Here is a 57,671-nt window from a genome sequence, read left to right on the forward strand (position 1 = left end):
GATGCACCTTGGTGCGTTACATCATTGTTTGCAGTGATAGTTAAATCACCCGCAACTTGCGTTTCGCTACCTTTATTTTTGGTGATTTCGGTTGTTGTATGCTGTTGGTCATATTGGAAATCAGCTTTGTTACCGATTTTATCAACGCCACCGGTATAGCTAAATCCACCTGAAATGGTTCTATCTGTACTGTCAGTCTCTTTTTTGTTTTCTGTTGAAACAAAAGCAACATTGTCACCTGAAACAGTGGCATTACCTGCTGTTGTTTTTAAGTCAGAACCAGCAAAAGTGACATCTTTATCCGCTTGAACTTTAACACTGCCACCACTGAGGGTAGAACCGATTTGTTCTGTCTCTGTGCTATTGCTTTTATTGGATGTATGAGTGATATGAAAACCAGCACTATATTGTTTGTCTTCAACTTCTTTAGCATGACCAGTGATCTCTAATGATGTTTTTTCATCATTGATTTTCGTGGTTTGTTGTGCAGATTTAACGTTGATATCACCTAAAGACTCAATACCTAACTCGTCGGCACTTCTTATTAAGCTACCAATCACATTAACATCTTTGCCGCTGACCACAGTTAACTCTGCATCTGAAACTAATTCACTACCAGTTGAATGCTGTTGGTTAGTTTCATTCTTGTGGGAGTTTTTAGTGATGTTAAATGCAGTGCCTGTACGTTCATCTGTTTTAGTGATGGTTTCGCTAATCGCATTATCAATAACAACATCACCTTGAGTCGTTTTAACAAATGCGCCTTGGTTGCCTTTTACTTGGCTGCCTGTAACTTTGACACTGTTATCTGCTGCAAGTAACAGTTGTCCATTGGCCGTTAATTGTGTTGAATGGCTGACTTCTTGTTTGTTGTTATTGTTCTTATTATTACCACCACCGATCCCGCCCCAAACAACATGATTGTCGGTTACGGTTTTATCATTGTTGGTATTTTGAACATTAAGATTGATGTTCTCTTTAGCGTTGACGACAACATTCTCATTAGAATGTAATTTTGCGCCTTGAGCGGTAACAGACCCTTCGGCATTTAAACCTAGTGTTTTACCTGCGGTCAGCTCACTTGCTTTTAAGGTTTCTGTTTGATGGCTATTGCTCCAACTTCCTGTCTCTAAACGAGAAGTGTGGTTACGTTTATAGCCATTTTCACTACGATTTTCTTTTTCAACTAATCCATTGATATTAATATCTTTATTGGCATTAATTGCCAGAGTATTACCTGCATTAACTTTTGCACCTTCAAGTGTGACATCACCTTTAGTCGCTGTTAATGTTGCACTATTTTTCGCCTCAATATGGCTACCAACTTGCTGTACTAGCTCTTTTTCTTTAGTGACATCATATTGCCAAGAATAGAACCAACGATTGTCGGTATCGGTGTCCTTTTGCTGTAACTGTTTGCCATCAACAGTTAAATGGGCGCCTTGCAATAAAATATCATCACCCATTAAATCAGAGGCTTTGATTTGGTTTTTATTATCAGCGACCAAAGTGATATTTTTACCTTTTAACTCTGTTTTTGTCAGAGTCTGGCTAGAACCACTGTTATTAACAGCAATACCGCCACGGTAATTTTGATAGTTTTCACTACCCTCTTTGTCGTAACTGTCATAACGAACTTGGCTATCCGTTTGAATATTGTCCGCTCTAACACTTAATTCATTATCAGCAACAAATTTACCGGCTAATTTAACACCACTTCCTTCTGCGGTATTAATAATACGGATACGACCAGATTGCATACTTCCAAAGAAATAACTATCTAAAGCAGACGCGGGTTTTTGTGATGAAAGAATATCAAAGCGTTGAGAGAACGTGTTTTGACCTGTTAATGCAGAAATCTCAGCTGCGGTTATTTTACCTCGGCTATCAATGCGAGGTGCAATTAAATCTAAAAGACGAGGTGCATGTAATCCATTTTTACCAATAGAAAGTAAATTTGTATTATTCAGCGTGCTATAACCTTTTAATTCACCATTTTCAAACAGTGGATTACCTACAACTAAAGAAGAGCGACTGGTATTGATAAAACCGCATCCATCACAGGTAATTCCATTTGGGTTAGAAAGTACATATTCCGCCGCTATACCAAAAACTTCTTGTTGACCTAATAAGAATGAAGGATTTCGACTAACAACTTCATTTAAAATTAAAGAAGCAGCTTGTCCATTTAAGTTACTATTGGCATTGAGTTGTCCAGCAAGTTGTGATTGCCCAGCTTCTAAGGCATTGTTAAATACTGCGCCAGGTTTGCCTACATTAAAATCTTGATATTGGTTATGAGAAATACCTTCGTTATTCGGTGTAACGATATTAATGACTTGAGTACCACCATTAACTGATGAAACATTTGGTCCTTGATTGCCCGCATCAGGAACAATACCGCCAGCATATGCATTTAGTGATACGAAAATAATCGCTAAAGATGCAGCAAGCCTACCCGAAGGAGAGAGCTTGAAGTTTTTTGATTTCATAGAGTTTTCTCCGTTTATTGCTATGAGTGTGAATCAAAATAAATATGAAAATCTAACTAACACTTGAGTAGGGTCTTTGGTTTTATTGGAATTCGTTTGGTCGTAAAGCAAATGCCCCTTAGCGACTTCGATATCGAATTGTGCTTTTTGATATTGAAGATTTAAGCCTGAACTTAGTCCATAACCACTACGCCATCCTTCATAGTTGCCATGTTGTTGAACACGACCTGCATCTAGGCCAATTCGAGGGGTGATTGAAAAGGTATTTATTCGATAAGGATAAGAAAGCGTATTGCGCAAATAGCCGCCGTTATCGCCAGAAAGTGTACTTTGATCAAAACCGCGGATCGCATTTTTATCCGTTAAACTTAGCCATTCCACTCCCGGTAAGGTGTCAGGGCTATATTGGCCAAAGAAGGCGCTATTGAATAAAAATGTAGAATTCGATATAGCAAAACGATGTTGCCAATTGGCAAAAAGCTTAACTTTTGTAAAGCGATAGTCATTACCATTGCCATTAGCAATACGAGGTGATTCGTCTGCACCAAACCAACCAATGGCTTTTTCTGCACTTAAATTCGCACTGATAACACCATTTTGAATAATATGTAAATGGTTGATACCTAGCTCTACTGTTGTAAGTGCAGGGCTACTTAAATCAAGGCGAATTTGGCTGAAATAGTTACGTATCCGTTTATGTGTTACCTGCATATTTAAGGTATCAATCTGCTTTTGACTACGATAAAACGCGTAATCGCCCCTTAAACCAACTTGTGTTGTATCACCAGACAAACGTACGGTACGTGTTTGTAATGCTTGATGAAATTCATACTCGGAATAGCTACCAAAAGTACTGAATGTCAATGCGCCATAAGGTAAAGAATAGAGTAAGGTGTAAGCACGATTAAAACGTGTATTGGGATTATCAGTGGTAATACTAGCGTTTAAGCTAACAAAATCAGATAACCCAAATGGGCTGTCTAAGCTTGCATTCGTTCGAACTAACCAGCGCCCCGAGTTTTTTTGTCCATAATTATCACTCAAAATATTTAGGTGCCATGGTGCTTGTCGCTGATTGGAGAGCTGAATAATGGAGCCACCTAATTGCGTACCAGGCAATATATCTAATTTAACTTTATTCGATTGTAAGCGGTTTGCTTGATCAAGCCCTTGATCCAATTTTGAGAGTTCAAGAGGTTCTCCTTCAACATGAGGGAAAAGTAATGCGGTGTTAACGCCTTGATCGCCACCTTCTATTTTTTCAATAAAACCTTCAATAACATACAACCCAAGTTGTTGTTCTTGATTAGGACGTAAAAATTGAATTCTGGCAGTAATATAACCATGTTGAAGATAACGTTGAGTTAACTCTTTGATTAAACGATTAACGTCAGCACTTTTTATACATTGCTCTGGTAATGGTGTTAAGGAATCAAGATCTTTTTCATCAAGTAAAGTAATTCCTTGAACATAAACTCCATTAATAGGCAAACAATGTTCTGATTCAGTAATAAGTGTGGGGGAAGGTGAAACCTCTAATGCATTTTCTTGAAGTTGTTGATAGCGATTTTGTTCAATAAGTTGATTTATTTCACGTTGACTCTCTTGTAATGCGCGCCGCGATTCTCCCATCGAGCCTAAATAACCGGTGTCATTTGCTGTTAATCCAGTGGTTGATAATCCACTTAATAGTGTTAATAAAATAACTTTTTTTCTCATTTTACCTCAATATAAAGGTATTAATTCAAATATAAATAATATTGCTTAAATATAGAAAGATAATAATTAATGTTTTTATATTATCGTTAATTTTAGAATAATAAATACTGAGCACTCTCAATATGAAAAGAAATTAAAAATAGATGAAATAAAGATAAATTTTTATCTCTTTCGATATTAAATAGCGATATAACTAAAATGATTAACATCTCAAATTATATTGATTAAACAAATGATTAATTTAAAGGGTGTCTAGTGTATTGATTTTCATAGTGATAATCTTCAGTGTTATTTTTCTTATTGCTTAAACTATCATCAATTCAGTAATGTTAATTAAAATTTTTTCATTTTTTATAATGAGAAGATAAATAATGAGAGGAGATTCAAAGATATAAAAATAAAGTGCTAATTAGCTTTTCATTTGTTGTTTATAAGTTTATTAATGTTTTGTTTTGGAATAAATATTTCATGAATTGTTATTTCATTTAAATGAATAAAACGGGAGGTTAAAAGATTAGGACTTTATTGTTAAATCATTAATCATGATAAAAGTTATGGTTGTTTTAATATCATTTTTATTCAGTGAAAATGCAATTTAAATACATGTATTACCACTTGGTGTTATCAATGGAAGTTTAAATTATAAAAATATTTTATTTGATTTTGAAATAGGTGATAATGATCACGTTAATATATCATTTATTATAAACAGTGTGATTTTTATCCAAAATATATTTAATATTCTTTTTCCAGTATTATTAAAAGATAAACAAAAAGATGGAAAAGCGAAAAATGCTGTATTTATTTCTCATTTCCATTTTGACACAACAGCAGCACACGTTGAATTAAAGGTCTTGAATTCGAATATGAACCACCTGTGTTAAGACACTTTACTGCTATATTAAAACCTATCAAATAAATAATACTCCACAATAATAATGGCTCTCGTGCAATGTGATAGCCCTATCCTTATTTTAGTAAGGACTAAAAAATAGAAAATAAGTCGGTTAATAAAGAACCTTCAATTATATTGCAATTGCGTATGCAGGTACGGCTGCTTGTATCTGGGCAATTATCTGTCCTGCAGTTATGGCACTGAAAGCGCGAGATAAATTTCCCAACTCAGGCTTTAAAGTGTGGGGAGGTAAAGGATTAATTTATTCAGTTATCGCTTTTGGTGCCGTAGGGATTATTTGCCAAACATTAGCACAGTTTGGTTTGTTACCTATTTATCGTTAATTAATCAAGATAGCAAGGGAAAGAAAACCAGAGTAGCACGGTTGGATATGCGTTATAATAACACTAAGATGTTATAATGACGTTAATATTCAATAGGTTGTCTATAATGGATAAGAAGAAGCTACATATTGCTGCGGGTATTATTTGTGATCAACACAATAATGTCTTTATCACACAACGTCCTCTAAAATCGCATATGGGGGGATTTTGGGAATTTCCCGGGGGAAAATTAGAAGATAAAGAGACTCCAGAACAGGCGCTATTCCGTGAATTACAAGAAGAAATTGGTATTGATGTAACGCAATGCTCACTTTTTGAAACGGTAGAGCATGATTTTCCAGATAGACACATTACTTTATCTTTTTTCTTAGTCACGCAATGGAATAATGAGCCCTATGGTAAAGAAGGACAAGAATTTAAGTGGACATCTATTGGATCGTTAAATGCTGATGATTTCCCACCTGCAAACCGCACCATTGTGGCATTATTGCAAAAGTAGAATAGTGTTAAATAAGCGTTTATAAATAAAATAGCCACTCGATTGAGTGGCTATTTTTTATGTGTAGAATTAGATAGTTAGATGTCTTTAGGCTCATATTGCGGAGCTTCACTCCAATCATCACTATCATTAATATCACTTTGGCTTGGAATACGCTTTGATTCATCAGCCCATTCACCTAAATCAATAAGTTGGCAACGCTTACTACAAAAAGGGCGATAAGGGCTACTTTCATTCCAAACAACCTCTGTTTGACAGGTTGGACATTTTACAACTAATTCTTCGCTCATTATCTCTCCTAGATTTCATTGGTGCGATTTATGCTCATATCAATAAACATAATGTTAGCAACAAGCGATCTCAAAAGGTAGATCTAGAGGTACTGTTCCATTCTCACTATCAAGTGGTAAAAAGCGGATCGCATAGCGATTTTTGTGCCCAGAGACTTGAGGATAGATTTGGTGTTCGATGGCTATTTTAACACGTAACAATTCAGCTTCTTCAGCACTGTCTTGATAAAAACCACGGTGACTGAGAACGGGCTTAAATGTATCTGATTGGCGAATAAGCATAAGTAAACTATTTAATGCATTTTGTAATGGCAATAACCCCGTCAGCCAGTTTTGTAATCTTTCATCACGAATTGCTTGAGGTAAGCTTAACCACAAATGTAATGCCGGTACATCAAAGTTACAACATCCACCAGGAATACTTAGGCGCTGTTTAACTAAATTGATGACTTTATCTTGTTTCAAATGTTGACCAATGCGAGGAGCTTTACTTAATACAATTGCATTTTCAGCTAATTCATCAATAATTTGAGTGACAATTGCTTTATCAACATTAGGAAATGAAAGCCATTGCTGTAATTTTTTTTGTCTTTTTTCTAATTCTTTAAGTAATTCAGCGCGGATTTCGCCACGATCAAGTACTTCAATAAATTCTGATATCGCACGGAAAAACGAGAGAGCCGTGGGTAATGAATCAATTGCACTAAAACTGTTAATTTGAATCAATGAGTTTTCAATTCTAAGCCATGAACGCATTTTTTCATTGAGGGGATGTTCGAAGATGATTGTTGTGATGTCATCACTCATGGCAATTGTCCTGTAACGCTTGTTGAGCTAATTCTAAGTAATGCTGATGAAGTTGCTTAACTTTTTCAATCATATGTTGGCTATTATCGTGATTTTCAATAATATCATCAGCGACGGCTAATCGTTCTTGTCTTTGAGCTTGAGCTTTTAAAATATTGAGAACTTGCTCTCGACTTACGCCATCTCGTTTCATGGTTCTTTCTATTTGCTCTTCCTGTGTTACATCAACAACAAGAATACGAGAGGCGAGATGCGTTAATTTATTTTCAATTAATAATGGAACAACCCAAATAAGATAGGGCGCTTTAATTTGCTGTATCTGTTTTTGAGTCTCTTGCTGTATCAATGGATGGAGAAGATTGTTAACCCAATATTTTTCTTTATTATTTTCAAAAATAATCTGGCGCAACAGCGCTCGGTTTAATGAGCCATCGGGTAGTAAAATGCAGTCACCAAAATGTTGATGCAATGCATTGAGTCCTAAGGAGTGAGGCTCTACCACTAATCGAGCAATAATATCAGCATCAACAAGAGGTACACCTAATGAGGCAAAAGCATTAGCAACGGTAGTTTTACCGCTACCTATTCCGCCTGTAAGAGCAACCGTATAAGCCATTTGTGTTTATCTGTTTTTAATGAATTAAAATTTACTATTAGTCTAGGTATTCTAAAGCCTAATTTTGTTTTTATCACAAGATAATAACCGCAATATTTGGGTTTTATTCGGTTATTATGATAGGTGATTTTCTGCTACCCTAACATCCTACCTGATAATATGTGATAGAATTACCATCAATCAATGAGTTAGTGCAAAACATAGTAACAGCCTCTCACTCATAAAAATTGTGATTCACTGTATAGTATCACCTAACTGTAATATAGGAAGATACATAGCAATGATTAATGTACCAATAATCAATGCGATGACCGTCATAAGTATTGGCTCTAACCAAGCACTAATGGCATTTAATTGCTCATCGAGTTGATGATAAAACCAATCACTTAATTGCTGACAAAAATAGAGCAATTGCCCAGAGTTTTCTGCACAAATAATAAACTGATAACAAATAGGCGTAAAGAGTGGCTCATTTTTCATAAATAAGCTCAACGATTTACCTTGTATAATGTGATCACTCATTTTAGAAAGGAGTTGTTTATAAATAGGATGTGAAAGTTGTTCTGTTCCTATTTTTAAGCTTTGTAATAAAGGTAATCCTGCTTGTTGTGTAATACTGATTATTTGAAAAATAAGATGTAATTGCTGATATTTTAAAAGTTTACCTAAATAGGGGGTATGAAGAAGAAGAGCTTGTTCAGCGAAATAAAAGGGTGATAAAGAGTAACGAATTAAACGATAAAAAAGTATTAAACCGATGAAGATAAACGCTATCATACTGATATAATCAGTAAGCCATTGTGAAAAATTAATCAGGATTAATGTTAAATGAGGAAGTTCTGTATTAAAGGCGCTGTATAAGGACTGATATTCAGGTAAAACATAAAGCAACATAATACTGGTAATAAAAACTAATATAGTCAGTAAAAAGACAGGATATTTAAACGATTTTTTAATTTTTTTTACAATCTCTCGCTGTTTTTTTAACTGTATTATTTGCAGCGTAATCACTTCATCTAATTTTCCACTTTCTTCACCAATAAGAACAAAACGATTTAGTGAGGTCGGAAAATAAAGTGGATAGCGATTTAATTGTTTAGAAAGAGAACCTCCTTGCATTAAGTTAAAAATAATATCTTCTAACACACATTGCCAATGTGAATAACGACATTCATTTTTTAATAGTGTTAATGCAGGAAGAAGTGCTAAACCAGAATGTAGTAATAAAGCTAATTGTTCGAATAATTGAATTCGATATTGTTTATCAGCATCTTGAAATAAAACGATCTTATATAAACGAATTTTTATGGGGATTTTTTGTTGTTGAGTTAAGTTAATAAATGCTTCGTTATTCGAGGACGCAAGTATTTTTCCAGTGCATAATTCTCCTTGATAAGTTAATGCATCATAGTGATAAATCAGCTGTAATTTCATTCAATATCTCCTAGCGCTTGATAAACCTCCTCAAGTGTTGTGATCCCTTGTCTTATTAACGAAAAACCGGAATAGAATAAATGATAAAGGGATGAATGTGTTTGTTTTGACGGCTCAAAACAGTCATAAATAGCCGTTCTTCCATTATAGCCTGAACAGCATTGCTGACAACCAACGGCTTGCCAATTTGGTAATTCGACTATTTCTTTATTGATATTAATATGCTGTTTATTGGATAAGCATATTTTACAGTGTGGACATAAACAACGAACTAATCGTTGTGAAATAATTAAACTAATACAGGAATGGATAAGATCTTTTTCAATACCTAAGTTATGTAGACGCATTATTGTAGATGAAGCCGAATTAGTATGTAAGGTTGATAATACAAGGTGCCCGGTTTGTGCTGCTTTTATTGCCATTTCGGCTGTAGATTGATCACGTATTTCACCTACCATAATAATGTCAGGATCTTGGCGTAGTAATGCTCGTAATATTGTCGTGAATGAGATCCCTGATTTTTCAGAAATTTGAATTTGATTAATCCCCTTCAAAGGTAATTCAATTGGATCTTCAACACTATTTATATTTAGGTTCTCTCTATTTAAATAGTGTAAACAACTATATAAAGTGAGTGTTTTTCCACTTCCCGTTGGCCCTGTGACTAAAATCATTCCTTGAGGTAAATTTAAATATTTTTTTAGTAGCGTTAAGTGTGTAAGTTGAAAACCTAGATGATTTAATTCTGGTTGTTGTAAATTATTTATTAGTCGTAAAACAACTTTTTCACCATACAGCGTGGGAAGTGTTGCGATTCGTATTGAATATCTTTTTTCATGATAAGACCAACTAAATTGCCCATCTTGAGGTAACCGCTTTTCTGCAATATTTAAGTTAGCAAGTATCTTTAATCGAGTGACTATTTCTTCAGAGAATTCATCCGGAGGGGATGATAATAGATATAAATGATTATCTATTCTGGCGCGAACTCTTACACTGGTTTGTTGAGGCTCTATATGTAAATCAGAGACGCGTTTTAAAATACTTTCACGTAATAGATGCTCAATAAATTCTGTTGCAGAGTGTGTGATATCCATTCTTTACCTCTTTATACTTTTACTTTTTAATTTATCTGCGTTGTCTGCGATATTTAAAGTACATAATAAGAACACTCAATATGAGTGCTCTTTTATATTTAAAGCACTAATCTGATTTTAAAATTTCATTGCACTGTTTTTGCAACGTAAGATTTGTTGCTGAACATTGTATTTTCCAGACTGGAAGAAGGTCGTTAATTCTATTTTCTGGAGACATTGTAATCGTTAGACCATCAAGCTGAGATTTTCCAGTTGCACTAATCACGCCGTTTAACACATTAATATCAGACAAATATCGACTACGAAATTGTTGAGGCATAAAGGTTGAATCAGAATTACAGTGTTGAGGCTCATTTTCATAACGACATAATTCTACCGCAGAACGATAGGGCGACAGTGTTTGCAATACATCGGTTAATGCGGCTTTTTGGATATAACCTTGATAGGCCGGAATAGCAACAGAGCTTAAAATCGAGATGATAGCAATCACAATCATAAGTTCCATAAGGGTAAAACCATCTTCATTAGAGTGATAATTAAGTACATTCATCTAGCGTCCTCCTTGAGTAATAGACACTAGGAGTATGAAAAAAAAGGACTTTATTTGCGAATAAATAAAATAAAGTTTGAGTAAAATATCGAAAAGAAAAAGGAGATATACATATTTAACCTTTATTATTGAGGGAAAGTTCGCATTTATTGATGAGTATGAGCTAATAAAGTTATTGATAATGTCTAAAACAAAATAAAAGAGGGTTGATGTGGAAATAAAACAAGGTTGGCTAATCGATGCTAGACAGGTTCCTTCACCTAATCATGATAAGAGACCTGAAGGTGAGTCTCCTTCTTTATTAATTGTTCATAATATCAGTTTGCCTCCAGGCCAATTTGGTGGGCCTTATATTGACCAACTTTTTACCAATACATTATCAGAGCAAGATCATCCTTTTTTTAGTGAAATAATCGGTTTAAGAGTATCTGCTCATTGTCTTATTCGGCGTGATGGTGAAATTGTACAATATGTGCCTTTTACAGAGAGGGCATGGCATGCTGGCGTTTCTTTATATAAAGGCAGAGAAAAATGTAATGATTTCTCAATAGGTATTGAGCTTGAAGGTACTGATGAATGCGATTTTACTCAGCAGCAATATCAGCAATTAGTGAAGATAACTCAATCGCTTATTGCTCTGTATCCTGCCATTGAAGAAAATATTACTGGGCATAGTGATGTTGCACCAAATAGAAAAACTGATCCGGGGCCTCACTTTGATTGGGCTTATTTCCGCAGTTTGTTAACAAAATAACCAGCCGAATTGAATTTTAAATCATTAATTTTGAGTTTTAATTCAAAATAATATTGCTGTCACGCTTCAGTTTGACTGTTTATGTGTTTAAAAAACGTTAAAAAATTTATTTTTGACGTTTCTGAATAATGCGATCTGGTTATCACTTTTGATGAATTTTTAAAATAATTTGTTAAAATTTGCAGGTTTTTATGATTTCGCTCAACAACTGTATGGACAGTTAGTGAATACTTTGTTACTTTATTATCCGTTATATTAAATTGGTATTACCAATTGACAACTCAATCACTAAGGTAATAGTTATCCAATAATGGCTTTCAGCAATATGGCTTATACAAAAATCCGCCAACCTAAGCTTTCTGATGTTATTGAGCAACAGCTTGAACATCTGATTTTAGAAGGTACTCTGCGTCCGGGAGAAAAACTCTTACCTGAGCGTGAACTGGCGAAGCAATTTGATGTATCTCGCCCTTCATTGCGTGAAGCAATCCAAAAATTAGAAGCTAAAGGTTTTTTACTCCGTCGCCAAGGCGGTGGTACTTTTGTTCAGCACAATCTCTGGCAAAGTTTTAGTGATCCTTTAGCTCAACTGCTTAGCGGACATCCCGAATCTCAATTTGATCTTTTAGAAACGCGCCATGCACTTGAAGGTATTGCTGCATATTATGCTGCATTACGTGGCACCGATGAAGATCTTGAACGTATCAAAGCTAGTCATGATTGCATCTTGAAAGCCCACGAAAAGGGTGATTTAGTCGCTGAATCTGAAGCGGTATTGCAATATCAATTAATTGTTACGGAAGCTGCTCATAATGTTGTTTTATTGCATCTATTACGATGCATGGTGCCAATGCTTGAGCAAAATATTCGCCAGAATTTTGAGTTTCTTTACACTCGTAAAGAGATGTTAACAGCAGTAAGTGAACATCGTAGTCAGATTTATCAGGCTATTATTAATAGAGAGCCGGAGGTAGCGCGTGAAGCTTCACATCGCCATTTGGCCTTTATTGAAGATGTTTTGTTGGATATGAGTCGTGAACATACTCGCCGTGAGCGCTCTTTGCGCCGGCTACAACAACATCCTGATTTATTTTAGTAGCACAGATCCTGACCGCTGAGTCTGTACTACCTATCGCCCTGTGATTTTCAGGGGAAGCGGTAATAACAGCAGGGCCTATCTTCCCGTCATATCAGATGGGTATAACGGGAAGATAGGCTCCCATAACCATTAAAAACAGATAACAGATAAGGAATACACCATGTCAGATATGCTGAAAAATGACGTGGATCCGATCGAAACTCGCGACTGGTTACAAGCGATCGACTCGGTCATCCGTGAAGAAGGTGTTGAGCGTGCACAGTTCCTGATTGATCAGGTATTAAAACAAGCCCGTAATGGTGGTCTTAATATCGCTTTAGGCGGTGCTGTACACAGTGATTATATCAATACCATTCCTGCTGAAGATGAACCCGCTTACCCTGGCAATCTGGAATTAGAGCGTCGTATTCGTTCTGCTATTCGCTGGAACGCAGTAATGATGGTTCTGCGTGCATCCAAAAAAGATTTGGAACTCGGCGGACACATGGCGTCATACCAGTCTTCTGCAACGTTATATGAAGTATGCTTTAATCACTTCTTCCGTGCCCATAATGACAATGATGGCGGCGACTTGGTTTATTTCCAAGGCCATATCTCCCCAGGTATCTATGCACGTGCATTCTTAGAAGGTCGTTTAACTGAAGAGCAATTAAACAACTTCCGTCAAGAAATTGGTGGTAAAGGTTTATCTTCTTATCCACACCCTAAATTAATGCCTGAATTCTGGCAGTTCCCAACTGTTTCTATGGGTCTGGGACCACTATCTGCAATTTACCAAGCTAAATTCCTGAAATATTTGAATCACCGTGGCTTAAAAGATACGACTAAACAAACGGTTTATGCGTTCTTAGGCGACGGAGAGATGGACGAGCCAGAATCTAAAGGTGCAATCACCATCGCAGTTCGCGAAAAATTAGATAATCTGTGCTTCGTTGTTAACTGTAACTTACAACGTCTTGATGGCCCAGTTACTGGTAACGGCAAAATTGTTAACGAATTAGAAGGTATCTTTGCGGGTGCTGGCTGGAACGTTATCAAAGTCATGTGGGGCGATCGTTGGGATGAGCTTCTGCGTAAAGACACCTCTGGTAAACTCATTCAATTAATGAATGAAACTCTGGATGGTGATTACCAGACATTTAAATCTCGTGATGGCGCTTATGTTCGCGAGCACTTCTTCAATCGTTACCCAGAAACTGCTGCATTAGTTAAAGATATGACTGATGATGAAATCTGGGCACTAAACCGTGGTGGTCACGATCCGAAGAAAGTCTTTGCAGCATTCCAAAAAGCAAAAGACACTCAAAACAAACCAACTGTTATTTTAGCTCAAACCATTAAAGGTTATGGTATGGGTGAAACAGCAGAAGGTAAAAACATCGCTCACCAAGTTAAAAAAATGAACATGGATGGTGTTCACCATTTCCGTGATCGTTTCAATATTCCAGTTGCTGATGAGCAAATCAAAGACCTGCCTTATATTACTTTTGATAAAGAGTCAGAAGAATACAAATATCTGCACGCACGTCGTCAGGATTTAGGCGGTTACCTACCAGCTCGTCGTCCTCGTTTTGACGAAAAACTGGATATTCCGACACTGGAAGATTTCAGCCAATTACTGGAAGAACAATCTAAAGAGATTTCTACAACTATCGCATTCGTTCGTGCACTGAACGTGATGTTGAAAAATAAATCTATCAAAGATCGTTTAGTACCTATTATTGCTGACGAAGCACGTACTTTCGGTATGGAAGGTCTGTTCCGTCAAATCGGTATTTATAGCCCGAATGGCCAACAATATACGCCTCAAGATCGTGAGCAAGTTGCTTACTATAAAGAAGACGTTAAAGGCCAAATTCTGCAAGAAGGTATCAACGAACTGGGTGCTGGCGCATCTTGGTTAGCAGCTGCAACATCTTACAGCACTAACAATCTGCCAATGATCCCATTCTATATCTACTACTCAATGTTTGGTTTCCAACGTATTGGCGACCTATGCTGGGCAGCAGGTGACCAACAAGCTCGTGGTTTCTTAATAGGTGGTACTTCAGGCCGTACAACACTTAACGGTGAAGGTCTACAACACGAAGATGGTCATAGCCATATTCAATCGCTAACTATCCCTAACTGTATTTCTTATGATCCAGCATTCGCTTATGAAGTTGCTGTTATCATGCAGGATGGTTTAGAGCGTATGTATGGTGATAAACAAGAAAACGTTTATTACTACATCACTACACTGAATGAAAACTACCATATGCCAGCAATGCCAGCCGGTGTTGAAGAAGGTATCCGTAAAGGTATCTACAAACTAGAATCACTGGAAGGCGCGAAAGGTAAAGTTCAGTTACTGGGTTCAGGTTCTATTCTGCGTCACGTTCGTGAAGCAGCACAAATCCTGTCTACTGAATACGGTATTGGTTCTGATGTTTATAGCGTAACTTCATTCACTGAATTGGCTCGTGATGGTCAAGATTGTGAACGTTGGAACATGCTACACCCATCTGAAGCACCGCGTGTACCTTACATCGCTCAAATTATGAATGATGCACCAGCTGTAGCCTCTACTGACTATATGAAACTGTTCGCTGAACAAGTTCGTACTTATGTACCAGCAGATGATTACCGCGTATTAGGTACAGATGGTTTCGGTCGTTCTGATAGCCGTGAAAACCTACGTCACCACTTCGAAGTTGATACTTCTTATGTGATTGTTGCTGCATTAGGTGAATTAGCTAAACGTGGTGAGATTGATGTGAAGGTTGTTGAAGAAGCAATCAATAAATACAACATCAACCCTGAAAAAGTAAACCCACGTCTGGCGTAAGAGGTAAAGTGAATGTCTATTGAAATTAAAGTCCCAGATATCGGTGCGGATGAAGTTGAAGTCACCGAAGTGATGGTGAAAGTGGGCGACCGTATTGAGGAAGAACAATCCTTAATTACTGTAGAAGGCGACAAAGCTTCTATGGAAGTCCCATCACCACAAGCGGGTGTAGTGAAAGAGATCAAAATTGCTGTGGGCGATAAAGTTCAAACCGGTTCTCTTATCATGATTTTTGAAGCAGAAGATGCTGCGCAAGCTGCACCTGCTCAAGCTGAAGCACCTGCACCAGCCGCTGCGCCTGCGACAGCTGAATTAAAAGAAGTTCATGTACCTGATATCGGCGGTGACGAAGTTGAAGTTACCGAAGTGATGGTAAAAGTGGGCGATAGCGTTGCTGAAGAACAATCACTGATCACTGTAGAAGGTGATAAAGCTTCTATGGAAGTTCCAGCTCCATTTGCTGGTGTAGTGAAAGAAATCAAAATCGCAACGGGTGATAAAGTGAGCACAGGCTCTCTTATCATGGTGTTTGAAGTTGCAGGTAGCGCACCTGTTGCTCAGGCAGCACCAGCTCCAGCAGCATCTGCACCAGCAACATCTGCTGTGAAAGAAGTGAATGTACCAGATATCGGTGATGACGAAGTTGAAGTGACTGAAGTGATGGTTAAAGTCGGTGATTCCATCTCCGAAGAACAATCACTGATCACCGTTGAAGGTGACAAAGCTTCTATGGAAGTTCCAGCACCATTTGCAGGTGTGGTTAAAGAGATCAAAATTGCGGTGGGCGACAAAGTGAAAACTGGCTCACTGATCATGATGTTTGAAGTTGCAGGTGCAGCACCTGTTGCTCAAGCACCAGCGGCAACTGCGCCAGCACCAGCAAGTTCTGCACCGGCAGCACCTGCTAAAGCACAAGCGACTGCGCCAGCGGCGAAAGAAGAATTCGTTGAAAATGATGCTTACGTTCATGCAACACCTGTTATTCGTCGCTTGGCGCGTGAATTTGGTGTGAACTTAGCGAAAGTGAAAGGTACTGGTCGTAAAGGCCGTATCTTACGTGAAGACGTTCAGTCTTACGTGAAAGAGTTAATTAAACGTGCTGAATCTGCACCAGCGAATGCAGGTGGCGGATTACCAGGCATGTTACCTTGGCCGAAAGTTGACTTCAGTAAGTTCGGTGAAATTGAAGAAGTTGAATTAAGCCGTATCCAGAAAATCTCTGGTGCTAACTTAAGCCGTAACTGGGTGATGATCCCTCACGTAAATCTGTTCGATGAAGCAGATATCACTGAGGTTGAAGAATTCCGTAAACAGCAAAATAAAGAAGCAGAGAAGAAAAAACTGGATGTTAAGATCACTCCGTTAGTCTTCGTGATGAAAGCAGCAGCAAAAGCACTGGCCGATATGCCACGCTTTAACAGCTCTATCTCTGAAGATGGACAGAAACTGATCCTGAAAAAATACATCAATATTGGTATTGCTGTAGATACACCTAACGGTTTAGTTGTTCCTGTTTTCAAAGATGTTAACAAAAAAGGCATTATTGAACTGTCTTATGAGTTAGCTGAAGTTTCTAAGAAAGCACGTGCAGGTAAACTGACAGCTGCAGATATGCAAGGCGGATGTTTCACTATTTCTAGCCTTGGTGGTATCGGTACTACCGGTTTTGCACCAATCGTTAACGCACCAGAAGTTGCGATTATGGGACTTTCCCGTTCTTCTATGAAACCAGTATGGAATGGTAAAGAATTCGTACCACGCTTGATTCTACCAATGTCACTATCTTTCGATCACCGTGTGATCGATGGTGCTGACGGTGCTCGATTCATCACTCTGATTAATCAGTACATGAGCGATTTACGTCGTTTGGTAATGTAATTATTTAAACCGGTGCTTAGCGCCGGTTTCTCTGATTACAGTGATGGATTTTACAGTCATACATCTTAGGTTGTGAGATCCGTCATGTTAGAGCGCTTTTCAGTTTATTAACATTTCTGTAAACTGCATGCGGTATGTAAGTCTCGGTGTTAAATATGGATTTTCGTCTGACTCGCCGGACAAATAAATAATGAGGTCACGATGAGTACTGAAATTAAAGCACAGGTAGTGGTTCTCGGTGCAGGCCCTGCGGGTTATTCCGCGGCGTTCCGTTGCGCTGACTTAGGTTTAGAAACAGTTTTAGTTGAACGTCACTCTACTTTAGGTGGTGTTTGTCTGAACGTGGGTTGTATCCCTTCTAAAGCGTTACTCCACGTTGCTAAAGTTATCGAAGAAGCGAAAGCATTATCTGAGCACGGTGTTGTTTTTGATGCACCAAAAACAGATATCGACAAAATTCGCATCTGGAAAGACAAAGTTATTTCTCAGTTAACCGGTGGCTTAGCGGGCATGGCTAAAGGCCGTAAAGTGACTGTTGTTAATGGCGAAGCACGATTCACAGGTTCTCACACATTGTCTGTTGAAGGTGGTGAAGGTACAACTACCATCACTTTTGAAAATGCAATCGTTGCTGCCGGCTCACGTCCAATCGAACTACCATTCATTCCACATGAAGACCCACGAGTATGGGATTCAACAGATGCACTGCAACTGAAAACCGTACCAGAGCGTTTACTGGTTATGGGTGGCGGTATCATCGGTCTGGAAATGGGAACGGTTTATCACTCTCTGGGTTCTCAGATTGACGTAGTTGAAATGTTTGATCAGGTTATTCCTGCTGCTGACAAAGACGTGGTTAAAGTATTTACCAAACGTATCAGCAAGAAATTTAACCTGATGCTAGAAACCAAAGTAACTGCGGTTGAAGCAAAAGAAGATGGTATCTACGTAACAATGGAAGGCAAAAAAGCGCCAGCAGAACCACAACGTTACGATGCAGTATTAGTTGCTATTGGTCGTGTGCCTAACGGCAAATTATTAGACGCAGGTAAAGCGGGCATCGAAGTTGATGATCGTGGCTTTATCCATGTTGATAAACAAATGCGTACTAATGTACCTCACATTTTTGCTATCGGAGACATTGTTGGTCAACCAATGCTGGCTCACAAAGGTGTTCATGAAGGTCACGTTGCAGCAGAAGTTATCTCTGGTAAAAAACATTACTTCGATCCTAAAGTTATTCCATCAATCGCTTATACTGAACCAGAAGTTGCATGGGTTGGTATGACAGAAAAAGAAGCGAAAGAGAAAGGCGTTAGCTATGAAGTAGCTTCTTTCCCTTGGGCCGCATCAGGCCGTGCAATCGCATCAGATTGTGCAGATGGTATGACTAAACTGATTTTCGACAAAGAAACTAACCGAGTTATCGGTGGTGCAATTGTTGGTTCTAACGGTGGTGAACTGTTAGGTGAAATCGGTCTAGCAATCGAAATGGGTTGTGATGCTGAAGATATCGCATTAACTATCCACGCTCACCCAACGTTATACGAATCAATCGGTATGGCTGCGGAAGTATTTGAAGGTAGTATCACTGACCTGCCAAATCCAAAAGCGAAAAAGAAAAAATAAGCGACTTGTTTACTGAACATAGTTGACTGAAAACGGTTTACTAAAAACAGTTTACTAAAGTAGCTTAAATGATAAGGGCTAAGTTCTTTAAAGAACTTGGCTCTTTTTTTATGTCTTTTTGTTGAAACTTGCATTGCATAGTGAAGGGTAATATTAGCGATTAGACTTTTCTGTTGTTTATTTAATCGCTAATTTAACTTTAGTGCTAATTTGCGGATGAAAAAAACTATAAAAAGTGTGGTTATTAACCAAAATCTTGGTTAAAAGTCCCTGTTATATATTTTGTTTAAGTGTTTTAATCTGAATAAGTAGATATTTGAATTTGATTAATGTTACTTTTATGTGAACGAATTAACATCGTGTTGAAGATTTGCTATGCTGATAGCCCTTAGCTGGGCATAATTTCACAACCTCTTATGTTTTATGCGAGCAAAAGATCCTCTGACCTGGCACTTTATTAATAAGGTGCAGACAGCCGGGTTATACAAAATGACAAAGAAGCGAGGAGACAGTCGTGCTAGAAGAATACCGTAAGCACGTAGCAGAGCGTGCAGCTGAAGGTGTCGTTCCAAAACCTCTCGATGCAACACAAACAGCCGCACTTGTTGAGCTATTAAAAAATCCCCCTAAAGGTGAAGAAGAATTTCTTCTTGATTTAATTGTTAACCGTGTTCCACCTGGAGTTGATGAAGCTGCCTATGTTAAGGCGGGTTTTTTAACTGCCCTCGCGAAAGGCGAAACCACATCACCTCTTATCTCGCCAGAAAAAGCCGTTGAATTATTAGGTACCATGCAAGGTGGCTATAATATTCATGCTTTAATTGAATCTCTGGATAACGATAAATTAGCCCCAATTGCAGCCAAAGCGCTTTCTCACACATTACTGATGTTCGATAACTTCTATGATGTTGAAGAAAAAGCCAAAACAGGCAACGTTTATGCTAAACAGATTATGCAATCTTGGGCTGATGCGCAGTGGTTTACTGAGCGCCCCGAATTAGCAGAAAAAATTACTGTTACCGTATTTAAAGTCACTGGTGAAACCAATACCGATGACTTATCTCCAGCACCTGATGCTTGGTCCCGCCCAGATATCCCATTACATGCTTTAGCCATGTTAAAAAATGCGCGCGAAGGAATTGAACCAGATCAACCGGGTAGTGTTGGTCCTATCAAACAAATCGAAGCATTAAATAAAAAAGGCTTCCCACTGGCTTATGTTGGTGACGTTGTAGGGACGGGTTCTTCTCGTAAATCAGCGACAAACTCTGTACTTTGGTTTATGGGAGATGATATTCCATTCGTTCCTAATAAACGTGGTGGCGGGGTTGTTCTCGGTGGTAAAATTGCACCTATCTTCTTTAACACAATGGAAGATGCAGGTGCATTGCCTATCGAAGTTGATGTTTCTAAATTAAATATGGGTGATGTTATTGATATTTACCCATATAAAGGTGAAATTCGTAACCATGAAACGAATGAGTTACTAGAAACCTTTGAGCTGAAAACAGAAGTATTAATTGATGAAGTTCGTGCTGGTGGTCGTATTCCATTGATCATTGGTCGTGGGTTAACGTCAAAAGCGCGTGAATCACTAGGCTTACCAGCTAGCACGCTATTCCGTCATGCTAAATCTGTTGAAGAAAGCAACCGTGGTTTCTCATTAGCTCAGAAAATGGTTGGTCGTGCTTGTGGTCGTACAGGTATTCGTCCTGGCGAATATTGTGAGCCTAAAATGACTTCAGTAGGTTCACAAGACACAACGGGTCCAATGACTCGTGATGAGCTAAAAGACTTAGCTTGTCTTGGTTTCTCTGCTGATTTAGTGATGCAATCATTCTGTCATACTGCTGCTTATCCAAAACCGGTAGACGTTACAACGCATCACACTTTGCCTGACTTTATTATGAATCGTGGTGGTGTTTCACTGCGTCCGGGCGATGGTATTATTCACTCATGGTTAAATCGTATGTTATTACCTGATACTGTTGGTACGGGTGGTGATTCGCATACTCGTTTCCCTATTGGTATCTCATTCCCAGCAGGCTCTGGTCTAGTGGCTTTTGCAGCAGCAACTGGGGTTATGCCATTAGATATGCCAGAATCTGTTCTGGTACGTTTTAAAGGTGAAATGCAACCGGGTGTGACACTGCGTGATTTGGTTCATGCTATTCCTTATTATGCGATCCAAGATGGTTTACTGACAGTTGAGAAAAAAGGTAAGAAAAACATTTTCTCTGGTCGTATTCTTGAGATTGAAGGCTTACCAGAACTGAAAGTAGAACAAGCTTTTGAGCTTGCTGATGCATCAGCTGAACGTTCAGCGGCGGGTTGTACTATTAAACTGGATAAAGCGCCTATTATTGAGTACCTGCAATCTAATATCATCTTACTGAAATGGATGATTGCTGAAGGTTATGGTGATCGTCGTACGATTGAACGTCGCATCACTTCGATGGAGAACTGGCTGAAAGATCCGCAATTACTTGAAGCGGATGCTGATGCAGAATATGCCGCAGTGATCGAAATTGATTTAAATGAGATCAAAGAGCCAATTCTATGTGCGCCTAACGATCCAGATGATGCTCGCCTACTGTCTGAAGTGGCAAACAGCAAAATTGATGAAGTGTTCATTGGTTCTTGTATGACTAACATTGGTCACTTCCGTGCTGCGGGTAAACTGCTTGATCAACACAAAGGTCAATTACCAACACGCTTGTGGGTTGCTCCACCAACAAAAATGGATGCAGCGCAATTGACGGAAGAGGGCTATTATAGCGTCTTTGGTAAGAGTGGCGCGCGCATTGAAGTGCCAGGCTGTTCACTCTGTATGGGTAACCAAGCGCGAGTGGCTGATGGTGCAACCGTCGTCTCAACTTCGACACGTAACTTCCCTAACCGCTTAGGTACAGGTGCAAATGTGTATCTTGCTTCTGCGGAGCTTGCGGCAGTGGCTTCATTACTAGGTCGTTTACCTGAGCCACAAGAGTATTTGGATTTCATGAGTAAAGTGGATGAAACTGCAGAAGATACTTATCGTTATCTAAACTTTGATCAACTAGAGCAATATACGGATAAAGCGGATCAAGTTATTTTCCAAACAACGGTATAACGGTTAATTTATTGCTTTAAAGTATTTTATGTGAACAAACGGGAGGCAAATGCCTCCCGTTTTTTGTTATTTTTGTCATAATAAGAATAAGATATTTTTTATTAAAAAAGCGAGAGCTTTATAAGGGGCGTACACCATGGATTATGAATTTCAGCGAGATCTCACTGGCGGTATACTAGCCCGTTTTTCGATGGATCATGAAGCAATAGGCTATTGGTTGAATGATGAAATTCAAGGCGATATTAGTCTGATAGATCAAATTCTTGAAGAAATGGAAGGTATTAAAGGCAGTGAAAGACAGTGGGAACTTATCGGTAAAGAATACAGTCTTTCTATTGATGACGAAGAAGTGATGGTAAGAGCCAATACCTTGCATTTTGAGACAGATGAAATGGAAGAGGGCATGAGCTATTACGATAATGAAAGCATCTCTTTTTGTGGTTTAGATGATTTTGCTACTATGTTACAAAAATATCGGTTATTTATTCTGGATAATAGAAGAAATTAACAAATCCTATATATTTCTTGAATAAATCTGCCACAATATACTATTGAATTACTATTCTTTTCATTACGTTTTAAGTTTAAAAGGTGGTCTAATGAATGATTTACCCGCTAGTTTAGATGAAGCAACAGGTTGGTTTGTCGCAAATCAGGATCTCTTTATTCAGTATGCGGTAAATATTATTGCTGCATTTTTGATACTATTTGTCGGTCTTTTTGTGGCAAAAATGATTAGTAAAGGTGTCGCCAGAGTTTTAACATTGCGCCATATTGATGCTACTGTTGTGACGTTTTTGTCTGTCCTAGTTCGTTATACCGTTGTTGCTTTTACCTTAATTGCAGTATTAGGACGATTAGGGGTTCAAACAGCGTCTGTTATCGCAGTGCTAGGTGCTGCCGGTTTAGCCGTCGGTTTAGCATTACAAGGTTCGCTGTCTAACTTTGCTGCTGGTGTATTAATTGTTATTTTCCGTCCAATTCGTACGGATGAATATGTGATGATTGGCTCTGTAGAAGGTACTGTGAAAGATGTGCAGATTTTTTCTACAACATTACGCTCAGCAGATGACAGAATTATTGTTATCCCAAATAGTAAAATTATCAGTAGTGAAGTGATCAACTTAAGTCGCGAGCCTAATCGCCGTACTCAAATTATTGTTGGTGTCGCTTATGATGCTGATATTGATAAAGTAAAACAAGTATTGGGTGACGTTGTTGCAAAAGACAAACGTATTCAACATGAACAAGACGTGACGATCCGTTTACATGAAATGGCGCCATCTTCATTAAATTTTGTGGTACGAGTTTGGACAACGAATGCTGATGCATTGCCGGTTTATTGGGATTTAATGGAAAATTTTAAACGCGCATTAGATGCAAATAATATTGGTATTCCATTCCCACAAATGGATGTTTATATGCATCAAACACAAAATACAACAGCTAAAACCGAGTAGTTTTACAGTAAATAAATGACATAAAGCCACGTTAATAACGTGGCTTTTTTTGTCTTTATCGCCATTAGTTTTTCTTATTATCGATAAGAATGATTCATTTCCTCTAATATCAAAACCCCTCTATTATTCAGCTAATATCTAACGAATAATTATTAAGGTATTTTGCATGTTTACAACTTTTTTTCAGGGTTTTTTATTAAGTGCTGCCATGATTTTACCTATAGGTGCTCAGAATGCTTTTGTTTTACAACAAGGGAGTAAAAAACAATTTCATTTAATGAGTGCATTTTTATGCGCTTTAAGTGATGTTGTATTAATAACAGCGGGTGTTTTTGGTGGCAGTGCATTACTCAGTCAATCAGAAACGCTTTTATTATTGATCACATGGGGAGGCGTGGCATTTTTACTTTGGTATGGTTGGAATGCATTTAAAACAGCTTTTTCAAAAGATATTGAACTATCACAAAGTGAAAATCAGGTAAAAAGCCGTTGGCGTGTGATTGTGACATTAATTGCCGTAACTTGGCTTAATCCTCATGTTTATTTAGATACTTTTGTTGTGATAGGCAGTATTGGTGGACAATTAACCACAGATCTTCGCCCTTGGTTTACAATTGGTGCAGTATTTGCCTCTATAAGTTGGTTTTTCGCATTATCACTACTTGCGGCTTGGTTTTCTCCAATATTAAGCAAAACACGCTCTCAACGCATCATTAATTTGTTTGTAGGATGTGTAATGTGGTTTATTGCTGTTCAATTAGCGGCACAAGGATGGAAAACTCTCTTTTAATCTTAAAGAACTTTACATCATATATGCTAATGTTCTTCTTAGTCCTAAAAACAGGGCATTAAAATTTATTTTGTCAGGGGGGTTTTTGTGAAATTAAAAGCAATTGTATTAGCATCCGTGTTTACGTTGGGATTACCTTCCATTGCACTAGCTGCATCGGAGCCAGAAGGACCACATATTACAACATCGGGTAATGCGACAATTAAAGCAGCTCCTGATATGGCGACATTAAATATTCAGGTTAGCGAAAGAGCAAAAGATGCTGCTCAGGCTAAGAAACAAGTTGATGAGCGTGTTGCAAAATATTTTGCCTTCTTAAAAGAAAATGGTGTTGTGAAGGAAGATATCGATGCTGCTAATATTCGTACTCAACCAAACTATGAGTATGATAAAAAAGCAGAGCGTTCGGTGATTAATGGTTATACAGCAACACGTACTGTTAATGTTAAAATTAAGAAATTAGAACAGCTTAATACGCTACTTGATGGCGCATTAGCGGCGGGTTTAAATGAGATTAATAACGTTGAATTTGGTGTTAATAATCCAGAGCAATATAAAGCGAAAGCACGTGAAGTGGCGATTAAAAACGCGATTGATCAAGCAAGTTCAGTTGCAAAAGGTTTTGGCGCTGATTTAGGTGCAGTCTATAGTGTAAGTTATCGAGCACCAGAGGCAACGCCTTATCCAATCGCACAAGTGCGTATGGATGCAATGACATTGAAAGCACAAGCACCTGCCGCTGTACAAGAAACTTATCAACAACAAAGTATTGAATTTAAAGATTATGTGGATGTGGTTTTTGAATTAAAACGCACTAAATAATTGTACTGCAATAAAATAGAATAGGCTTCAATATGAAGCCTATTCTTTATGGTAGCAAGATAAAATAATGTATTACTCTTCACCTTGTTTTAAAACCTTACGGCCAAAATCAATCAGTGCATCTGTTACTTTTCTCATGGTTCTACTTTCTGGTGCAAAGCGGTGCCAATAGAGCATACGTCGTTGGCAAAGTCCCGGTGTTAAATCAACCAACTCTCCGCTTTTTAGTTCATTAGCAATTTGTAGATGTGGGATCATGCAACATGTCGAACCTTGTTTAGCTAATTGCACAAAGGCTTCAGAGGAGTTCACGATATGACACGGCACACTACCTGGAGATAAACCGAAATTTTGTTGTAAAAATGCCTGATGCATATCATCAAGATGGTCAAATGCGACTGCTGGCGCTTTTAATAACGACGACTTAGTTACGCCATTTACAAAATAACGCTGAGCAAAATCAGGAGAAGCCACAAATAGATAATCAAGTGCGCCTAATTGATCGACAAGGCAACTTGGTAGTGCTTGTGGTTGAATACTGATTGCACCAACGACTTCACCTCGCCTTAATCGTTCTTGAGTACGAGTTTCATCCTCTACTTGAATATTAAGACGAATAGGCAGTTGCGTTAAGACAGGGTGCAAAGCGGGTAATAACCACGTTGCCAAACTATCCGCATTCACCGCCAAAGAGAGTAAAAGAGGTGTAGAGCCGCTATTTTCATCACCTAACCATTGCTCTTCAAGCAATTCTACTTGATGCAATAGCGCTAATAATTTTTGTCCTTGCTCAGTGGGTTGAGGTGGAACAGTTCTGACTAATAGCGGCTGCCCAAATAAATTTTCTAACTGTTTGATACGCTGAGAAACGGCAGATTGTGTAATACATAACTTTTGCGCAGCTCTTTCAAAACCACGTTCTCGGATGACCGCATCAAGGGCTTGTAATGCTCGATAATCAGGGCGTTTCATTAACAGACTCTCTTCGATTTTATATTCTATTGCTTACTATGCCATATTTTTGGTTGTAATGAGTTAAAATGTTGCTTCTCAGTTTTTGATGTGTCCGGTGCTAGTTTTGAATGCAATATGCTATTCTTAATCCATTAATGTGATAAATAAGGTTTTTTAAATGACTCAGGATGAATTGAAAAAAGCAGTAGGTTGGGCAGCGCTTGAATATGTAAAACCAGGCACGATTGTGGGTGTCGGTACTGGTTCCACGGCTTCTCACTTTATTGATGCATTAGCAACAATGAAAGGTCAAATCGAAGGCACTGTTTCAAGTTCAGAAGCATCAACTGCAAAATTAAAAAGTTACGGCATTCCTGTTTTCGACTGTAATGAAGTCGATTCTTTAGATATCTATGTTGATGGTGCTGATGAAATCAATCACCATATGCAAATGATCAAAGGTGGCGGTGCTGCATTAACGCGAGAAAAAATTATTGCAGGTGTGGCAAAAACATTTATCTGTATCGTTGATGAATCTAAACAAGTCGATGTATTAGGTAAATTCCCTCTACCTGTTGAAGTTATTCCAATGGCGCGCTCTTATGTCGCTCGAGAGTTGGTTAAACTGGGTGGCTTGCCTGAATATCGTGAAAACGTGGTAACAGATAATGGAAACGTTATTTTAGACGTTCATAACTTAACAATTCTTAACCCTATTGAACTGGAAAATAAAATTAACAGTATTCCAGGAGTGGTTACAGTAGGATTATTTGCTAATCGTGGTGCAAATGTCGTTTTAATGGGAACGTCTGAAGGTGTTAAAACGATTAAGTAAGATGACTAAAAAGAGGTGGCGATGGCGACCTCTTTTTAAAATTATTTTAGAAACTGCAAATTCAGTGATATATATCACACCATAGTTATATCTCTCTTTAAAATCCTGCCTTTTTCAAAGTCAAAATCATTTTACTCGGTAGAAAATCGCTTTCTTTATCGCTTATTCTGTCATCACTGCAATCGGTTGTATTGCCACAAACTCTATTTTTGTTATGTTGTTGAGACAGGATTTTGTTTTTCATTAAATGTAACAACGATAGGGCAGGGTAAATGGTCAAAGTATCTTTGGAAAAAGAAAAGATAAAGTTTCTACTCCTTGAAGGTGTGCACCAAAGTGCAGTAGAAAATTTAAGAGCTGCGGGTTATACCAACATTGAATATCACAAAGGCGCATTATCGGACGAAGAATTAAAAGAAGCTATCCGTGATGCACGTTTTGTTGGTCTTCGTTCCCGCACTCATTTAACAGAAGAAATTTTTGCAGCCGCTGAAAAATTAGTTGCTGTAGGATGCTTCTGTATTGGGACCAATCAGGTTGATTTAGATGCTGCTGCTCGTCGCGGTATTCCTGTTTTTAACGCTCCTTTCTCAAATACTCGTTCCGTGGCTGAGATGGTGCTAGGTGAATTATTGTTATTACTGCGCCGTATTCCGGAAGCAAACGCGAAAGCCCACCGTGGTGTTTGGGATAAGCAAGCCAAAGGTTGTTTTGAAGCGCGCGGTAAAAAACTAGGTATTATTGGTTATGGTCATATTGGTACACAGTTAGGAATTTTGGCTGAAAGTGTGGGTTTAGATGTTTATTTTTATGATATTGAAAATAAACTGCCACTGGGTAATGCAACGCAAATTCGTCATCTGTCTGAACTATTGAATATGTGTGACATTGTCAGCTTACATGTACCAGAAACACCATCAACAAAGAATATGATTGGTCATGAAGAAATTCAGCGCATGAAACCAGGTTCAATTCTTATCAATGCTTCTCGTGGTACTGTGGTTGATATTCCTGCTTTAGCACAAGCGTTAGAATCAAAACATTTATCTGGTGCTGCCGTTGACGTGTTCCCATCTGAACCAGGTGCAAATAACGATCCTAACGATCCGTTTGTCTCTGAACTTATTAAATTCGATAACGTGATATTAACGCCTCATATCGGTGGTTCAACACAAGAGGCGCAAGAAAATATTGGTTATGAAGTTGCAGGTAAATTAGCGAAATATTCAGATAATGGCTCTACGTTATCTGCGGTTAACTTTCCAGAAGTATCACTGCCAAGCCACGGTGATGATGTAAACCGTTTACTGCATATTCATGAAAACCGCCCAGGTATGATGAATAGCATCAATAAAGTGTTTACTGAAGAAAATATCAATGTAGCCGCACAGTATTTACGTACATCAGGTAATGTAGGTTATGTTGTGATTGATATTACAACACAAACTAAAGCTCAAGCTGAGTTAGTGTTGCAGAAACTGAAAGAGTTACCAGGTACAATTCGTGCTCGTATGTTGTACTAAATAAACGATTTTAATATTAAAAATAAAGGCTCAATAATTTGAGCCTTTATTTTTATGATTCATCACTTATTATGGTTTATTGCTGTGTCTGTTGTTGCCACAATTGCTGATAAAGTGTTTTATTATTTAATAAATCTGTATGTGTACCTTCTTCTAATATACGACCTTTATCAATGACATAAATATAATCTGAAATAGAAATGGAATTAAGTCGATGTGCGATACAAATTACCGTTCTATTTTTACAAATAGCAGGAAAGGTTGCTAAGATTTCAGATTCTGAGCCATAATCTAATGCGGATGTTGCCTCATCTAAAATAAGAATGCGCGGATTAGGTAAAAGTGCCCTTGCTAGAGCAATGCGCTGACGCTGCCCCCCTGATAAATTACTTCCTCTTTCTCCTACTTGCGTATTAAACCCATTAGGGAGTTGAGTAATAAAATTAAAAGCCCCTGCTAATTTGGTCGCTTCAATAATATCTTCTTCGTTACAATCAGGTTTTGATAAACGAATATTTTCCATAATAGTGCCACTAAATAAAAAATTATCTTGTAAAACAACACTAATCGATTGGCGTAAAGCAAGGGGATCGGCAATTGCGAGATCCATGCCATCTATATAAATTTGCCCTTGTTGTGGGGTATAAAAACGTTGAATTAAACGTGTGATGGTACTTTTCCCTGAACCTGATGGCCCTGTAATACCAATAAACTTTCCTGCAGGAATAGCGAAAGAAAGTTGTTCAATCACATCTGGAGTATTGTCTGTATAACGAAAGCGTACATGAGAGAATTCTATATTTCCTTTAATATGTGGCAAAGTGGCAAGCCCTTGATGTTGATATTCTGTGGGAGTATTGAGGATCTCGCCAATACGACGTATTGAGATGCTAGTTTGTTGAACATCTTGCCAGAGTTGAGCTAAACGTAAAATAGGTTGTGTAATATGAGCGGCAAACATATTAAAAGCCACTAATTCTCCCACACTTAACTGTGTCTTCATAATTAAGTTCACACCATGCCACAAGATAATTGCCATAGTAATTTTATGAACAGCGCCAATTAATTGCTGAGCAAGTAACGCTTTTTTGGCAGCAGAAAAACGCTTAAGAATATGGTTGGTGAGCTTATATTGCCATTTTTCAATAAATTGGTTTTCTGTTGCTGTTATTTTAATGGTTTCTATACCATTGATGGCTTCAGTTAATAAGCTCGTATTATCGGCATTCGCTTGGTACTCTTGTTCAACCCAATAACGGATCATTGGGCCAAGTATCAGCCAGAGTAAAAAATAAAGTACTAATGCTGCTATGGTTATCCAAGTTAATAAAACTGAGTAAGCAAACATCACTGAAATAAACACGATAATAAAAATAAAATCCAACACCATCATCAGTGCTGAGCCAGTAATAAATTGGCGAATATGGGCAAGCTCTTGAATACGAGAGATAATTTGTCCAGATTGACGTTGATTAAAAAACTGATTTGGTAATCGAATGAGATGATTATAAATTTTACCAGAAAATTCCGCACTTAGGGTGCAAGAAACAAAAGCATAAAGTTTATCCCGTACTAAAAGATATATAGGCTCTATAACTGCAATAAGTACAAGCACCCAACCTAAAACTTGTAAATTAGATAAGCTTCTTCCTGTTAATACCTTATCAATGACTTTTTCAAAAATGATTGGATTTACTAAAGAAAATAATTGAATAAAACAAGATAAAATAAAAATTAAATATAATGATTTTTTTTGTTTCAATAAAGAAGGAATACACCACATTAAACTAAACTTGCTTAGTTTATTTGTAAGTATCTTATTAATAATTAGAAGCGTTGGAAAAGTGATGTTTTTATTAATATGATGAATTTTTTCTGTGTTAGTACTTGGATCAATAATAATTAATTTATCATTTGTTCTTTTCTTTAGAATATACCAATATCCATTTATTTCAATAAGTGTATCAATGATACTTTCATCTTTATTATTAAGGTGAGAGAATTGGCATTTTAAATTTAGTTGTTGAGCAGCTTCAATAATATTTAACTCAGAAAGATGATTAATATCACCTAAAAAATGAATAAGCTGCTCTTTTTTTAATGAGTTTTTATTTTCTTTTGAAAAATAAATTAGCCCATCAATAATTGAAGGATGAAGAGGAAGATGATTTTTAGCTATATTATTCATAGATATCTCTCTATTATTTTTCCCTTAATGCTTCATGACGATAAACTTCTATTGGGCTGAGTAAATAATCAATCACTCGACGTTTTTCAATAATTACATCAGCGACTAAAGACATCCCTGTGGCAAGCTGATATTGCTCTTCATCTTCACCAATAGCTTGTTTATCTAGTTCAATAAGGACTGGATAAACTAAGCCTAATTGTTCATGCTGTACGGAATCTTTTGCTATATTGATAATAGTTCCTTCAATGGTGCCATAACGGGTATAAGGAAAGGCATCAATTTTAATTACCGCTTTTTGTCCAGGATAGATAAAACCAATATCTTTATTGAGAATATTTACCTCTGCAACATTATGTTGATTATCTGGTACTATTACCATTACTGCTTGTGAAGGTTGTAATACAGCTCCTAGAGTATGAACAGAGAGCTCTTGGACAGTACCTGTAACAGGAGAACGTACAATTTTTAATTGCTGACGTTTCTGAGCATGATAAAGATTTTGCTGATAAAGAAAAACTTCACTTTCATATTGTTTAAATTTGTCATACCACTCTAGATATTTTTGTTTTTCTAATCTGTCGCGTTCTTTAATATGCTTTTTTTCTTGACTGGATAAAATAATTAACTCTGATGATTTCCTCTTAAGAGAACGGTTAATTTCTAGTAGTTCATGTTGATTTTCTAAAAATTCCATAGTACTAATGATTTTCTTATCATAAAGTGTCTTTTTTATATTAAAGCGATTTTCAATATTCTTCTTTAATTTATTTAATGATTCAATTTCCTGATGAGTCAGGAGTTTATTTTTATTGTTAGTTTCTATTTCAGCATTAATATTATTGATACTGGCATCAAATTCATCTTTTTCTTTTTTATAACTTAATAGAATTGATTCTTTGTTTTTCTCATTTAATGAATTAAATTGAGGGAATGTATCAGGTAAAGTAATTTGACTTAATGCTTGATAACGAATTTTTAATAATAATAGATTCTCTATTTTATTTTTTAGATTATTGATCTCTTCATCAACACCTAAAATATCAAGTGTTAATAAAGCTTCTCCTTTGGAAACCTGTTGGCCATTTTTTACATGGATTGCTGTTAAGCGACTATGTTCATAAATTTGAATTTGTTGAGAGTAACCTGAAACAACTAATTTTCCCATTGCTGATGAGAGTACATCCAATTTGCCTATATATGCCCAGAGTATAAATATAATAACGCTTAATGAAATTATTATCGCAATAATACGGCTATAAGGTGTTGGTGGTTTTTCAAGCACTGCAATATGATTAGGGTAAAAATCATAGTTTTTAGGCTCTTTTTTAGCTTTAAAATAATGATTAATGAGTTGTTTGATTTTTGATTTCATTATTTTTATCCTTGTTGATGTAGCCAAAGTTTTTTATAAGAACTATCTTTTTTAATCAATTCATTATGTTTTCCTTCTTCAATTATCTGACCATTTTCTAATACAATAATGCGGTCACAGTTTTTTATTGTTGAAAGGCGATGAGCTATCATAATGACGGTTTTATTTTGCGTTATAAGAGGAAGGTTTTTTTCAATTATGGCTTGAGACTCGCCATCTAATGCACTAGTGGCTTCATCAAAAATTAAAATCTTAGGTGATGATAGTAAGGCTCTGGCAATTGCTATACGTTGGCGTTGTCCCCCAGATAAAGATCTGCCATTTTCAGCAATTAAGGTATCGTATCCCAAAGGAAGCTTTAAAATAAATTCATGAGCACCTGCTAATTTAGCAACATGAATAACTTCATCTAATGAGGCTGATGGTTGGGTTAATCGGATATTATCAAAAACGGTTAAATGAAATAAAAAATTCTCTTGTAATACAAATCCTATTTGTTGACGTAATACTGTGGGAGGAATTTCGCAAACAGGAATTCCATCAAGCTTAACTAGTCCTAATTGTGGTATATAAAGTCCTGCGATCATGCGTGCTAATGTGCTTTTTCCTGATCCAGAAGTTCCAACTATGCCAATAGTTTCATGCTTTTTAATCACAAGAGAAATTTGCTTTAAAATGGCGGGAGCATCATGTTGATAGTAAAAACTTACATTCTCAAAACTCACTTCACCTTGTAATATAATTTTCTTATGTGCTTTTTCTTGCTCTATTGGAAGATTAAGAATGTCTTGTAAATTATAAACAGCCGTTTTTGTTCTTATATACTTTCCCCAAACTTCTATTGCGGAACTTAAAGGTTGCAAACAATGAGTTAACAACATATTAAATGCTATTAGCTGACCTATGGTCATTGAGAGTGAAATCACTTCAGAAGCACCAAGACATAAAAGAGTGGCTATCGTTATTTTTTGTAAAAATGAAACAATGTATTGCGATAGATTATCAATATTTTGTAATTTTAAATTTTCATTAGTCAGTTGATGAATTTGCGTATTCCACTGTTGTGTAAAACGCGGTTCTAATGAAAGACTTTTTATTGTTTCTATGCCTCCTAGTGTTTCTGTTAAAAAAGCACTATTTGTTGCCGAGCATTGATAAAGTTGTTGTACTGTGTTTTCTATTTTTGGTGCAATTAATTTAGCTAATATAAAATAGAGTGGAATGGTGGTAAGAAATATTAATGTTAACTTTAATGACAAATATGCCATAACAAACAGAAAAATAAAAATAAATGAGAAGTCAACTAATAACATTAATAAGGTCTTTGTAATAAATTCTCGAATAATATCAAGTTCTTTTACACGGGTGACAATAATACCTGTTTGGCGAGATTTAAAGTAACTAATAGGTAACTTGAATAAATGATGAGTCAATTTTAAACTCAGTAACATATCAATTTTATTAGCAGTATGATGATAAATATACTCTCTTATTCCCTGAAGTACAGAGCTTGAAATAGCTACAAAAATAAGACCTATTACTAATACATCAAGTGTGGACAAAGCTCGATGTATAATAACTTTGTCCATAATTATTTGTGTGACTAGAGGAGATGCAAGTGCTAGCAGCTGAAGAATCAACGAGTAAAATAAAACACTTTGAAAGAATGAACGATATTTCATAAAAGTAGGAATAAACCAAGAAATATCAAAAAAATGCTTTGTTAAAAAATCTAGATAATAATAGTGATGAGCACTGTTTTTTATTAACGTTTCTTTGTTCCACGTTTCCATTTGGTCAGTTTGTAGGTTATAAATCAGAAACTCATGATCATTATATTTTAAAATAATAAATATGTTTTCTAAATTGTCTAAAAATATAATTGGATGATTTAATTGTTTTTTAAAAATATGATGAATGCTTTTTTTTCTTAGTTTAAAAGCGTAGGTTTTTTCTAATGATGAGATAGTGCTATTACATTCATTATTAGTTAAATTGTCATTGTCTAATTGTTTTCCCGATAATTTTAGAATTATATTGATACTTTTTATAATCTTTGTGTTTTCTCTATTTTTCATCTTAGATACAGTTTGGTTAAAAATAGAGATTTAAACTAATAATGTAAGATAATGATATAAAAAAACAAAGATGGTGGAAAATAAAAATTAATATATATAAGTTAGTTATTGAAGTTCCATTTTTTATTAGGTGTAATAATTTCAGGTAATGGAACATCCCAATTAGCAATAGGAAGATGATCAACTTGTTGGAAAGTATGAGCAAGCCCCATTGGGTAAAATGATTTTTGTTGCCAGTTTTCTAGTGTTCTATCGTAAAAACCTCCCCCCATACCTAATCGTTGGCCTTGGGTATCAAAAGCCACTAACGGTGTAAAAATAATATCAATATTAGAGATAGGAATAACCATATTCACATTTAAAGGAGGCTCAGAAATATTAAAGCGATTTTTGACTAATACAGTAGAAGGTGTGTAGCGTAAAAAAAGGAGGTGATGACGATGAAATGGGTGTAATACTGGTAAGCAAACCTGTTTATTTAATGCCCATAGTTGAGAGATCAAAGGTGATGTATCAATTTCACCATCAAAAGAAAGAAATAGTGCAATCGTCTGCGCAGGCTTGATTTTAGAGTGAGTAAGAACTTGCTCACATAATTTATCAGCAGCCTGTTGTTGTTTGTCTGATGTCAGTGAACGTCGCTTTTGGCGAATAGTTTTGCGGATTTCATCTCTTTGTTGAAAAAGTGAAGTATGGGTCATTCATTAATCCATCAATAAGTGCTTGGTGTTAAGTGGAAATCATCATTTCTATCAATTTATCACACTTTAGAGGTAAGAAAGCAAAGAGGTTGAAGATATGAGAATAGAAGCATAAAAAAAGTTCTAAACACTAAGTAGTTATAAAATACTTAATGTTTAGAACTTTAGTAGGGTCTCCAAGATGCCGCCGCAAGCTGTAACCCTTGAACCCATGGTCCAAGGTGAACATAGTGTTGCTACCATTAGGCTGCCTGAACGAATCGGGTATGCTCACAAGCAACAGATCACCACGTTCTATGTGTTTCGAATATCGGCTCAGGGGACTGGCCCGCTGGCAAACATCTCAGAGAAATTTGGTGGGTGCGTTAAGCACCTTATCTATGAACTATTGTATTATTTTAATTGTAGAAAGCAACCTATTATCTGTGAATTTCGTGGTATACGCATGCTTTCTGAACAAATCTACTTCGCAGTTGAAAAAGTGCGATCATGGTGCTTGCCTTGATCGTGTAAAGCTTGTTCAATGGATTGTTGTAGCATTTTTATCTTTTCTTCCATGTTGTAGGCATAGTCTCTGGTTTTTAACTTTTCTTCTGCCAACTCATGACTCATATTTAATGCCACGATAAAAATTAAGTGCTCTGTGTTGGAAACACCACTGCGTTCTTTGAGATCTTGTAATCGTTGTTCCAGTTCAGCAGCAGAAGCCAGTAAAGCATCTCTTTGTTCTGGTGGGCAATTGACACGTAATGAGCGCCCAAAAATTTGAAGATCAACGGGTTGTGCGGACATGATTCCTTCCTGACATAAAATCTGTGCTACGTGTTTAGTAGTGTATACGGTTATAACACTGTATTAAACGCTATTACTGCAAAAATTCCAATGATTAACATGGCTTAACTGGTACAGCGACTTCTATTGATGGTAGCATATCTTGAACTATTCCCCTAAATGCGACGTTTATTCTTATGTCAAAACAGAACACATTACCGAATTACCAAACTATTGATGCATTATTACAGCAACATACAATACCTTTAACCGCGGCTGAAATGCATGGTTTGATTACAGGATTTATTTGCGGTGCAGTGCGCGATAGCAGTTGGAAAACCTTATTGCACGATCTGACTAATGAAGGTTTAGCCTTTCCTAAAACGCTATCAGAGCCGCTTGAAGAGCTTTATCACATCACCTATGAACAGCTTGATGACAGTGTGTTCAACTTCTTTATGTTAGTACCTGACGAGTCTGAATCGGTTTTTTCAAGAGCTGATGCGCTTGCGGGTTGGGTTAATCATTTTCTTTTAGGGTTGGGAGTTGCTCAACCTAAGTTGTCTGATCATAAAGAATTGACCGAAGTGATTACAGATTTGCGTAATATAGGTGCGCTAGGTTACGAAGAAGACGAAAACCAAGAAGAACTTGAAGATGCACTTGAAGAAGTCAGTGAATATGTAAAAGTATCTGTTCAACTTTGTTATATCACTTTTGTTGCACCAAAAGACAAAGATAATAACGAACAAAATGAGCAACGTGTACTACATTAATTTCATCATTAATTAGATAACCATAAAGATAAATGAAAGACAGGAGTGGGTATGAATAAGCAAGAATTTTTATCCCGTCGTCAGGCATTATTAGCTCAAATGAAGCCTGCGAGTGCAGCTATCTTTTTCGCTGCACCACCAGCGCAACGTAATGCCGATAGTGAGTATCCTTATCGTCAACATAGTGATTTCCTTTATCTAACGGGTTTCAGTGAGCCTGAAGCTATTCTTGTGCTGATTAAAAGTGATGAAACACATAATCATAGTGTGCTTTTTAATCGTGTTAGAGATTTAACCGCTGAAATTTGGTTTGGTCGTCGCCTTGGGCAAGAAGCTGCACCTGAAAAATTGGGCGTTGATAAGGCGCTACCTTATGAAGATGTTAATGAACAACTTTACCAATTATTAAACGGGTTAGATATTGTTTATCATGCTCAAGGTGAATATGCATTTGCTGATGAGATAGTCTTTAATGCATTAGAAACCTTAAGAAAAGGTTCCCGTCGTAATTTAAAAGCACCACAAATTATTATTGATTGGCGTCCAATTGTTCATGAGCAACGCCTATTTAAATCTGATTTTGAACTTGAATTACTGCGTAAAGCCGGAAAAATTACTGCATTAGCACATACGCGTGCGATGCAAAAATGTCAGCCTGGTATGTATGAATATCAACTTCAAGGTGAGATTGAACATGAGTTTGTCTCTCATGGTGCGCGTTTTCCTTCCTATAACAGTATTGTCGGCAGCGGTGAAAATGGTTGTATTTTGCACTACACCGAAAACGAAACCAAAATGCGTGATGGGGATTTAGTACTCATTGACGCAGGCTGTGAATATGAAGGTTATGCTGGTGATATCACCCGTACTTTCCCTGTCAATGGTAAATTTAGCCGTCAACAACGTGAAATTTATGACATTGTCTTAAAATCCATCAATGTATCTTTGGAATTGTACAAACCTGGTACAAGCATCAAAGAAGTCACTGAGCATGTCGTGTATATCATGGTCGAAGGATTGGTTAAACTAGGCATTATGCACGGTGAAATTGAGCATCTTATTGAAACAAAAGCTTATCAGCGTTTCTTTATGCATAGCTTAAGCCATTGGTTAGGTCTTGATGTTCATGATGTTGGACATTATGGCACAGACCGTGACCGTATTTTAGAACCAGGCATGGTGCTGACTATCGAACCGGGGTTATATATCGCGCCAGATGCCGATGTACCACAAGAGTATCGTGGGATTGGTATTCGTATTGAAGATGACATTGTTATCACTGAAACGGGAAATGAGAACTTAACGGCATCTGTCGTTAAAGATCCTGATGAAATTGAAGCTCTGATGGCAGGAAAAATTTAAGGCTAAAATCAGCATGAATGTGATTATTGTGGGTGGTGGAATGGCCGGTGCGACATTAGCACTTGCACTCTCTGCATTAAATAAAGGTAAGATTTCAATTTCGTTAATTGAAGCAAAAGAGCCTGAGAATGGGCATCCGGGGTTTGATGCAAGAGCGATCGCATTGGCTCATGGAACAGCGAAACGGTTAGAGCAAATCGGGCTTTGGTCAACATTAAAACCTTTTGTCACTCCCATTAATCATGTTCATGTTTCTGATAAAGGTCATTGTGGTTTTGTTAATATTGATGCACAAGACTATGATATTTCAGCTCTTGGTTATGTGATTGAGTTGCATGATGCAGGGCGGCTACTCTTTGCCAAGCTAAAAAAGCAATCTAATATCGCGCTTTATTGCCCTGCTAAAGTTGAACAAGTTCAGCGTAATATCGACTGCGTTGAGGTAACGCTTGATAATGGTACGCAAGTAACAGGTGATTTACTGATTGCAGCAGATGGTACAAATTCGCCTATAGGCCACCAATGCCATATTCAATGGCAACGAGAGCCTTATCATCAAGTCGCCGTAATTGCTAATGTCAAAACAGAAATAGACCCAGAGGGGAAAGCCTTCGAGCGTTTTACTGAATTTGGCCCATTAGCCATGTTACCGATGAGTGAAGGGCGTAGCTCATTAGTGTGGTGTCATCCGATTGAAAAATGGGATGAAATTTCACAGTGGGATGATGAAACAACCGTTGCACATTTACAGCGTGACTTTGGCTGGCGTTTAGGAAAAATAGAACATATTGGTAAGCGCAATTGCTACCCTTTAGCACTACAAAAAGCCAATCAAATTATTGGTCATCGTTTAGCGTTAGTTGGCAATGCTTCGCAAACACTTCATCCTATCGCAGGGCAAGGTTTTAACCTCGGTTTACGTGATGTTATGGCACTCGCCAATACGATCACTCAAGCGATTAATGCCAATGCTGATATTGGTAGTTATCGAGTGCTCTCTCAATATCAACAAATTCGCCAACAAGATAGAGAAAAAACAATCTCTATTACTGATGGGTTGGTGAAAGTGTTTGCAAATCGTTGTGTGCCATTGATTGTTTCTCGCAACTTAGGGTTAATGACGATGGAGTTGCTCCCAATGATGAGAGATAAATTGGCGCATCAAACACTTGGCTGGACAGACTAAATATAATCGCTTTTTAGGATACTTTTATTATGAAATCATTCGATGTTGTTATTGCTGGTGGTGGAATGGTTGGGCTTGCATTAGCCTGCGGATTACACGGGTGTGGATTACGTATAGCGATAATAGAAAATCACCCAGTAACAAAACATTTTCACCCGCAAGATGATTTTTCATTACGGGTATCTGCTATTAATACAGCCAGTGAAATGTTGCTAAAAAAATTAGGTGTTTGGGAAAGTTTACAAGCATTACGAACTGCACCTTATCAAGGTATGGAAGTTTGGGATCAAGATAGTTTTGGTCGTATTGAATTTTCGGCACAAAAAGAAGGGTTTAGCCATTTAGGCTCTATTATCGAAAATAACCTTATTCGAGAAGTGCTTTGGCAAAAATGTGAAAGCCACAGTGATATAACCTTCTATTCATCGACACAAATTGAACGTGTTGTTTGGGGGGAAAATGATGCATTTATTACCCTTAATGATGGTGAAATGTTGACGGCAAGATTAGTTGTCGGAGCCGATGGTGCTAATTCATGGTTACGCAAACATGCAGATATTCCTCTGACTTTTTGGGATTATGAACACCATGCATTAGTCGCGACTATTCGTACTGAACAACCCCACGATAATGTTGCACGCCAAGTCTTTCATGGCGAAGGTATTTTGGCATTCCTGCCTCTTTCTGATCCTTATACTTGTTCTATCGTTTGGTCTTTACCAAACAACCTCGCTGAAAGTTATAAAAACGCAGAAAAAAAACTGTTTGAGCGCACGTTAGGTGTGACTTTTGATATGCGTTTAGGCCAATGTGAATTAATCAGTGATCGCATGACCATACCATTAACAGGTCGTTATGCACGCCAATTTGCAGCGCCTCGTTTAGCATTATTAGGCGATGCGGCACATACTATCCATCCTTTAGCTGGACAAGGCGTTAACCTTGGTTTTATGGATGTTGCTGAGTTAATCGGTGAGATCCGTCGCTTAAAAACAGAAGGTAAAGATTTTGGTGAATATCTCTATTTGAGACGATTTGAGCGTCGTCGCAAACATGCTGCTGCTGTTATGTTGGCAAGTATGCAGGGATTTCGTGAACTTTTTGCTGGCAACAATCCAGTTAAAAAGCTGGTTCGAGATATCGGCCTTTCGTTAGCAGATAGTTTACCGGGCGTAAAACCAAAGTTACTTGAACAAGCAATGGGGCTTTCTGATTTACCTGAATGGTTAAGTGATAAAAATTTCACTTCAGTTGAAAAAATCTAATTCCTCTCTTATTTCACATTACTTTTATTTATATCTGACTGAAGAAATAGAACTAAAAAAATCTATTTTTTCAGTCTATTCTTTGCACTAATTCCTTTTTTATAGGAATTCCTCGCTAAAAATGAGCGCTGATACGCATAATTGCAATCATTAGTTCTGCATACTCATATCTCTCTATTATGATTGAGAAACACAATACCCTATTTTAACTTATGGTTTATTTTTTCTGACAATGCTAAGTTCAAGAAGATGGTATCGTTTGCGTTGTACGTTAATTGCTCGTATTTGTTAAATCTCTGTTTAAAAATAAACTTAACCTCGTGATTAATACGCTGATTTCTAATCAAGTTTAATTTTATATTTAACAAATTGCGTTCTCTGAATAATCTAAAGTAAAAGTAGAAAGAGGGAAGAATGGCAAAACAGACTCCGTTGTATGATGAGCACGTAGCCTGCGGTGCTCGTATGGTCGATTTTCATGGTTGGATGATGCCACTGCATTATGGCTCTCAAATAGATGAACATCACAATGTACGCCGTGATGCAGGTATGTTTGATGTTTCTCATATGACCATTGTTGACTTACATGGCTCGCAAGTTAAAGATTTCCTACGTTATTTATTAGCGAATGATGTCGCTAAACTCACCGAAAAAGGTAAGGCACTTTATACCGGTATGCTTAATGCATCAGGCGGTGTAATTGATGATCTTATCGTCTATTACTTTGATGATTCTTTCTATCGCCTTGTGGTGAACTCCGCTACTCGTGAAAAGGATCTGGCATGGATTGAGCATCATGCTTCAGATTATGTCGTTGATATCACTGTTCGTGACGATTTGGCATTAATCGCGGTTCAAGGTCCGCATGCACAAGAAAAGGTTCAGCGTTTATTAACTGAACAGCAACGCCAAGTTGTTTCAGCTATGAAGCCTTTTTATGGCGTAGAGCTTGATGACTTGTTTATCGCAACAACGGGTTATACCGGTGAAGCAGGTTATGAAATAGCGATGCCAAAAGAGCAAGCTGTCGATTTTTGGAAAAAATTATTAGCAGTGGGTGTTAAACCTGCCGGATTAGGCGCAAGAGATACGTTACGTTTAGAAGCGGGAATGAACTTATATAGCCAAGAGATGGATGAAACTATTAATCCACTTGAAGCGAATATGGGCTGGACGATTGCATGGGTACCTGAAGATCGTCAATTTATTGGTCGTGAAGCATTAGAAAAATTACGCGCAACAGGCACAGATAAACTTGTTGGCCTTGTCATGCGAGAGAAAGGTGTGTTGCGTGCAGGCACTGCCGTACACTTTACTGATGATTTGGGGGAATTAAGAGAAGGTGTGATTACAAGTGGTACTTTCTCGCCCACATTAGGCTTTAGTATTGCATTAGCAAGAGTTCCCGCAGGTATAAAAGATAGCGCAATTGTATTAATGCGTAATCGTGAGATGCCAGTAGAAGTGGTAAAACCTGGCTTTGTTCGTTCAGGTAAAGCATTGGTATAACACGCACAATTATTTTAAATGGAGAGTAAGGTCAATGAGTCAAATACCTAGTGAATTAAAATACGCGCAGTCTCATGAGTGGATCCGTTCAGAAGGTAATGGTGAATACACTATCGGTATTACTGAACATGCACAGGAATTATTAGGTGACATGGTATTTGTTGATCTACCTGAAGTGGGTAGAGAAGTGGCAGCAGGTGATGATTGTGCAGTCGCGGAATCAGTAAAAGCTGCATCAGATATCTATTCACCATTATCGGGTGAAATTATCGCAGTAAATGAAGAGTTAGAGGGTTCTCCAGAGCTGGTAAACAGCGCGCCTTACGGAGAAGGTTGGCTATTTCGCATTAAAGCAAATAATGAAAGTGAATTAGATGACCTACTTGATGCTGCTGGTTATCAAGAATTGGTAGATAGCGAAGAGTAAACCGAAGCGCCCCGTCAAATTAATGTCGGGGCGTTTTCATTTGTTAGCTTGTTATCGTAATGCTGTCTTAACGCGCTTTAAGCCGTGTGCTATTTACCTATCCATATCATAGTGAATTCAGGAAATTACTTGCAATGACACAGACTTTAAACCAGTTAGAGTATCGCGATGAATTTATTCGTCGCCATATTGGTTCATCACCAGAACAGATTAAAGAGATGCTCAGTGCTGTTGGCGTCTCCTCATTAAATGAATTAACTCAAAAAATTGTTCCAGATAATATTCAATTAGAAACACCACCGAATGTGGGTGCAGGGGCAACAGAGCAAGAAGCCTTAGCTGAATTGAAAGCGATCGCTAGCCAAAATAAACGCTTTACTTCTTATATTGGAATGGGGTACGCGCCTTCTGTATTACCTCCTGTGATTTTGCGTAATTTATTAGAAAATCCGGGTTGGTATACCGCTTATACACCGTATCAGCCAGAAGTATCTCAAGGTCGTTTAGAATCATTACTGAATTTCCAACAGGTGACAATCGATTATACAGGAATGGATCTCGCCTCTGCATCATTGCTCGATGAAGCAACGGCTGCAGCCGAAGCAATGGCGATGGCAAAACGTGTAAGCAAACTAAAAAATGCAGATCGTTTCTTTGTCGCTGATGATATTCATCCTCAAACCTTAGATGTTGTCAGAACTCGTGCAGATACTTTTGGCTTTGATGTTGTTGTTGATAAAGCTGAGAAAGTATTGGAACTTGAAGGTGTTTTTGGTGTGCTATTACAACAAGTTGGCACAACGGGTGAAGTTCATGATTACAGTAAGTTATTGACTGAACTGAAAGAACGCAAAATCATTACTAGTGTTGCTGCCGATTTAATGGCGCTGGTGGTATTAACAGCACCGGGTCATCAAGGCGCTGATATCGTATTAGGTTCAGCACAACGGTTTGGTGTACCGATGGGATATGGTGGCCCTCATGCAGCATTCTTTGCTTGTCGTGATGAATATAAACGAGCAATGCCAGGGCGTATTATTGGGGTATCTCGTGATGCTGCGGGTAATCGGGCATTACGCATGGCAATGCAAACGCGTGAACAGCATATTCGTCGTGAAAAAGCCAACTCCAATATCTGTACATCTCAAGTTTTGCTTGCCAACATTGCTGCTATGTATGCGGTTTATCATGGGCCAGAAGGATTAAAAACTATCGCTCAACGTATTCATCGTTTAACGGATATTTTGGCAGCGGGTTTACAGCAAAATGGCATGGCCTTACGCCATCAAACTTGGTTTGATACCTTAACAGTTGAAACAGCAGATAAAGCCGCTGTATTACAACGTGCAAAAGACGCTGAAATTAACTTGCGCACTGATATTGTGGGTGCCGTTGGTGTCACATTAAGCGAGATTACAACTCGTGAAGATGTATTAAAGCTAGTTGAAATTATCAGTGGTAAAGCATTGGTGGGTGATATTGATACACTTGATAAACAAGTCGCTTCATCTTCAGCATCTATTCCCGCATCTATGCAACGTAAAGACACTGTGCTGACACATGAAAACTTTCATCAGTATCACAGTGAAACAGAAATGATGCGCTATATGCATCGTTTGGAAAATAAAGACTTAGCATTGAATCAAGCGATGATCCCATTAGGATCATGTACGATGAAACTTAATGCTGCAGCTGAAATGATCCCTATTACATGGCCTGAATTTACAGAGCTACATCCATTCTGCCCAGCTTATCAAGCGAAAGGCTATCAGGTAATGATTGGGCAATTGGCTAATTGGCTTGCTGCATTAACCGGTTATGATGCAATGTGTATGCAACCAAACTCGGGTGCTCAAGGTGAATATGCAGGTTTATTAGCTATTCGTCGTTATCACCAAAGTCGTGGTGAAGGAACGCGACATATCTGTTTGATCCCAAGTTCAGCACATGGTACTAACCCTGCTTCTGCTCATATGGCAGGAATGACGGTAGTGGTGGTGGGATGTGATGATAACGGCAATATTGATATTGCAGACTTAAAAGCTAAAGCAGAAAAGCATCAAGCTGAACTCTCTTGTGTAATGGTGACATACCCATCAACGCATGGTGTTTATGAAGAAGGTATTCGTGAAGTTTGTGAAATCATTCATCAATATGGCGGACAAGTTTATCTTGATGGTGCCAATATGAATGCGCAAGTGGGGATCACAACACCGGGCTTTATTGGCTCTGATGTTTCTCACTTAAACTTACATAAAACTTTCTGTATTCCTCATGGCGGTGGTGGCCCAGGTATGGGACCTATTGGTGTGAAATCACACTTAGCACCATTTGTACCAGGACATTCTGTTGTTGAAATGGAGAATGTCACCACACAAGGCGCGGTTTCTGCAGCTCAATTTGGTAGCGCTTCAATACTCCCCATTAGTTGGATGTATATTCGTATGATGGGGTCTCAAGGGCTTAAACAAGCAAGCCAAGTGGCAATCTTAAATGCGAATTATATCGCGCAACGTCTGAAAAATGACTATGACATTCTTTATGCTGGCGCTGATGGTTATGTCGCACATGAATGTATTATCGATATTCGTCCATTAAAAGCAAATTACGGTATCAGTGAAATGGATGTGGCTAAGCGTTTAATTGACTATGGATTTCACGCTCCAACCATGTCATTCCCTGTTGCGGGTACATTGATGATTGAGCCGACAGAATCAGAAAGCAAAGTGGAAATTGACCGCTTTATTGAAGCTCTGCTTTCTATTCGAGCTGAAATTGCACAGGTAGATAAAGGTGTATGGCCAATTGATGACAATCCATTAGTTAATGCACCTCATACACAATATGAATTAGTGCAAGAGTGGTCACACGGTTATAGCCGAGAGTGTGCTGTATTCCCAAGTGAAGCAACGAAACAAAACAAATATTGGCCTGCGGTTAAACGTCTGGATGATGTGTATGGCGACCGCCATTTACATTGTTCATGTGCGCCAATTAGTGATTATGAATAAGCTTTAATCTAACAATATTCCTAAATTAAATACCGATGGTTAAGTTAGCCATCGGTATTTTTTTGTTGTTACTTCAACCAGCCTTTTTTCTGCGCCTCTAATAATTGAGGGTAGAGATATTGCCAAAATTCTGGCCACTGTTTTTCAATAAACAGATTGCGCGCTAATACTTGTTCTAAGCGGATATTATTTTCTACCCAACTTTGACCTTCATTATGTAAATTCATCAGCATTGGCATGGTGCGATCAAGAATATTAGCGAACTGAGACTCGGGTGTTTCAGCAGCATCATATTCCAACCATAAATTGAGGAAATATTCACTTTGTGGGGAGGGTAATAAAGCAAAAATGCGTCTTGCAGCTTTTTGCTCGTGTTCTTTGATAGCTTCACGCGCCGCAACGTCATACACCATAACGTCACCAGCGTCGATTTCAACGATATCGTGGACTAAAGCTAATTGAATAGCACGCCCCATATCAATATCGCCCGCATAAGGTTGGAAACTCATTGCAGCAACCGCAAAATGCCAGCTATGTTCTGCTGTATTTTCAGAACGGCTATTGTCTAATACATTATTTTTACGATAAACACGTTTAAGTTTATCTAACTCCATAATAAAGTTAATCGTATCAGAGAAGGGGCCAAATGCGCCTTTAGGTAATTGTGTCATAAAAATCCGTATTGGTTATGATAAATAAGAATTACTCTTCTTCTAAAGAATAAGGCAGTGGTTTAATGGATAAACGACTGGTGCTATCGCCTTGAACTCGAAATACACTATCGAACTCCATATCGTTATTCATAACAACTTCAGCCAAAATAGTATTATCAGCCATACGTACAGCGCTTAATACAGTGCCCGTTTTGCGCCATTTATCTTCACCCAATTGCCACTCAATACTACCTCCGATCTCAGGTAGCTCAGTACCGCCACCTGATAACAGATACATTGCACGTTTATTGGCGCCTCTAAATTTCGCACGAGACACCATCTCTTGCCCTGTATAACAACCTTTTTTAAAGCAGATGCTCAGTGGCAATGCCTGTAGGTTTGTTGCTTGAGGTAAGAATTGCTCAATATTTGGAGTATCAATAATAGGATATCCAGCCTCAATATCTAAAGCTAACCATTGCTCACTATTACTGATTTCCGCTTTTAATGTTGCTACAAGATTTTTTGCTGTTTCTTCATCGGTTACGATTAAAAAGCGTTCAGTAGGTAAAGGCAGTTGAAGAATATAAGTATTATCGTGATTAACGACTTCGTTTGCTTTACGAGGGATATTTGGAAAGTAATCAGCTAATGCAAGAGCTGCACCTTGCCCAGCTAACCCTAATAAAACGCTATCTGTATTTTCAGCTAGGGTTACTTTTGAGAATACGGCATATTTTTTTAATTCGGCAAGTTGTTTTTGTGCGACATTTTTACGCAGAATATAAGCAAAACCTTCTTGCTGGTGGAATAAGCGAAGTGTGCTCCACATTTTACCTTTTGCTTCACAGTGTGCAGCCAATGTATGTGTCGTTGTTGGAAGTGCTGCAATATCCGTTGTTAATTGACCTTGTAGATACTTTTCACTGTCAGCACCTGTTGCTGTTATCAGTGACCATTCATCTAAAGAAACCAGTGTTAATGGCAAATTGATTGCTGCATGAGGGCGTTTAGCCTGAATAGAATTTTGAGTCATGATGTCACCAGCTATTAAATTAATCAGATACATCAGTTATGGTAAAAGAGTGACAAGACAATGCAAGTCATTATTATTTTTAACGCACAGAAAATGAACTTGATAAATAACAAATGAATGTGTGTTCAATAGGTTGTCTATGAGACTAAACATGCAAACTGTGATCATTTTGATGTTAAAAATTTTGCGATAAGACTATCATCAATACTAGGAAGAAATAGTGGTATTTCTTGATTTGAACAATGTAAAGAGCAGAGTATGACTATCGATATAGAGAATAAAGCACGAATTAACTGGGCATGTCGTCGTGGAATGCGTGAACTAGATATTTCTATCATGCCTTTTTTCGAGAATGAGTACGACACGCTATCTGATAACGATAAAGCACTTTTTGTTCGTTTACTAGAGTGTGCAGATCCTGATTTATTTAACTGGTTAATGAATCATGGACGCCCTGATGATGATGAGCTCGATTATATGGTGAAATTAATTCAAGATCGCAATAAAGCTAGAATGGCGGAAATCGTTGATAAATATTAATAAAAAAAACGTATAAAATCAGCGATAGGCTAAATAATAATTTTTTGTTGATTATAAATGACGCTTTTATTATCTCATAAAGGCGTTTTTTTATTTTTATATAAAAAATAATATTATTCATGTTCTAAAATGTGATGAAATAAAGAACAGGTTTGCGATAAAAATGCGAGTTGTCTCTATGAATTATCGTTTAAATGATTTTTTTTCACGATTATCTTCTGGATATTTAGTCGATCGGGTATGCTTATTTTATTAAAACAGTAATTAAAAAAGAATAAAAATTACGTACTTATTATTAAATTGTGTTTTTTAAACACAGATTAAATAGAAAAATTAACAATTAATAATCAAGCTAAAATATAAGATAAACTATTTGCAAGGTTAAGAAGGAAGTTACATTATAAATAGGTTGGTTTTTTATTATCTTTAACTTATTTCTATCTATATAGAATTATAGCAGGAGTGAATATAACTCGTGATTTTATGGAAATCGCACCTCACAGTATCATGGTTCACTCAACTCTTCTCAACGGTTGCTTATGTTGCCTTTGTGATAGCTTTACTGTTGTATCCATGGCCACCTGATTTTATTTATGTTTGGGTTCCATTGTTACTTCTCCTGATAAGCAGTTGGTATTTTACACAAAAGAATATTAGCCGTATCAAAGGAGATTTTATTTTACTAAATGGCAATCGAATTCAATGGAAACTACATGAATGGCAAATAACGAAACGTCCTTGGATAAGCCGTTTTGGTACTCGAATAACATTGACTTCTATTCTAAATAAAAAGCAAATCACGTTATGGGTTGCATTTGATAGTATGACTGAAAATGAGTGGCGTAACTTATCTCAGTTATTAATGCAATATCCAGATATTTAATATCTGGATATTAAATTTATAAATTTTCTTCTATTTCACGTAGAATTTGCATACACCATTGTGATAAACGTTCATCAGTCTCTTCAAACTGGTTAACGTCATCTAATGCAAGACCAACAAAATGTTTGCCATCATCTGATAAAGGTTTTGGGCTGATAAATTCATATCCATCGACAGGCCAGAAACCAATAAATTTAACACCACTTGGTAATAAATGATGATAGAGCATACCCAGCGCATCAAGAAACCATTCGCTGTAATCGACTTGGTCACCCATTCCATACATGGCAATAAGTTTATTTTTTAAATTTAATGTTGGCAATGTTTCCCAAATATTGAGCCAATCTTCTTGGATCTCGCCAAAATCCCAAGTGGGAATACCTAAAATAAGGATGTCATATTGCTCCATAAGCGTGATATCACACTCTTGAACATTATGAAGATCAACGAACTCTTCACCGAGAATATCACGAATTTTTTCTGCTGCCATTTCGGTGTAACAGGTACTGGAACCGTAAAATAGACCAATTTTCATAAAGGTTTCTAGGATATTTTTGCCAATAAAGGTCACTATTGTACCAGAAAAATTTTTTTATAAGGCATAATGTAAAGGCGATAAGCTAAAGAGAGGGAGAGTCAGACTGTGTCACAAACCAAATTATCGATAAAAAAGACAACTCATATCAATGAAGATACAGATATTATCATTGAACAATTTCTCGACAATATTTGGTTAGAGCAAGGCTTATCCGCAAATACGCTTAGCTCTTATCGCTTAGACTTGCAAGCATTAGGGCAATGGCTTGCACATCATCAATTAGATTGGTTGTCAGTCTCTACTTTGGATTTGCAATCTTTTCTCGCGACGCGTTTAGATGAAGGTTATAAAGCCAGCAGTGCAGCCCGATTACTCAGTACAATGCGTCGATTATTCCAATATTTATATCGTGAAAAATTACGTTTAGACGATCCTAGCGCATTGCTTTCAACCCCTAAGCTTCCTAAGCGTTTACCAAAAGATTTAAGCGAGCAACAAGTTGATGATTTACTCAATGCCCCTTGTATTGATGAACCATTAGAATTACGTGATAAAGCAATGCTTGAAGTGCTTTATGCCTGTGGGCTTCGTGTGTCTGAATTAGTGGGGTTATCTCTTTCTGATATCAGCTTACGGCAAGGTGTATTAAGAGTGATCGGTAAGGGCGATAAAGAACGACTCGTTCCTTTAGGGGAAGAGGCTATTTACTGGTTAGAACAATATCTGCAATATGGAAGACCCACTTTAATGCAAGGAAAAACAGACGATATTGTTTTTCCTAGCCTAAGAGGGCAGAAAATGACACGACAAACTTTCTGGCATCGGATAAAACATTATGCTGTGATTGCTGGAATTGATACTGAAAAGTTATCACCCCATGTGTTGCGCCATGCATTTGCAACACATCTTTTAAATCATGGAGCAGACTTGCGTGTTGTACAGATGTTATTGGGGCACAGTGACCTCTCTACAACACAGATTTATACCCATGTTGCAACAGAGCGCTTGAAAGTGCTTCATCAGCAACATCATCCAAGGGGATAGCCATCAACACGCTGGCATTAAATAGGAATTTAAATGAAAAAGAAATTACTCTGGTTGCCAATACTATTAAGCATGGTGTCAATGCCTGTGCTTGCTGACAATGCTTCTATTGAAGCGCAATTGGCTAAAATGCAAATTAAGGCAGAAAGCATTCAACCAACCCCGATTGTTGGATTAAATGCGGTGTTATCAGATAAAGGTATTTTTTACATTACTGACGATGGTAAATATCTAACAGCAGGCCCTATTTATAATATCAGCAGCGGTGAGCCTGTTAGTATCGCCAATCAAGTTATTATGAAAAAAGTAGATTCACTTAAAAATGAAATGATCGTTTATAAAGCGCGTAATGAACGCCATGTGATCACCATTTTTACTGATATTAGTTGTCCTTACTGTCAAAAACTTCACCAAGAAGTCCCTGAGCTGAATAAACAGGGGATAACGGTACGTTATTTAGCATTTCCTCGTAATGGTGTTGGCAATAATATTGTGAGTAAAGAAATGAATGCGGTGTGGTGTAGCGGTTTCCCTAATAAATCGTTAGACAGTGCATTTAAAGGTGACAAAATTATTCCCATTGATGAATGTAAAAAAATCAATATTAATGAACATTTTAAATTAGGCACCATGATAGGAATTCAAGGCACACCTGCTATTGTGTTACCTAATGCGAGTATTTATGGTGGATATATTTCTGCTCAAAACCTTATTGAATTATTAGATAAAAAAGAGAAGTAATCACGTTTTATGGTCACTATTGAACCGACACTACGTCGTCGAATTGCACAGGCAACTCAATTGCCGGATAACTTAGATCCTTTATTACGACAGATTTATGCTAATCGCGGAATAACATCCGAAGTTCAACTAGAACGATCGTTAAAAGGCTTACTTCATTACCAAGCATTAACAGGAATTAAAACGGCAATTTCATTACTCATTGAGGCTTTAAAACAGCAATCTCGTATCGTGATTGTTGGTGATTTTGATGCTGATGGTGCAACCAGTACAGCATTGGCTATCAAAGCATTACGCCAAATGGGATTTAAGCAAGTAAGCTATCATATTCCTAATCGCTTTGATGATGGTTATGGCTTAAGCCCTCAAGTTGTTCATGATGTTGCCAAAAAAGGGGTTGATCTCATTATTACTGTTGATAATGGTATTTCCTCTTTTGAAGGGGTGGAAACTGCCCATGAATACGGTATTCGAGTTCTAGTAACAGATCACCATTTGCCGGGACAAACATTACCTGCTGCTGATGCGATTATTAACCCTAATCTTTCTGATTGTCCTTTTTTATCTAAAGCATTAGCGGGCGTTGGTGTTACGTTCTATTTAATGACGGCATTAAGAGCTGAATTAGAAAAACAAGGTTGGTTTGAGCAACAAAACTTGACTCGCCCCAATATGGCGGATTTTCTCGATTTAGTTGCGCTAGGTACTGTGGCAGATGTTGTTCCTCTAGATGAAAATAACCGTATTTTTGTTTATGAAGGATTACGCCGAATTAGAGCGGGTCGTTGTTGCGTAGGGATAAAAGCACTTACGGAAGTTTCTCGTAAAGAGCTCTCTCAATTGGTTAGTAGTGACTTAGGTTTTTCTTTAGGGCCTCGCTTAAACGCTGCAGGGCGTCTTGATGATATGTCTGTGGGTGTCGCTTTACTTTTAACCGATAATATTGGCTCTGCGCGTGAAATTGCTAATGAACTTGATGGCTTAAATCAAACTCGTCGTGAAATTGAAGCGGGTATGCAAGAAGAAGCCTCCACTATTTTCCGTCAATTTATGGGCACTCAACATGACTTGCCGAATGGTTTAGCAATTTATCATCCTGAATGGCATCAAGGTGTTGTGGGGATTTTAGCGTCTCGCATTAAAGAAAAATTACATCGCCCTGTTATTGCTTTTGCCCCTAGCGGGGATGGTCTATTAAAAGGCTCTGGTCGTTCAATCAGTGGGGTACATCTCAGGGATGCGTTAGAGCGATTAAATACATTAAACCCAGGTCTGATGCTCAAATTTGGTGGGCATGCAATGGCGGCAGGACTTTCACTTGAAGAAGATAAATTCCCGCTATTTCAGCGTCATTTTTCCTCTTTAATGTCTGAATTGGTTTCTGACGAGCAGTTGCAAGGTGTTATTTTATCTGATGGTGAACTAACGGAAAATCAATTATCGCTACCCATCGCTGAAATGCTAAGAGAAGCAGGCCCATGGGGGCAAGCTTTTCCTGAGCCATTATTTGATGGCAAATTTACGTTATTGCAACAGCGTATTGTAGGCAGTAAGCATTTAAAAATGATGCTTCAGCCAGTAAATAGTCATCTTATGATTGATGCTATAGCATTTAATGTTGATATCAATATTTGGCCTGATAACAGTATTAAAACCGTTGAGTTAGCTTATCGATTAGATGTGAATGAATTTAGAGGGCAAAGAAATGCGCAACTGCTTGTTGAGCACATTTGGCCTTGTTAATACGAATAATTTAAGCAATTTATTGTGATATAAAGTAAAACGTTGTTATGACAACAACTATTGAGTAGACAATTGTATATAAATGCTATAAACCCGTGGATATATCCGTTACAATATGCGGTTCAAAATTTATTCCAATTGTTTTTGAAAACAACATAAAGACGAAAAAGCATGTTTGAAATCAACCCAGTAAAACACCAAATTGAAGAAGTCTCTGAAAGAACACATGTTCTCAGGGGGTATCTTTGACTATGATGCCAAGAAAGAGCGTTTAGAAGAAGTTAACGCTGAATTAGAACAACCTGATGTGTGGAATGAGCCAGAAAGGGCGCAAGCATTGGGAAAAGAGCGTTCATCTCTTGAGGCTATCGTAGAAACTATCGACCAATTAGACCAAGGATTAGAAGACGTTTCTGGTTTACTTGAATTAGCGGTTGAAGCTGATGATGAAGAGACATTTAACGAAGCCATTGCTGAATTAGATGTATTAAATAAAAAGCTTGAGCAATTAGAATTCCGTCGCATGTTCTCTGGTGAATATGACAGTGCGGATTGCTACCTTGATTTACAAGCTGGCTCTGGTGGTACAGAAGCGCAAGATTGGGCAAGTATGCTGATGCGTATGTACTTACGTTGGGCTGAATCAAGAGGCTTTAAAACTGAAATTATTGAAGAATCTGACGGTGATGTTGCAGGATTAAAATCAGCGACTATCAAAATTATTGGTGAGTACGCTTATGGTTGGTTACGTACAGAAACAGGCGTTCATCGCCTAGTTCGTAAAAGCCCATTTGACTCCGGTGGCCGTCGCCATACCTCATTTAGCTCTGCCTTTATTTACCCTGAAGTTGATGACAATATTGATATTGAAATCAACCCAGCTGATTTACGTATTGACGTTTATCGTGCTTCAGGTGCGGGTGGACAGCACGTCAACAAAACAGAATCTGCGGTTCGTATTACCCACGTTCCTACAGGTCTTGTCACTCAATGCCAAAACGATCGCTCTCAGCATAAGAACAAAGATCAGGCAATGAAGCAGATGAAAGCGAAGTTATACGAGCTGGAAATGCAAAAGAAAAATGCAGACAAGCAAGTAATGGAAGATAACAAGTCCGATATTGGCTGGGGTAGTCAAATTCGTTCTTATGTTCTTGATGATTCACGTATTAAAGATTTACGTACTGGTGTGGAAACGCGTAATACACAAGCAGTATTAGACGGTGATCTTGATAAATTTATTGAAGCTAGCTTAAAAGCGGGCCTGTGAGGAAAAACATGTCGCAACAGCAACAAGGTGCGGAGCAGGCACCTGATTTAAATAACGAACTGCAAACACGTCGCGAAAAATTATCCGCTTTACGTGATAATGGTAACGCATTCCCAAATGATTTCCGCAGAGATTCTCTGTCTAACGAATTACATCAAAAGTATGATGCAATGAGTGCAGAAGAGTTAGAAGCAGCGAATGTGGAAGTTGCTATTGCAGGTCGTATGATGACTCGCCGCATTATGGGCAAGGCATCTTTCGCTACATTGCAAGACATGGGGGGACGCATCCAGCTTTATGTTTCTCGTGATGATTTGCCAGAAGGTATCTACAACGAGCAATTTAAAAAATGGGATCTTGGCGATATCTTAGGTGCTCGTGGTCGTGTTTTCAAAACGAAAACCGGTGAATTAAGTGTTCACTGTACAGAAGTACGTTTATTAACTAAAGCATTGCGCCCATTACCGGATAAATTCCACGGTTTAGCTGACCAAGAAATGCGTTATCGTCAGCGTTATTTAGATCTGATTTCTAACGAGGAATCACGTAAAACTTTCCAAATTCGTTCACAAGTTATGGCGGGTATTCGTCAATTTATGGTGAACAAAGGCTTTATGGAAGTTGAAACGCCGATGATGCAAACCATTCCTGGTGGAGCAAGTGCGCGTCCGTTTATTACTCACCATAATGCGTTAGATATTGATATGTATCTGCGTATTGCACCTGAACTATATTTAAAGCGTTTAGTTGTGGGTGGCTTTGATCGCGTATTCGAAATCAACCGTAATTTCCGTAATGAAGGTGTATCACCACGCCATAACCCAGAGTTCACTATGATGGAACTCTATATGGCGTATGCAGATTACCGTGACTTAATTGAATTAACGGAAGAATTATTCCGTACATTAACTGAAAATGTATTGGGTTCTTCGTTAGTGAAATACGGCGACCAAGAGTTTGATTTTGGCAAACCATTTGCCAAATTAACCATGAAAGAAGCTATCTGCAAATATCGTCCAGAAACGGTAATGGCTGATCTTGATGATATGGATAAAGCAGTTGCTATTGCTCAATCTATTGGTATTAAGATTGAGAAAAGCTGGGGCTTAGGCCGTGTTCAGTGTGAAATTTTTGAAGAAGTTGCAGAAAGTCACTTAATTCAACCAACTTTTATCATTGAATATCCGGCAGAAGTTTCACCATTAGCTCGTCGTAACGACGATAATCCATTTATCACTGACCGCTTCGAATTCTTTATTGGTGGTCGTGAAATTGGTAATGGTTTCTCAGAACTTAATGATGCACAAGACCAAGCCGAACGTTTTGAAGATCAAGTTCGTCAAAAAGAAGCCGGTGATGCAGAAGCGATGTTCTTTGACCATGACTATATTACCGCATTAGAACATGGATTACCGCCAACAGCAGGTTTAGGTATTGGTATTGACCGTATGGTAATGTTATTTACTGATAGTCATACAATCCGTGATGTCATTTTATTCCCAGCAATGCGTCCTAATAAATAATTGTTATTCTAATTAAAGAATCGCAATTAATTGAAAGCCACCGATAGGTGGCTTTTTTATGTTTATTATTAATAGATTATATTTTTCATGATGATTAAATAATCACTTAAATAAGAAGGGGATTGCTGTTCGATTAAGGGAGCGTATAATCGGAAAAAACAACTGCGGGCGTAGTTCAATGGTAGAACGAGAGCTTCCCAAGCTCTATACGAGGGTTCGATTCCCTTCGCCCGCTCCAAAAACTCTTTTCCTCAAATACTCTCTCAATATTGTCCACTCAACATTTATGTTTATTTAGCTAATTTAAGAATATTCCAAACCTTATTTTTTCCCTCAATTATTCTTTTCTCTCTTTAATGCTTCTTATTTATTTTTATCGTAATTATTATATCAACATTATGATTTTAAATGATTTTTTTGTTTTTTATATGGAATTATAAAAAATGATATATAAGTAACATTTTTGCTTCCTGCGCATAACTCTTTTTATGTATATAAAATAAAAAATCAAATTATAAAAAAATTAGTAAAAAATTAAAATAAATTGAAAAAGTGTCGATAAGAGTACATTACGCCCTATTGGGCTTACTTTATCTTGTTAGTTGAGAAATTCGATGCAGAAACTTCGTAACATTACTATTCGTCTGATGATGATAATCATATTGGGGACTTTATGTGTGTTATTTGGCAGTGTTAGTTTTTATAGCGCATGGTCACTATCAAAAATATCTGAAGGTAATCAATCTGATAATAAAATAATTAAGCAAATGGCTGCTCTTAGCATGGGAAATGATCAGTATTTTCGATTCACTTCTCGATTAAATCGTCTTGTTGAGGAAAAAGCAAAAGGTAAAGACGTCGATTTTACACAAGCACAGCTGGCGATGGAAAATATGGAAAAACAGATTGCGTATATGAAATCTGTTTCTCCTGGGCCAATGGATGCAAAAGTATCAAAAGAGTTAATGGATGTATGGCAAGCGCTTTTTGAGCAAGGCGTAAAAAAGCAGATGGAATTAGCACTCAATGGCACCATAGAGCAATATGAACATCATGCAAAAAATGTAACACCAGCATTGAGTCGCGAATTAGGTAACGTGAGTGAAAACTTTAATAATGTCGCAAATATAAAAATTGATACTACGATTAAAGAAGTAGATGAGCTTATTGAAGTGACACAAATTGTTATTATTATTAGTGCCATTTTAGGGGGAGGTATCCTGATCCTCACTGATCGTTATTTAGTGGCAATGTTACAAAAACCACTAGAAAGCATTCGTCAACATTTTGTGAAAATTACAAAAGGTGATTTGAGTCAGCCACTAGAGCCTTTTGGTAATAACTGTGCTGGGCGATTAATACCATTATTAAATAACATGCAAAATAGTTTACATGACGCGGTAAGCACGATCAGAATAGGAAGCGATAATATTTATCGTGGTGCATCTGAAATTGCCAGAGGGAATAACGATTTAGCTTCTCGTACAGAAGAGCAAGCAAAGGCATTAGAGCAAACTGCAGCAAGTATGGAAGAGATAACCGCAGCTGTTAACCAGAATATGGAACATGCTTATCAAGCGAGAGAATTGGCTGAAGTTGCATCAGTGACTGTTGAAAAAGGTAATGAATTAGCTGAATCTGTTGTAACCACGATGGATGGGATCTCTAATAGTTCAAGTCAGATTGCAGATATCATCAATGTTATTAATAACATTGCCTTTCAAACGAATATACTCGCTTTAAATGCGTCAGTAGAAGCGGCAAGAGCAGGAGCTCATGGTCGAGGGTTTATGGTTGTCGCCAATGAAGTGCGTAATTTAGCAGGAGATAGTGCCAAAGCTGCGAAAGAGATTGAAGCCCTTATTGCTGATTCTACAACACGCGTAAAAAAAGGTGCAAGATTAGTGAGTGATATGGAAAAAATGATGGACGATATTTTGACGGGAGTTAAACAGGTAACGTCAATATTGAAAGAAATCACGATTGCATCTGAAGAGCAAAGTAAAGGTATTGGTCAAGTGAGTGTAGCTATTACCCAAATGGATGGTGTAACGCAACAGAATGCCTCTTTAGTTGAACAAGTTTCAGCGGCGGCCATTTCGTTAGAAAGGCAAACGGAAGAATTACAGTTATCTGTACAAAAATTCAATTTTGTTCATCGTTGATATAAAAAATGCATAGAGTATGTGTCTAAGGTGGTAAGTTTTACTCGTTAGACGCATGAACATAATAAATATAAAGCTTAATTTAGTCATTTATTGAGTATTGAAACAGCATAGTTCATGACTTCTTCCATGAGAAACAGAAAATTATACCCAAATTAAGTGAGCTATAAGTAATAGTATTATTTCATTTATATTCAATTAATCAAAAAGTACTTTCTATTTCAATTCTTATAGTCAATCAGTGATTATATTATAGCTTGAAGCAATTTGATTTTTTAAATATAAAGATATAAATCCCCTCGCTTATTATAAATAATAAGCGAGGGTGCTAAAGAATACAGAATCAATATTTAGAGTATTTTTTTTATATATTGTTCTGTCTTGCTTATAACATCTTGGTATTGAGGATGATCGAGATAAGCCTCATTGACGGTCTTATTTATATCATGGATTACTCTTT

At 37.5% G+C, this 57,671-nt stretch carries 47 protein-coding genes, 1 tRNA gene and 1 other RNA gene (2 of these 49 cut by a window edge); 30 read left to right on the plus strand and 19 right to left on the minus strand.

All coding sequences use genetic code 11. The features are described 5' to 3' along the window. Both hpmA and DK861_RS07990 read right to left on the minus strand, forming a co-directional pair. Positions 1 to 2,492: the 5' portion of a calcium-independent hemolysin HpmA gene (gene hpmA / locus DK861_RS07985; RefSeq protein WP_109399770.1), read on the minus strand. 2,242 nt of this gene lie to the left of the window's left edge; 2,492 of the gene's 4,734 nt are visible here — the first part of the coding sequence; its start codon is at positions 2,490 to 2,492; the stop codon falls past the left edge of the window. Positions 2,493 to 2,525: 33 nt separating this feature from the next. Beyond that, positions 2,526 to 4,211: a ShlB/FhaC/HecB family hemolysin secretion/activation protein gene (locus tag DK861_RS07990; protein ID WP_109399771.1), complete on the minus strand. Its 1,686-nt coding sequence runs from the start codon at positions 4,209 to 4,211 to the stop codon at positions 2,526 to 2,528. Positions 4,212 to 5,300: 1,089 nt separating this feature from the next. On the opposite strand from DK861_RS07990, the gene DK861_RS07995 reads away from it, so the two are divergent. Further along, entirely contained in the window at positions 5,301 to 5,450 is a 150-nt protein-coding gene (locus DK861_RS07995; protein WP_232240022.1) for an aromatic amino acid transport family protein, read from the plus strand. A gap of 106 nt (positions 5,451 to 5,556) precedes the next feature. Further along, entirely contained in the window at positions 5,557 to 5,949 is a 393-nt protein-coding gene (mutT, locus tag DK861_RS08000) for an 8-oxo-dGTP diphosphatase MutT (protein WP_072063371.1), read from the plus strand. A gap of 77 nt (positions 5,950 to 6,026) precedes the next feature. Here the strand turns inward: mutT and yacG are convergent, their stop codons facing one another. From yacG to ppdD, 6 genes are all read right to left on the minus strand, one after another. Continuing rightward, on the minus strand, positions 6,027 to 6,239 hold the full coding sequence (yacG, locus tag DK861_RS08005) for a DNA gyrase inhibitor YacG (RefSeq protein ID WP_006533733.1): 213 nt from the start codon (positions 6,237 to 6,239) through the stop codon (positions 6,027 to 6,029). Positions 6,240 to 6,293: 54 nt separating this feature from the next. Then, on the minus strand, positions 6,294 to 7,046 hold the full coding sequence (zapD, locus tag DK861_RS08010) for a cell division protein ZapD (RefSeq protein ID WP_109399772.1): 753 nt from the start codon (positions 7,044 to 7,046) through the stop codon (positions 6,294 to 6,296). After that, positions 7,039 to 7,662 carry a dephospho-CoA kinase gene (gene coaE / locus DK861_RS08015; RefSeq protein WP_109399773.1) on the minus strand — a complete coding sequence of 208 codons (624 nt, stop codon included), beginning with the start codon at positions 7,660 to 7,662 and terminating at the stop codon, positions 7,039 to 7,041. Before coaE ends, zapD begins: the two co-directional genes overlap by 8 nt. Before the next feature lie 234 nt (positions 7,663 to 7,896). Beyond that, a complete protein-coding gene (locus tag DK861_RS08020; protein ID WP_109399774.1) occupies positions 7,897 to 9,096 on the minus strand; it encodes a type II secretion system F family protein in 1,200 nt (399 codons plus the stop codon). Beyond that, positions 9,093 to 10,193, minus strand: a complete 1,101-nt coding sequence (locus DK861_RS08025) for an ATPase, T2SS/T4P/T4SS family (protein WP_109399775.1) — start codon at positions 10,191 to 10,193, stop codon at positions 9,093 to 9,095. Before DK861_RS08025 ends, DK861_RS08020 begins: the two co-directional genes overlap by 4 nt. Before the next feature lie 106 nt (positions 10,194 to 10,299). Further along, positions 10,300 to 10,743, minus strand: a complete 444-nt coding sequence (ppdD, locus tag DK861_RS08030; protein ID WP_109399776.1) for a prepilin peptidase-dependent pilin — start codon at positions 10,741 to 10,743, stop codon at positions 10,300 to 10,302. A 211-nt stretch (positions 10,744 to 10,954) separates the two neighbouring features. On the opposite strand from ppdD, the gene ampD reads away from it, so the two are divergent. The 10 genes from ampD to DK861_RS08080 all read left to right on the plus strand — a co-directional run bounded on the left by ampD (position 10,955) and on the right by DK861_RS08080 (position 25,114). Further along, a complete protein-coding gene (ampD, locus tag DK861_RS08035) occupies positions 10,955 to 11,497 on the plus strand; it encodes a 1,6-anhydro-N-acetylmuramyl-L-alanine amidase AmpD (RefSeq protein WP_006533724.1) in 543 nt (180 codons plus the stop codon). A 325-nt stretch (positions 11,498 to 11,822) separates the two neighbouring features. Beyond that, positions 11,823 to 12,593, plus strand: a complete 771-nt coding sequence (gene pdhR, locus DK861_RS08040; protein WP_072063494.1) for a pyruvate dehydrogenase complex transcriptional repressor PdhR — start codon at positions 11,823 to 11,825, stop codon at positions 12,591 to 12,593. Between the two features lie 163 nt (positions 12,594 to 12,756). Further along, on the plus strand, positions 12,757 to 15,423 hold the full coding sequence (gene aceE, locus DK861_RS08045) for a pyruvate dehydrogenase (acetyl-transferring), homodimeric type (RefSeq protein ID WP_072063365.1): 2,667 nt from the start codon (positions 12,757 to 12,759) through the stop codon (positions 15,421 to 15,423). Positions 15,424 to 15,435: 12 nt separating this feature from the next. Further along, complete coding sequence (gene aceF / locus DK861_RS08050; RefSeq protein WP_109399777.1) at positions 15,436 to 17,301, plus strand: pyruvate dehydrogenase complex dihydrolipoyllysine-residue acetyltransferase; 1,866 nt, start codon at positions 15,436 to 15,438, stop codon at positions 17,299 to 17,301. Positions 17,302 to 17,502: 201 nt separating this feature from the next. Beyond that, complete coding sequence (gene lpdA / locus DK861_RS08055) at positions 17,503 to 18,930, plus strand: dihydrolipoyl dehydrogenase (protein ID WP_072063363.1); 1,428 nt, start codon at positions 17,503 to 17,505, stop codon at positions 18,928 to 18,930. 514 nt (positions 18,931 to 19,444) lie between these two features. After that, on the plus strand, positions 19,445 to 22,042 hold the full coding sequence (acnB, locus tag DK861_RS08060) for a bifunctional aconitate hydratase 2/2-methylisocitrate dehydratase (RefSeq protein WP_109399778.1): 2,598 nt from the start codon (positions 19,445 to 19,447) through the stop codon (positions 22,040 to 22,042). 136 nt (positions 22,043 to 22,178) lie between these two features. Then, positions 22,179 to 22,550 (plus strand): YacL family protein, encoded by a 372-nt coding sequence (locus DK861_RS08065; RefSeq protein ID WP_109399779.1) that lies wholly within the window; start codon positions 22,179 to 22,181, stop codon positions 22,548 to 22,550. A 91-nt stretch (positions 22,551 to 22,641) separates the two neighbouring features. Then, the gene (gene mscS, locus DK861_RS08070; RefSeq protein WP_109399780.1) at positions 22,642 to 23,502 is read left to right on the plus strand and encodes a small-conductance mechanosensitive channel MscS; all 861 of its coding nucleotides are present in this window, start codon (positions 22,642 to 22,644) and stop codon (positions 23,500 to 23,502) included. A 166-nt stretch (positions 23,503 to 23,668) separates the two neighbouring features. Then, complete coding sequence (gene argO, locus DK861_RS08075; protein WP_072063360.1) at positions 23,669 to 24,292, plus strand: arginine exporter ArgO; 624 nt, start codon at positions 23,669 to 23,671, stop codon at positions 24,290 to 24,292. An 87-nt stretch (positions 24,293 to 24,379) separates the two neighbouring features. After that, on the plus strand, positions 24,380 to 25,114 hold the full coding sequence (locus DK861_RS08080; RefSeq protein ID WP_006533709.1) for an oxidative stress defense protein: 735 nt from the start codon (positions 24,380 to 24,382) through the stop codon (positions 25,112 to 25,114). Between the two features lie 72 nt (positions 25,115 to 25,186). Here the strand turns inward: DK861_RS08080 and DK861_RS08085 are convergent, their stop codons facing one another. Next, positions 25,187 to 26,086, minus strand: coding sequence for a LysR family transcriptional regulator ArgP (locus DK861_RS08085; RefSeq protein WP_072063359.1), 900 nt, complete (start codon positions 26,084 to 26,086; stop codon positions 25,187 to 25,189). Between the two features lie 160 nt (positions 26,087 to 26,246). Here DK861_RS08085 and rpiA point away from each other — a divergent pair, with 160 nt between their 5' ends. Together rpiA and serA are read left to right on the plus strand one after the other, a co-directional pair. Beyond that, complete coding sequence (rpiA, locus tag DK861_RS08090; protein ID WP_072063358.1) at positions 26,247 to 26,903, plus strand: ribose-5-phosphate isomerase RpiA; 657 nt, start codon at positions 26,247 to 26,249, stop codon at positions 26,901 to 26,903. 272 nt (positions 26,904 to 27,175) lie between these two features. After that, the gene (serA, locus tag DK861_RS08095; RefSeq protein WP_006533704.1) at positions 27,176 to 28,426 is read left to right on the plus strand and encodes a phosphoglycerate dehydrogenase; all 1,251 of its coding nucleotides are present in this window, start codon (positions 27,176 to 27,178) and stop codon (positions 28,424 to 28,426) included. 76 nt (positions 28,427 to 28,502) lie between these two features. Here the strand turns inward: serA and DK861_RS08100 are convergent, their stop codons facing one another. From DK861_RS08100 to zapA, 6 genes are all read right to left on the minus strand, one after another. Further along, positions 28,503 to 30,614, minus strand: a complete 2,112-nt coding sequence (locus DK861_RS08100; RefSeq protein WP_109399781.1) for a type I secretion system permease/ATPase — start codon at positions 30,612 to 30,614, stop codon at positions 28,503 to 28,505. A gap of 13 nt (positions 30,615 to 30,627) precedes the next feature. Continuing rightward, a complete protein-coding gene (locus DK861_RS08105) occupies positions 30,628 to 31,989 on the minus strand; it encodes an HlyD family type I secretion periplasmic adaptor subunit (RefSeq protein ID WP_239452150.1) in 1,362 nt (453 codons plus the stop codon). A gap of 5 nt (positions 31,990 to 31,994) precedes the next feature. Beyond that, positions 31,995 to 34,067 carry an ABC transporter transmembrane domain-containing protein gene (locus DK861_RS08110; protein WP_109399782.1) on the minus strand — a complete coding sequence of 691 codons (2,073 nt, stop codon included), beginning with the start codon at positions 34,065 to 34,067 and terminating at the stop codon, positions 31,995 to 31,997. Between the two features lie 101 nt (positions 34,068 to 34,168). Then, the gene (locus DK861_RS08115; RefSeq protein WP_109399783.1) at positions 34,169 to 34,768 is read right to left on the minus strand and encodes a 5-formyltetrahydrofolate cyclo-ligase; all 600 of its coding nucleotides are present in this window, start codon (positions 34,766 to 34,768) and stop codon (positions 34,169 to 34,171) included. 169 nt (positions 34,769 to 34,937) lie between these two features. Continuing rightward, positions 34,938 to 35,121: non-coding RNA, 6S RNA (ssrS, locus tag DK861_RS08120), on the minus strand. Positions 35,122 to 35,230: 109 nt separating this feature from the next. Then, positions 35,231 to 35,560, minus strand: coding sequence for a cell division protein ZapA (gene zapA / locus DK861_RS08125; protein WP_023581530.1), 330 nt, complete (start codon positions 35,558 to 35,560; stop codon positions 35,231 to 35,233). Between the two features lie 176 nt (positions 35,561 to 35,736). Between zapA and DK861_RS08130 the strand changes: the two genes are divergently transcribed. From DK861_RS08130 to gcvP, 7 genes are all read left to right on the plus strand, one after another. Next, entirely contained in the window at positions 35,737 to 36,315 is a 579-nt protein-coding gene (locus tag DK861_RS08130) for a YecA family protein (RefSeq protein WP_109399784.1), read from the plus strand. A gap of 51 nt (positions 36,316 to 36,366) precedes the next feature. Continuing rightward, complete coding sequence (pepP, locus tag DK861_RS08135; RefSeq protein ID WP_109399785.1) at positions 36,367 to 37,677, plus strand: Xaa-Pro aminopeptidase; 1,311 nt, start codon at positions 36,367 to 36,369, stop codon at positions 37,675 to 37,677. A 13-nt stretch (positions 37,678 to 37,690) separates the two neighbouring features. Next, positions 37,691 to 38,863, plus strand: coding sequence for a 2-octaprenyl-6-methoxyphenyl hydroxylase (gene ubiH / locus DK861_RS08140; protein ID WP_109399786.1), 1,173 nt, complete (start codon positions 37,691 to 37,693; stop codon positions 38,861 to 38,863). 29 nt (positions 38,864 to 38,892) lie between these two features. After that, positions 38,893 to 40,128 carry an FAD-dependent 2-octaprenylphenol hydroxylase gene (gene ubiI / locus DK861_RS08145; protein ID WP_109399787.1) on the plus strand — a complete coding sequence of 412 codons (1,236 nt, stop codon included), beginning with the start codon at positions 38,893 to 38,895 and terminating at the stop codon, positions 40,126 to 40,128. A gap of 414 nt (positions 40,129 to 40,542) precedes the next feature. After that, positions 40,543 to 41,637 carry a glycine cleavage system aminomethyltransferase GcvT gene (gene gcvT, locus DK861_RS08150; RefSeq protein ID WP_006533682.1) on the plus strand — a complete coding sequence of 365 codons (1,095 nt, stop codon included), beginning with the start codon at positions 40,543 to 40,545 and terminating at the stop codon, positions 41,635 to 41,637. A gap of 34 nt (positions 41,638 to 41,671) precedes the next feature. Then, positions 41,672 to 42,064: a glycine cleavage system protein GcvH gene (gcvH, locus tag DK861_RS08155; protein ID WP_109399788.1), complete on the plus strand. Its 393-nt coding sequence runs from the start codon at positions 41,672 to 41,674 to the stop codon at positions 42,062 to 42,064. Between the two features lie 134 nt (positions 42,065 to 42,198). Beyond that, on the plus strand, positions 42,199 to 45,075 hold the full coding sequence (gene gcvP, locus DK861_RS08160; protein WP_109399789.1) for an aminomethyl-transferring glycine dehydrogenase: 2,877 nt from the start codon (positions 42,199 to 42,201) through the stop codon (positions 45,073 to 45,075). Between the two features lie 68 nt (positions 45,076 to 45,143). Here the strand turns inward: gcvP and DK861_RS08165 are convergent, their stop codons facing one another. Next, positions 45,144 to 45,746 carry an HD domain-containing protein gene (locus DK861_RS08165; protein WP_109399790.1) on the minus strand — a complete coding sequence of 201 codons (603 nt, stop codon included), beginning with the start codon at positions 45,744 to 45,746 and terminating at the stop codon, positions 45,144 to 45,146. A gap of 31 nt (positions 45,747 to 45,777) precedes the next feature. Next, positions 45,778 to 46,764 (minus strand): tRNA-modifying protein YgfZ, encoded by a 987-nt coding sequence (ygfZ, locus tag DK861_RS08170; protein ID WP_109399791.1) that lies wholly within the window; start codon positions 46,762 to 46,764, stop codon positions 45,778 to 45,780. A 264-nt stretch (positions 46,765 to 47,028) separates the two neighbouring features. Here ygfZ and sdhE point away from each other — a divergent pair, with 264 nt between their 5' ends. Both sdhE and DK861_RS08180 read left to right on the plus strand, forming a co-directional pair. Next, positions 47,029 to 47,304, plus strand: coding sequence for an FAD assembly factor SdhE (gene sdhE, locus DK861_RS08175; RefSeq protein ID WP_109399914.1), 276 nt, complete (start codon positions 47,029 to 47,031; stop codon positions 47,302 to 47,304). A gap of 475 nt (positions 47,305 to 47,779) precedes the next feature. Further along, positions 47,780 to 48,187: a protein YgfX gene (locus DK861_RS08180; protein ID WP_109399792.1), complete on the plus strand. Its 408-nt coding sequence runs from the start codon at positions 47,780 to 47,782 to the stop codon at positions 48,185 to 48,187. Between the two features lie 16 nt (positions 48,188 to 48,203). Here the strand turns inward: DK861_RS08180 and fldB are convergent, their stop codons facing one another. Beyond that, entirely contained in the window at positions 48,204 to 48,722 is a 519-nt protein-coding gene (fldB, locus tag DK861_RS08185) for a flavodoxin FldB (RefSeq protein WP_072063492.1), read from the minus strand. Between the two features lie 108 nt (positions 48,723 to 48,830). Here fldB and xerD point away from each other — a divergent pair, with 108 nt between their 5' ends. The 7 genes from xerD (at position 48,831) to DK861_RS08220 (ending at position 57,211) form a co-directional block, all read left to right on the plus strand. Further along, the gene (gene xerD, locus DK861_RS08190; RefSeq protein ID WP_109399793.1) at positions 48,831 to 49,769 is read left to right on the plus strand and encodes a site-specific tyrosine recombinase XerD; all 939 of its coding nucleotides are present in this window, start codon (positions 48,831 to 48,833) and stop codon (positions 49,767 to 49,769) included. 33 nt (positions 49,770 to 49,802) lie between these two features. Continuing rightward, on the plus strand, positions 49,803 to 50,510 hold the full coding sequence (dsbC, locus tag DK861_RS08195) for a bifunctional protein-disulfide isomerase/oxidoreductase DsbC (protein ID WP_072063342.1): 708 nt from the start codon (positions 49,803 to 49,805) through the stop codon (positions 50,508 to 50,510). Positions 50,511 to 50,519: 9 nt separating this feature from the next. Next, on the plus strand, positions 50,520 to 52,253 hold the full coding sequence (recJ, locus tag DK861_RS08200) for a single-stranded-DNA-specific exonuclease RecJ (RefSeq protein ID WP_109399794.1): 1,734 nt from the start codon (positions 50,520 to 50,522) through the stop codon (positions 52,251 to 52,253). 171 nt (positions 52,254 to 52,424) lie between these two features. Then, a protein-coding gene (prfB, locus tag DK861_RS08205) for a peptide chain release factor 2 (RefSeq protein WP_109399795.1) occupies positions 52,425 to 53,523 on the plus strand; the annotation gives its coding sequence in 2 pieces (ribosomal slippage) (positions 52,425 to 52,499 and positions 52,501 to 53,523; 1,098 coding nt in all). Positions 53,524 to 53,531: 8 nt separating this feature from the next. Continuing rightward, the gene (gene lysS / locus DK861_RS08210) at positions 53,532 to 55,046 is read left to right on the plus strand and encodes a lysine--tRNA ligase (protein ID WP_109399796.1); all 1,515 of its coding nucleotides are present in this window, start codon (positions 53,532 to 53,534) and stop codon (positions 55,044 to 55,046) included. A 164-nt stretch (positions 55,047 to 55,210) separates the two neighbouring features. Beyond that, positions 55,211 to 55,284: transfer RNA gene (locus DK861_RS08215), tRNA-Gly, on the plus strand. Between the two features lie 376 nt (positions 55,285 to 55,660). Then, positions 55,661 to 57,211 carry a methyl-accepting chemotaxis protein gene (locus tag DK861_RS08220; protein WP_109399797.1) on the plus strand — a complete coding sequence of 517 codons (1,551 nt, stop codon included), beginning with the start codon at positions 55,661 to 55,663 and terminating at the stop codon, positions 57,209 to 57,211. Positions 57,212 to 57,561: 350 nt separating this feature from the next. Here DK861_RS08220 and DK861_RS08225 read toward each other — a convergent pair whose 3' ends face one another. Continuing rightward, positions 57,562 to 57,671, minus strand: partial view of a hypothetical protein gene (locus DK861_RS08225; protein ID WP_109399798.1) — the 3' portion only. The gene runs 94 nt beyond the window's last position; only the last 110 of its 204 coding nucleotides appear in the window; its start codon lies beyond the right edge, outside the window; its stop codon occupies positions 57,562 to 57,564.

The organism is Proteus sp. TJ1640 (assembly GCF_003144445.1).
In the GTDB taxonomy this organism is placed as follows: domain Bacteria; phylum Pseudomonadota; class Gammaproteobacteria; order Enterobacterales; family Enterobacteriaceae; genus Proteus; species Proteus penneri.

Coding starts and splice junctions, on each gene's coding strand:
- DK861_RS08020 (WP_109399774.1), bottom strand. CDS start 9,096: ATGAAATTACAGCTGATTTATCACTATGATGCATTAACTTATCAAGGA.
- DK861_RS08165 (WP_109399790.1), bottom strand. CDS start 45,746: ATGACACAATTACCTAAAGGCGCATTTGGCCCCTTCTCTGATACGATT.
- gcvT (WP_006533682.1), top strand. CDS start 40,543: ATGGCAAAACAGACTCCGTTGTATGATGAGCACGTAGCCTGCGGTGCT.
- ygfZ (WP_109399791.1), bottom strand. CDS start 46,764: ATGACTCAAAATTCTATTCAGGCTAAACGCCCTCATGCAGCAATCAAT.
- lysS (WP_109399796.1), top strand. CDS start 53,532: ATGTCGCAACAGCAACAAGGTGCGGAGCAGGCACCTGATTTAAATAAC.
- DK861_RS08025 (WP_109399775.1), bottom strand. CDS start 10,193: ATGGATATCACACACTCTGCAACAGAATTTATTGAGCATCTATTACGT.
- recJ (WP_109399794.1), top strand. CDS start 50,520: ATGGTCACTATTGAACCGACACTACGTCGTCGAATTGCACAGGCAACT.
- pepP (WP_109399785.1), top strand. CDS start 36,367: ATGAATAAGCAAGAATTTTTATCCCGTCGTCAGGCATTATTAGCTCAA.
- DK861_RS07995 (WP_232240022.1), top strand. CDS start 5,301: ATGGCACTGAAAGCGCGAGATAAATTTCCCAACTCAGGCTTTAAAGTG.
- DK861_RS08115 (WP_109399783.1), bottom strand. CDS start 34,768: ATGACCCATACTTCACTTTTTCAACAAAGAGATGAAATCCGCAAAACT.
- DK861_RS08110 (WP_109399782.1), bottom strand. CDS start 34,067: ATGAAAAATAGAGAAAACACAAAGATTATAAAAAGTATCAATATAATT.
- ubiI (WP_109399787.1), top strand. CDS start 38,893: ATGAAATCATTCGATGTTGTTATTGCTGGTGGTGGAATGGTTGGGCTT.
- rpiA (WP_072063358.1), top strand. CDS start 26,247: ATGACTCAGGATGAATTGAAAAAAGCAGTAGGTTGGGCAGCGCTTGAA.
- fldB (WP_072063492.1), bottom strand. CDS start 48,722: ATGAAAATTGGTCTATTTTACGGTTCCAGTACCTGTTACACCGAAATG.
- serA (WP_006533704.1), top strand. CDS start 27,176: ATGGTCAAAGTATCTTTGGAAAAAGAAAAGATAAAGTTTCTACTCCTT.
- lpdA (WP_072063363.1), top strand. CDS start 17,503: ATGAGTACTGAAATTAAAGCACAGGTAGTGGTTCTCGGTGCAGGCCCT.
- argO (WP_072063360.1), top strand. CDS start 23,669: ATGTTTACAACTTTTTTTCAGGGTTTTTTATTAAGTGCTGCCATGATT.
- zapD (WP_109399772.1), bottom strand. CDS start 7,046: ATGAGTGATGACATCACAACAATCATCTTCGAACATCCCCTCAATGAA.
- aceE (WP_072063365.1), top strand. CDS start 12,757: ATGTCAGATATGCTGAAAAATGACGTGGATCCGATCGAAACTCGCGAC.
- gcvH (WP_109399788.1), top strand. CDS start 41,672: ATGAGTCAAATACCTAGTGAATTAAAATACGCGCAGTCTCATGAGTGG.
- DK861_RS08220 (WP_109399797.1), top strand. CDS start 55,661: ATGCAGAAACTTCGTAACATTACTATTCGTCTGATGATGATAATCATA.
- DK861_RS08085 (WP_072063359.1), bottom strand. CDS start 26,086: ATGAAACGCCCTGATTATCGAGCATTACAAGCCCTTGATGCGGTCATC.
- ubiH (WP_109399786.1), top strand. CDS start 37,691: ATGAATGTGATTATTGTGGGTGGTGGAATGGCCGGTGCGACATTAGCA.
- coaE (WP_109399773.1), bottom strand. CDS start 7,662: ATGGCTTATACGGTTGCTCTTACAGGCGGAATAGGTAGCGGTAAAACT.
- DK861_RS08100 (WP_109399781.1), bottom strand. CDS start 30,614: ATGAATAATATAGCTAAAAATCATCTTCCTCTTCATCCTTCAATTATT.
- aceF (WP_109399777.1), top strand. CDS start 15,436: ATGTCTATTGAAATTAAAGTCCCAGATATCGGTGCGGATGAAGTTGAA.
- mutT (WP_072063371.1), top strand. CDS start 5,557: ATGGATAAGAAGAAGCTACATATTGCTGCGGGTATTATTTGTGATCAA.
- pdhR (WP_072063494.1), top strand. CDS start 11,823: ATGGCTTATACAAAAATCCGCCAACCTAAGCTTTCTGATGTTATTGAG.
- DK861_RS08105 (WP_239452150.1), bottom strand. CDS start 31,989: ATGAAATCAAAAATCAAACAACTCATTAATCATTATTTTAAAGCTAAA.
- DK861_RS08065 (WP_109399779.1), top strand. CDS start 22,179: ATGGATTATGAATTTCAGCGAGATCTCACTGGCGGTATACTAGCCCGT.
- yacG (WP_006533733.1), bottom strand. CDS start 6,239: ATGAGCGAAGAATTAGTTGTAAAATGTCCAACCTGTCAAACAGAGGTT.
- mscS (WP_109399780.1), top strand. CDS start 22,642: ATGAATGATTTACCCGCTAGTTTAGATGAAGCAACAGGTTGGTTTGTC.
- dsbC (WP_072063342.1), top strand. CDS start 49,803: ATGAAAAAGAAATTACTCTGGTTGCCAATACTATTAAGCATGGTGTCA.
- DK861_RS07990 (WP_109399771.1), bottom strand. CDS start 4,211: ATGAGAAAAAAAGTTATTTTATTAACACTATTAAGTGGATTATCAACC.
- ppdD (WP_109399776.1), bottom strand. CDS start 10,743: ATGAATGTACTTAATTATCACTCTAATGAAGATGGTTTTACCCTTATG.
- gcvP (WP_109399789.1), top strand. CDS start 42,199: ATGACACAGACTTTAAACCAGTTAGAGTATCGCGATGAATTTATTCGT.
- DK861_RS08130 (WP_109399784.1), top strand. CDS start 35,737: ATGTCAAAACAGAACACATTACCGAATTACCAAACTATTGATGCATTA.
- zapA (WP_023581530.1), bottom strand. CDS start 35,560: ATGTCCGCACAACCCGTTGATCTTCAAATTTTTGGGCGCTCATTACGT.